Origin of the sequence: Saccharopolyspora hirsuta (assembly GCF_008630535.1) — a bacterium.
GTDB lineage: Bacteria > Actinomycetota > Actinomycetes > Mycobacteriales > Pseudonocardiaceae > Saccharopolyspora > Saccharopolyspora hirsuta.
On the sequence record NZ_VWPH01000007.1, the window covers coordinates 342,061 to 399,039 of the forward strand.

The following is a 56,979-nucleotide window of genomic DNA, read 5'->3' on the forward strand; positions in this document are numbered from 1 at the left end:
TCCCACCACCGCCATCGGAGCGGGTGCACAGCTGCGAGCAAGGGAACCTTCCTGTCATCCGGCCGCGAGCAAGGGAACCTTCCTGTCACCTCCGCCTAGGCTGTCGACATGGCTGTCCACCTCACGAAGATCTACACGCGGGCCGGTGACGCGGGCACGACCCGGCTGTCGGACAACTCCAAGGTGCACAAGACCGATCCGCGCCTGGTCGCCTACGCCGACGTGGACGAGACCAACTCGGTCCTCGGCGTGGCGCTGGCCACCGCGCAGCTCGGCGAGGACGTCGTCGCGGTACTGCGAGCGGTGCAGAACGACCTGTTCGACGTGGGTGCCGACCTGTCCACCCCGATCGCGGAGAACCCGAAGTACCCGCCGCTGCGGATCACCCAGGACTACGTCGACCGGCTCGAGGGCTGGTGCGACGAGTTCAACGCGCGGCTGGGCAAGCTGGACTCGTTCATCCTCCCCGGCGGGACCCCCGGTGGCGCGCTGCTGCACCAGGCGCGGTGCGTGGCCCGCCGGGCGGAGCGGTCGGCGTGGGCGCTCCAAGAAGCCGACGGGGAGCGCACCTCGCCGCTGCCCGCGAAGTACCTGAACCGGCTGTCCGACCTGCTGTTCATCCTGGCGCGGGTGGCCAACCCGGACGGCGACGTGCTCTGGAAGCCCGGCGGCAACGCCTAGAGCACGCCGGGCCGGTCACGCCAGGGCCTTCTCGTACCAGTGCCGCGCGTACTCGTTGTCGTTGTAGGCCGGGATCTCCCGGTAACCGGCCGAGTCGTAGAGACCGCGCGCCTCCCGGAGCTCGGCTGCGGTGTCCAACCGGACCCGCTCGCAGCCGAGCCGCCGGGCCTGCTCTTCGAGCTCGCCGAGCAGCGCCCTCCCGGCACCCCGTCCCCGCAGCTCCGGGGCGATCCACATGCGCCGGATCTCCCCGATTCCGCCCGGCGCGGTGCGCAGCGCGCCGCAGCCGAGGACACGTCCGTCGACCCGCACCACCAGGAACACCCCGGCGGGCGGGACGAAGTCGCTCTTGGCTGGCGGAGCGGCGCGGGAGGTGTCGAACCCGCCCGGGAAGCGGCGGTCCAGCTCGGCGACGTACTCGCCGAGCGCCTCCTGCGCGTCCGGGCTGTCGACGGGTTCGGGTTCGATCGTGAAACTGGCCTGCTTGGTCACGCCCCCAGTCTTTCCCCGACAGCCCGTTCACATCCAGTTACCGATTCTTGGGGCGCGTAAAGTCAACCTTCATGCTCGACCCGACCCGGCTGCTCCTCCTGCTGGCACTGCGCGAACACGGCAGCGTCACCCGCGCCGCCGAACAGCTCGACCGAACCCCACCAGCGGTGTCCCAGCAGCTGCTCCGCCTGGAGGACGAGGTCGGCGCCCAACTCGTCGAACGGCTCCCCCACGGCGTCCGCCTGACCCCGCTGGGCACCCGCATGGCCGAACGCGCGGAACGCATCGCCGCAGCGCTGCAGGACGCCACCAGCGACGCCCAGCGCTTCCGCGACGAGCACCGCAACCGGCTCCGCCTCGGCGCCTTCCCCACCGCCGGGCTGGCCCTGCTGCCCGAAGCCCTGGCCGCGATGCGCCACCGCCACCCCGACGCCGAGCTGTCCGTCGTCGACCTCGGCCCGGTCGAGGGCATCGAGCGGGTCGCCGCGCAGCGCCTGGACCTCGCCCTCGTCGGCGAGTACCGCGAACCGATCGAAGCAGCGCCGGGCGTCCGCCTGGTGCACCTGCTGGACGACCCGATCCACGCCGTGCTGCCGGACGGCCACCCGCGCGCCTGGAACACCGCACCGCAGCTCGCCGACTTCCGCGACGACACCTGGGCCGGTGCCCCGACCGACCTCCCGAACCGCCAGCAGCTCGACGCCGCCGCCCGCGCCGAGGGCTTCACCCCGCGGGTGGCGTTCGAGTTCGAGTCCTACGCCGTCGCCGAAGCCGTGGTCTCCGCCGGGGTCGCCGTCGCGTTCATCCCCCGCCTGGCCATCACCGGCACCCCCGGCACCACCCACCAGCCGCTCGCGTCCGGGCTGCACCGGCGCATCCACGCGGCCGTGCCCACCAGCACCAGGCACGCGCCGCTGACCGAGGTGTTCCTCCAGCTGCTCCACAGCATCAGCCGCGACCTGAGCCGCTGATGCGAGCATGGGAACCTTCCTGTCACCCCGGGCGCGAAAAAGCGGGGCCCGGAACACCGGACCCCGCTGCACACGCTCTTCGATTCGCCCTCAGGACGCCCAGGGCACCGAACGCCCCGGCGGTGCCGACTCCAGCCAGGACAGGAACCCGGTCAGCGCATCGCGGCCCATCGCCAGCTCCAGGTCCGGGCCGGTCAGGTCCAGCACCGTCGAACCGGCGGGCATCGCGTACGCCTCGGCCGTCGTCGGCTCGCGACGCCGGGCGATCTCCACGTCCCGGCGGTTGATCACCCAGTTCGGCCCCGACCGCAGGCTCAGCACGCGGTACCAGGCGAACTCCTCACCCCGGTAGTGCGCCACCCCCAGGTGCCAGCCCCGGCCGCCGTCCTTGCTGGCGCGCAACGCCACGTCGATGCCCCCGACGCGCAGTTCCCGCAGCCGCCGCCAGGCCAGCGCCGCAACGAGCAGGGCTGCCACCAGCAGCAGCCCCAACGCCACCACGAACCACACGACCGGGGAACCCATGCGAGGCCCGGATCAGGCCGAGTGGCCGGCGGCTCGCAATCGGCTCAACGCCCGCGCTCGGGCCTGTTCGTCCTCGCTCTTGACCTCCGCCCGGGCCTGCTCCACGTCGATCTCGTGGGCCAGCTCCGCGGACTCGGCCAGCACGCTCACCCCGTCCGCGGTGACCGACAGGAACCCGCCGTGGACCGCAGCGGTCACGGTCTCCTTCTCGGTGGTGGTGATGCGCACCACGCCACCCTCGATCAGCTCACCGAGCAGCGGCTCGTGCCCCGGCAGGACGCCGATCTCTCCCTCGGTGGTCTGCGCGACCACGGCGGTCGCTTCCCCGGACCACAGGCGGCGCTCGACGGCGACCAGTTGGACGGACATGTTGGCCACGCGCGTCTCCTTTGTCGGGTGTGTGCCCGCAGTCTATCCGGTGCCACCAGGGCGATCGCGACTGGCCGGGCAGGGAGTGCCTTGCTGGCAAACGGGGCCGAGGCCGCCTCGGACCTCGACCCCGTCGCCGGTTCGTGCCGACCCCCAGCGGGGGTCGTCGCTCACTTCTCGGTGAGCTTCTTGTAAGCCGCCTCGAGGTCGTCCAGACCACCGATGGACAGGAACGCCTGCTCCGGGTAGTGGTCGAAGTCGCCCTTGCACAGCTTGTCGAACGCCTCGATGGTCTCCTTCAGCGGCACGAAGGAGCCCTCCTGGCCGGTGAACTGCTTGGCCACGAAGAAGTTCTGCGACAGGTAGCGCTCGATGCGACGCGCCCGCTGCACCGTCACCTTGTCCTCTTCGGACAGCTCGTCCATACCGAGGATGGCGATGATGTCCTGCAGCTCCTTGTACTTCTGCAGGATCCGCTTGACCTCCTGCGCCACCCGGTAGTGCTCGTCACCGACGATCGCCGGGTCGAGGATGGTGGAGGTGGAGGCCAGCGGGTCCACCGCCGGGTAGATGCCCTTCTGCGAGATCGCACGGGAGAGCTCCGTGGTCGCGTCCAGGTGGGCGAAGGTGGTCGCCGGGGCCGGGTCGGTGTAGTCGTCCGCCGGCACGTAGATCGCCTGCATCGAGGTGATCGAGCGACCCCGGGTGGAGGTGATGCGCTCCTGCAGCTCACCCATCTCGTCGGCCAGCGTCGGCTGGTAACCCACCGCGGACGGCATGCGGCCCAGCAGGGTCGACACCTCCTGGCCCGCCTGGGTGAACCGGAAGATGTTGTCGATGAACAGCAGCACGTCCTGGTTCTGCACGTCGCGGAAGTACTCCGCCATCGTCAGCGCGGACAGCGCCACCCGCATACGGGTGCCCGGCGGCTCGTCCATCTGACCGAACACCAGCGCGGTGTCCGCCAGCACGCCGGACTCGTCCATCTCGACCCAGAGGTCGTTGCCCTCACGGGTGCGCTCGCCGACACCGGCGAACACCGAGGTACCACCGAAGTTCTTGGCGACTCGGCGGATCATCTCCTGGATGAGCACCGTCTTGCCCACACCGGCGCCACCGAACAGACCGATCTTGCCACCCTGCACGTACGGGGTGAGCAGGTCGATCACCTTGATGCCGGTCTCCAGCATCTCGGTCTTGCCCTCGAGCTGGTCGAAGCTCGGCGCCTTGCGGTGGATCGACCACTTCTCGGCGTCGGCCGCGTAGCCCGGCTCGTCCAGGCAGTGGCCCAGCGCGTTGAACACGTGGCCCTTGACCACGTCACCGACCGGCACCGAGATGCCCGCGCCGGTGTCGGTCACGGTCACGCCGCGCACCAGGCCCTGGGTGGGCTGCATCGAGATCGTCCGCACGACGCTGTCACCCAGGTGCTGGGCGACCTCCAGCGTCAGGGTCTTGGCCATGCCCTCGGCGGTGATGTCCACCGTGAGGGCGTTGAGCAGGTCCGGCACCTGGTCGCGCGGGAACTCGACGTCCACGACCGGGCCGAGCACCCGGACGACGCGGCCGGTGCCAGTGCTGGTGGCAGTAGCAGCAGTCATGTCACTCACTTCCTGCGGACGAGAGCGCCTCGACACCGCCGACGATCTCGCTGATTTCCTGGGTGATCTGGGCCTGGCGGGCCTGGTTGGCCTCGCGGCTGAGGGTGCGGATCAACTCGTCCGCGTTGTCCGTCGCCGACTTCATCGCCGTGCGCCGGGCCGCGTGCTCCGCCGCCGCCGAGTCCAGCAGACCCGCGTACAACCGGGTCTTGATGTACTTCGGCAGGAGCGCCGCGAACAGCGTCTCGGCGTCCGGCTCGAACTCGTAAGCGGACTTGAGCGTCTTCTGCACCGGCTCGTCGGAGTACTCCACCTCGAGCGGAGCGACCCGTCGAACCGCCGGTCGCTGGGTGAGCATCGAGACGAACTCGGTGTGCACCAGGTGCAGCTCATCCACGCCCAGCTTACCGTCCGCACCACCGTCGTCGAGGTAGTCGTCAGCACCCGCCAGGAAGGCCTTGACCAGCGTTTCGCCGATCTCGGCCGCATCGGAGTACTCGGGGCGGTCGCTGAACCCGGTCCAGCTCGCCTCGATCTTGCGCTGCCGGAACCGGTAGTACGCCTCGCCCTTGCGGCCGACGACGTACAGCACCGGGTCCTTGCCCTGCTCGCGGAGCAGCGACTGCAGCTCCTCGGCCGCCTTGATCACGTTGGCGTTGTAGCCGCCGCAGAAACCCCGGTCGCTGGTCACGACCAGCACGCCGGCGCGCTTCGGGTTGGAGCGCTCGGTCAGCAGCGGGTGGTCCAACGTGCTCACGTCGGCCAGCGCGGACAGGACGTTGGTGATCTCCGTGGCGTAGGGCCGCGAAGCCTCCACCCTGGCCTGCGCCTTCATGATGCGCGAGGTAGCGATCAGCTCCTGCGCCTTGGTGATCTTCCGGGTCGACTTGATCGACCGGATCCGGTTCCGGAGTTCCCGAAGTTGAGCCATAACGTCACTTCTTCGGCGCGGGGCGGTTGACCTTCACGGTCTCCTGCCCCACCTCGTCGGCGGCCAGCGCCTCGGCGTCCGGCTCGCTCGGCACCACCGAGCCGCCGTCGGAGGCGGTGAACTGCTTCTTGAAGTCCTCCACCGCGTCCACGATGGCCTTCTCGCCGTCCTCGGACAGCTTGCCGGTCTCGACGATGTCCTTGAGCGTGGTCGCGTGGGTCCGGCGCATGTGCGCGAGGAACTCGGTCTCGAAGCGGCGCACGTCGGCGACCGGGACCGAGTCCAGGTGACCCTTGGTGGAGATGAACAGGGACACGACCTCTTCCTCCACCGGAAGCGGCTCGCCCTGACCCTGCTTGAGGATCTCCATCAGGCGGGCACCGCGGTCCAGCTGGGCCTTCGACGCGGCGTCCAGGTCGGAGGCGAAGGCCGAGAAGGCCTCCAGCTCGCGGTACTGGGCGAGGTCGAGGCGCAGCGAACCGGTGACGCCCTTCATCGCCTTGATCTGCGCGGAACCACCGACTCGGGACACCGAGATGCCGACGTCGATGGCCGGGCGCTGACCGGCGTTGAACAGGTCGGACTGCAGGAAGCACTGGCCGTCGGTGATCGAGATGACGTTGGTCGGGATGTAGGCCGACACGTCGTTGGCCTTGGTCTCGATGATCGGCAGACCGGTCATCGAGCCCTTGCCCATCTCGTCGGACAGCTTCGCGCAGCGCTCCAGCAGGCGGGAGTGCAGGTAGAAGACGTCACCCGGGTAGGCCTCGCGGCCCGGCGGACGACGCAGCAGCAGCGAGATCGCGCGGTACGCCTCGGCCTGCTTGGTCAGGTCGTCGAACACGATCAGGACGTGCTTGCCCTGGTACATCCAGTGCTGGCCGATGGCCGAGCCCGCGTAGGGGGCCAGCCACTTCAGACCCGGCGAGTCGGAGGCCGGCGCGGCGACGATGGTGGTGTACTCCATCGCCCCGGCGTCCTCCAGGGACCGCTTCACGCCGGCGATCGTGGAGCCCTTCTGGCCGATCGCGACGTAGATGCAGCGGACCTGCTTGTCCGGGTCGCCGCTGGCCCACGCCTGCTTCTGGTTGATGATCGTGTCGACCGCGACGGTGGTCTTGCCGGTCTTGCGGTCACCGATGATCAGCTGACGCTGACCGCGACCGATCGGGGTCATCGAGTCGATGGCCTTGATGCCGGTCTGCATCGGCTCGTGCACGCCCTTGCGCTGCACGACCGTGGCCGCCTGCAGCTCCAGCGGGCGCTGCTCCTCGGCCACGATCTCGCCGAGACCGTCGATCGGGTCGCCGAGCGGGTTGACGACGCGGCCCAGGAAGCCGTCGCCGACCGGGATCGAGAGGACCTTGCCGGTCCGCTTGACCTCCTGGCCCTCCTCGATCTTCTCGGACTCGCCCAGGATGACCGCACCGATCTCCTGAGCTTCCAGGTTCATCGCGACACCGTAGATGCCGCCGGGGAACTCCAGCAGTTCCTCGGTCATCACCGAAGGCAGGCCCTCGACATGGGCGATGCCGTCACCAGTATCGGTGACGACCCCGACCTCCTCGCGGCTGACCTCCGGGGAGTAGCTGGAGACGTACTTCTCGATCGCACTGCGGATCTCGTCCGACGAGATCGTCAGCTCCGCCATGTCTCGTTCCTGCCCTCGGTTCGTTCTTGGAAGGGAGTGGGTGTTCGACGCCTGGCCGCCACGCGCTCTCGGCTAGCTGGCGAGGTCGCGTCGCAGGGACTGCAGGCGTCCCGTGATGCTGCCGTCGATGACCTCGTCGCCGATCTGGATCAGCAGCCCGCCCACGACCTCGGGGTCGACCTCGAGGTGCAGGGCGATCGGGCGTGCGTAGATCCGCTGCAGGGTGCGCGCCAGCCGCTGCTGCTGCTCCTCGCTGAGCGGGAGCGCAGAGCGGACGTGGGCCACCGAGCGTTCGCGACGCTTCGCCGACAGCTCGGCCAGCTCTTCCAGACCCTCGCTGACCCGCCGACCGCCGGGCCGGGCCACCAGCTGGCGGACCAGGTTCAAGGTGACCGGCTCGACCTTGCCCGCGACGAGCTGGTCGATGACCGCGTCCTTGCCCGCCGGGTCCCCGGTCGGGGCCGACAGCAGCCGCTCCAGGTCGACCTGGGAGCCGATGATGCGGCCCAGCCGGAACAGCTCGTCCTCGACGGCGTCGAGTCGACCGGCGCGCTCGGCCTGCACCAGCAGCGCGGTGCGGGCCAGTCGCTCCAGGCCGGCGACCAGGTCGTTCGCCCCGGACCAGCGGGCCCGGACCGCTTCGACGACCACCGGCAGCGACCGCGCGCCGAGCTTGTCCGCCAGCAGCCCGCGGGCCAGGTCCTCCCTGGACCGCGGGTCGATGGAGGCGTCGGCGAGCGCCCGCCGCAGCGTGGACTCCCGGCCCAGCAGAGCGGCCACGCCGAACAGCTCGTCGGCGAGCCCGGTGATCTCCGCGGCCGAGGCCCCGTCGGTGGCCTGCAGCAGCTGCAGCTCGGTGGCTGCGAGTGCCTCGCGGCTCGCGGCGTTCACGAGGGTGCTCAACTCTCAGCGCCTTTCACTCGGTTAGGCCTTGGAAGATTCAGCCGGGGCCGAGGTGGCCTCCAGCTCATCCAGGAACCGGTCGACGGTGCCCCGCCGACGGGCCTCGTCCTCCAGGGACTCGCCGACGACCCGGCCGGCCAGCTCGACCGCCTGGCGGCCGAGGTCCGACCGCAGCTCGGCGACGATCTGCGCCCGCTGGTGCGCCAGCGCGGTCTGGCCCTGGTTGATGATCCGTTCGGACTCGGCCTGCGCCTGGGCACGCATCTCTTCCAGGATCTGCTGGCCTTCGGCACGGGCATCGTCGCGGATCCGAGCCGCTTCCGCGCGGGCCTCGGCCAGCTGCGCCTTGTACTGCTCCAGCGTCCGCTGGGCCTCGGCCTGCGCGGCCTCGGCCTTGGCGATACCGCCCTCGATCCGCTCGCTGCGCTCCGCGTAGACCTTCTCGAAGCGCGGGACCGCGAACTTCCAGAGCACGAACAGCAGCAGCAAGAACGCGATCAGACCGACCACGATCTCCGCCGGCTCGGGGATGATCGGGTTGTGCTCGCCTTCCGCGGCCAGCAGCATCTGCGTCTTCACCACAACGTCTCCCAACGCGTCGAGCCTCGACTCAGGCAGCGGAAGCGATGAAGTAGACGACCAGACCGATCAGCGCCAGCACCTCGACCAGAACGAAGGAGATCCAGGCGATGCCCTGCAGCTGGCCCTGGGCCTCCGGCTGACGCGCGGTGCCGTTGATGACCGCCGCCCAGATCAGACCGACGCCGACACCCGGGCCGATGGCGCCCAGGCCGTAGCCGATCGCGGCCAGACCGGGGTTGATGGAGCCCGCGGCCTCAGCTGCCTGCGCGAGAACGATGTTGCTCACTGTCACTACCTTTCACTCGGTCCGCTTCTCGGCGCGGATCGACAGGTCCTTTTCGGGGAACGAAGTCTTTTCTCAGTGGCCTTCGGACAGCGCCGCGCCGATGAAGCTCGCGGTCAGCAGCGCGAAGATGTACGCCTGCAGCACCTGGATCAGGGCTTCGACGAAGGTCAGCGCGATCGCGAAGGCGAACCCGACGACGGAGACCGGCTTGAGCAGGCCGCTGGCCTCCAGCAGCAGGAACTCACCACCGAGGGTGAACACCAGCAGGATCAGGTGACCGGCGAACATCGCGGCGAACACTCGGATCGCGAGTGCGGCCGGCTGCGCGATGAACTTCTGGAAGAGCTCGATCGGCGAGAGCAGCACGTAGATCGGCTTCGGCACGCCGGGCGGGAACATGATGTGCTTGAAGTAGCCCAGGAATCCGTGCCGGGCGAACCCGACCCCGTGCATCACCAGGTACACCATGAGGGCCAGCGCGATCGGGAAGCCGATGCGCGACATCGTCGGGAACTGGATGATCGGGATGATGCCGAAGATGTTGTTCACCAGGATGAAGGTGAACAGGGTGAAGATCAACGGCACGAACGGACGGAAGTCCTTGGCCCCGATGTGTTCCCGCGCGATCTTGTTGCGGCTGAACTCGTAGACGAACTCCGCGACGAACTGCCCCTTGCCCGGGACGAGCTTCATGTTCCGGGTGGCGATCACGAAGTAGGCGCCCACGATGATCGCCGAGAGCACGACGAGGAGCATCGGCTTGGTGACTCCGCCGAAGATCGGCGGAAGGACAAAGCTATCGGCACCCGGCGGCTGGAATGTTCCGCCCTCGGCCAGCATCAGCGCGCCCAACTGGGCTCCTTCCGGTTCTCCCGGTGAACTTCACTCTGCCGGGGGAATCGTCACGTTTTGCACTTAACGTACCTGATACGCGATCGGGCACGCGGAGGGGCCCTCCCCACCGCGTGTGACCTCGGGGCATCCGGGAATCCCGGCCCAGCGCTGCGCGGGGAAGGAGTCTGCCCGGCAGACGATACCAGCGGGTAGGTAGGCACCCGACATGTGGTCTTGAATACGCCATCCCCCGCGCCTGCGGACGATCAGCGCAAACCCCGCGGAGCCGTCAGCTCCCCGGGACGATGGTGGGAATCTTGGTGCGCTTGAAGGCCACCACCTCGGCGCCCGCCCACACCATCACGGTGGCCAGCATGGTGAACGCCAGCGATTCCCGGTGGAGCGCCTCGACACCACCCAGCAACGTCATCACCACCAGCAGCACCAGCATCTTCCCGACGTAGCCGCCGAGCGCGGCGACCATCACGAAGTGCGGGCTCATGCCGCCGGTGAACCGCATCAGCCAGATCGTCAGCAGCGACGAGCCGAACGCCACGGCGCCACCGACCAGCGCGCCCAGCAGTCCGGTCGTGCCGACCAGGGCGGTCGCCACGACCGCCGCGATCGCCACCGTCGCGAGCCCCGGCCACACCGCGGTCCGCAGCATCGCCGACGCGAGCCTGCGCACCGTCTCGGCGTGCGGGTTCACGGTCGGCTCATCGCTGGCTGCGCTCATCAGGACTCTCGTTCAGCTCGGGCTCTTATACGCGGAATCACCGAAATGATAGCCGCCAGCAGCACCCCCAGGCCTACGACCCACGCCACAACCACGACGTTGAACAGCGTCAACGACACTGCTCCGAACGCGATGACCGCCGCCCACAGGTAGATCAGCAGCACCGCGCGGCGCTGCGAGTGCCCGATCTCGAGCAACCGGTGGTGCAGGTGCATCTTGTCGGCGTGGAACGGGCTCTTGCCCGCCTTGGTGCGCCGCACCACCGCCATGATCAGGTCCAGCAGCGGCACGAACAGCACCGCCGCGACCACCAGCAGCGGCGACAGCAGCGCGATGGTGTCGGCCGGGTCCGCGTCGGGGTTGAACATCCGGCCGGACGCCGAGGTGCTGGCGGTGGCCAGCATCAACCCGATCAGCATCGACCCGGAGTCGCCCATGAACAGCCGGGCGGGCTGGAAGTTGAACGGCAGGAAGCCCAGGCAGGCCCCGGCGATCGCGGCCGCGATCAGCGCCGGCGGGTAGGCGGTGACGTCGCCGTTCTGCCGGTCCAACACGCCCAGGCAGAACACGAACGTCGCGGTCGCCGAGATCAGCCCGATCCCGGCGGCCAACCCGTCGAGCCCGTCGACGAAGTTCATCGCGTTGATCATCGCGACGGTGAGCAGCAAGGTCAGCAGCTGCCCCTGGTTGCTGCTGAAGATCAGCACCTGGCCCACCGAGTCCTCGGTACCGCCCCAGGGCACCCACAGCACGAACCACTGCACCCCGGCGATCACCAGGATCCCGGCCGCGGTGACCTGCCCGGCCAGCTTCGTCAGCGAATCCAGCTCGAAGCGGTCGTCCAGCGCGCCGACCAGCACGATCAGCCCGCCCGCGGCGACCGCCGCCCAGGCGTCGTAGGAGTAGGCGAAGCCGCGGGAGAGCACGGGCAGGTTCGAGGCGAGGAAGATCGCGGCCAGCACCCCGCCGTACATCGCCACGCCGCCCATCCGCGGCATCGGCTGGACGTGCACGTCGCGCTGCCGCGGGTAGGCCACCGCGCCGACCCGGAGCGCCAGCAGGCGCACCAGCCCGGTCAGCAGGAACGTGGTCGCCGCCGCGGTGAGCAGGACGAGCAGGTACTCACGGGCGGGAACCCCGGCTGGAGCCCAAAATTCGCTGTCCATACCGGCGGCTCACGCACCCGATCGCGGGTCGTCGACGTCCAGCCCCCAGAACGGAGTTTCCAAGCCCGGCGCTCCTCATCGCTCTTCCACGTGGCGGATCGGGGTCTAACGCTATCGGCCACCGCCGCGCCGCCGACCACCGGTCCTGCCGGGCGTCAGCGCCCGGACTCCAGGTCCACCCCGAGCACCTCGGACAGCTCCGCCAGGGACACCGCGCCCTCCCGCAGCACCCGCGGGGCGCCCTGGGTGAGATCGACGATGGTGGAGGCCACCGGCTCCCCCGACGGCCCGCCGTCCAGGTACACCTGCACGGAGTCGCCGAGCTGGTCGCGCGCCTCGGTGACGTTGGACGCCGGCGGCTGGCCGGTGCGGTTCGCGCTGGACACCGCCATCGGGCCGACCTCGCGCAGCAGGTCCAGGGCCACCGGGTGCAGCGGCATCCGCAGGTTCACCGTGCCGCGCGTGTTCCCCAGGTCCCAGTTCAGCGACGGCGCCTGCGGCAGCACCAGCGACAGCCCGCCCGGCCAGAACGCCTCGATCAGCGCCCGCGCCTGCTGCGGGACCGACATCACCAGCCCATCCACAGTGGACCACGAGCCGACCAGCACCGGGACCGGCATGTCCGGGCCGCGGCCCTTGGCGGCCAGCAGCGCGCGGACCGCGTTGGCGTCGAACGCGTCCGCGCCGATGCCGTAAACCGTGTCGGTGGGCAGCACGCAGAGCCCACCGGCGCGAACGATGTTGGCCGCGGCGGCCAGGCCCTGCTCGCGGCTCTCCGGAGTGGTGCAGTCATAGACGGTGCTCACACCCCGATCCTGGCACGCCCGGATTCGCCCCTCGCAAGCGCAGCCCGTTCGAGTGGTGCACGAGATCACCGTCCGGGACGATGCGCAGCGAGTAACGCAGCGGTGCCGGAGCGAGATCCGTCCAGTGTGCTCGCGAACACGGCAACGTCGGGCGGCACCCGCACGTCTGCCGAAGCGGGCAGCACGCAGATCGAGCGCGAGGAGAGCAGAAGATGACCGCCCCACCCCAGGGTGTCGAGGTCGACCACATCGAGTTCCCGGCGGGCCGGATCCGGTTCTACCGGGCCGGCAGCAGCGGTCCGGCGATCGTCCTGCTGCACGGCGGCGGACCGGACAACGCGATGATCAGCTGGCGACACGCGATCGGGGTGCTGGCGGCCGACCACCGGGTCTTCGTGCCCGACCTGCCCGGGCAGGGCGGCAGCATGCCGTGGCGCGGCAGCGCCAACCAGCGCACCTTCGAGGAGGTCCTGCGCTGGCTCCTGGACGCCTGGCAGGTGCCGCAGGCGGTGCTGGTCGGCCTGTCGATGGGCGGCAGCATCGCGGCCGGGTTCGCGCTGCGCAACCCGCAGCGGGTGCGCGGACTGGTGCTCGTGGACAGCACCGGCATGCAGCACAAGCTGCACCGGCACCTGCTCGCCTACCTGGCGCTGCGCTCCCGGTTCGCGGGACCGCTGGCGGCGAAGCTGTTGCGGCTCAACCGCTCCCTGGTGCGCCGCGCGCTGACCAAGCTGTTCTTCACCGGCGGGCAACCGGTGTCCGACCTGGAGTCCATTGTCGACGAGGTGAGCGCCGAGGCCGGTGCCCGCGGCTCGGTCTTCGCCGACTGGCACGCCGACGCGGTCGGCCGCAAGGCGATGCGCATCAACCACCTGCCCAACCTCACCCAGCTGCAGTGCCCGGTGATGGTGATCCACGGCGAGCGCGACGCCATCGTGCCGGTCCAGGCGGCCCGCGACGCGGCGGGCGCGATCCCCGGCTCGATGCTGCGGGTGCTCCCCGACGCGGGCCACTGGCCCAACCGCGAGCGCCCGACGGAGTTCAACGCCCTGCTCCGCGAGTTCGTCAACACCCACCGCTGAGGTGAGCATGGGAACCTTCCTGTCACCGGGCGCCGCGTCGACCTGAGGAGGGGTACCTTCCTGTCACTCCGGGCGGGTGCGGCGCGCGGTGGCGAAGCGCGGGCGACCGGCCAGGTCGGCGTGGTCCTGGACGTCGGTGAGGACGCGGCGGGCGCGCAGCAGGGCGGGCACCGAGCCGCCGTGGGTGTCGTCGTGCTCGATCGCCACCCCGCCGCCCGGCCGGAGCAGGCGGGCCGCGCAGCTGACCACGTGGCGCACCACGTCCAGCCCGTCGCGGCCGCCGAACACCGCGTCGTGCGGGTCGTGGTCGCGGACCTCCGGCGGCACCGGGGTGCCCTCCGGGACGTACGGCGGGTTGCACAGGACCAGGTCGACCAGGCCCTCCAGCTCCATGAACAGCATCGGGTCGGTGACGTCCCCGGCGTACAGCCGGATCGGGGTGTCACCGGCCTGAGCCCGCTGGTCGGCGTTGCGGCGGGCCCAGGACAGCGCGGCCGGATCCTTCTCCACCGCGTGCACCGCGGCGTCCGGGCGCACGTGCGCCATCGCCAGCGCCAGCGCTCCGGAGCCGGTGCACAGGTCCACCACGACCGGCTGCTCGACCCCGTCGAGGATGCTCTCGCCCCAGGCCAGCAGCAGCTCGGTCTCCGGGCGCGGCACGAACACGCCGGGCCCGACGGCCAGCGTCACAGCGCCGAGCGAGGCGCTGCCGGTGAGGTGCTGCAGCGGAACGCGCGCCGCCCGACGGCGCACCAGGTCGTGCAACGCCTGGACCACCGGGGGATCCACCAGCGGCACCATCATCAGCTTGGTCCGCTCGACCCCGAGCAGGTGCGCGGCCAGCAGCTCGGCATCGGTGCGCGGGCTCGCCACACCCGCTGCGGCGAGCATGCGCTCCGCTTCGAGGATGGCCAGGCGCAGGGGCTGTCGGGTCACGTCGTCAGCTTAAAGGCTGCCTTTGGTCCTTATTCCTGGTCTTTGTCCTTGAAACGGCGCAGCCGCTCAGCCCACCCCGCAACCGGCACCGCCGCGGGTTCTCAGCGTTCGCCTGGCGAGGACGGCCCAGCCGCCGTGGATTGGCCATACATCAGGCTGGGCACCCGCAGCCAGGCGGGCGCTGAGGTTCCGCTACCCGCACCGCCGCGCAAGACGAGTTCGCCAGACAGGCTTCAAAGCGCGAGGCGTTCTTGGCGATCGGCGGCGATCAGGGCGGCGATCACCGCGTCCAGGTCGCCGTCGAGGACGTGGTCCAGGTTGTAGGCCTTGTAGTTGACCCGGTGGTCGGAGATCCGGTTCTCCGGGAAGTTGTAGGTGCGGATCCGCTCCGAGCGGTCCACCGTGCGCACCTGGCTGCGCCGCGCCTCGGAGGCCTCCCGCTCGGCCTCCTCCTCCGCGAGGGCCTGCAGGCGGGCTTTGAGCACCAGGATGGCGCGCTGCTTGTTCTGCAGCTGCGACTTCTCGTTCTGGCAGGACACCACGATGCCCGTCGGCAGGTGGGTGACCCGCACCGCCGAGTCGGTGGTGTTCACGCTCTGCCCACCGGGCCCGGAGGACCGGTAGACGTCGATGCGCAGGTCCTTCTCGTCGACCTCGACCTCGACCTCCTCGGGCTCCGGGTACACCAGCACCCCGGCCGCGGAGGTGTGCACCCGGCCCTGCGACTCGGTCACCGGCACCCGCTGCACGCGGTGCACGCCGCCCTCGAACTTCAGCTGCGACCACACCCCGTCGGGGCTGGTGTCGCCCGCCTTGGCCTTGATGGCGACGGTGGCGTCCTTGTAGCCGCCGAGGTCCGACTCGGTGGCGTCGAGCACCTCGGCCCGCCAGCCCCGGCGCTCGGCGAACCGCAGGTACATGCGCAGCAGGTCACCGGCGAACAGCGCGGACTCCTCGCCGCCCTCGCCCGACTTGACCTCCAGCAGCACGTCGGAACCGTCGTGCGGGTCGCGCGGCAGCAGCAGCTCGGTGAGCTTGGCCTCCAGCGCGGGCAACTGCTCGGCCAGCCGCTCGGCCTCCTCGGCGAACGCGGCGTCCTCCGCGGCGAACTCCCGGGCGGCCTCCAGGTCGGACCGCGCCTGGTCCAGCTCCCGCGCGGTGCGCACGATCGGGGTCAGCTCCGCGTAGCGGCGGCCGAGCTTGCGGGCCTTCGCCTGGTCGGCGTGCACGCCGGGATCGGCCAGCCGCTGCTCCAGCTCCTGGTACTCGGCGAGCAGCGATTCGAGCTTCGACGTCTCCACTGGGCGACCCTCTTCACTGGCGGTGCGGACAACGGACGGCCTGAACAAGACACGGCGCCCGCCCCACGCGGTTCGCGGGGCGGGCGCCGTCGCCGCAGCTACTTCTTGCGCTTGCCGTAGCGGGCCTCGAAGCGGGCCACGCGACCGCCGGTGTCCAGGATCTTCTGCTTGCCCGTGTAGAACGGGTGGCAGTTGGAGCACACCTCAACGGTGATCTGGCCACTGGTGCGGGTGCTGTGGGTGGTGAAGCTGTTGCCACAACCGCAGTTGACCTGCGTCACCACGTACTCGGGGTGAATGCCACTCTTCAACGGCTCGTCCTCTCTACTTGGCCGCCGGGTCCACGCGGCCGCTGCCGCGCGGTGAACCGGAGCCGGAATCAGCCTTGCATTCTGCCAGACCGCAGCTCGTGACCTGCACCGCAGGGCGGTCCGGCTGCTGCAACGCGGCTGACCGCCCGGGTATTCCGAGCACCGTTCAGCCCGCTCCGCAACCGCCCAACGCACGAAACCCACCGCCCGGCGCGCGGACCGCGGCGAAGGGTGCCGACGGCGGCGGTCGCCGTTCATCCTCTACGCGTGCTGCTGTGCTCGGTGTTGGGGAGGCTCGCGGTCCGGTCGTGGCTGCTGCTCCCGCTCCTGTTCCTCGGCAGCGCCGGCTGGGTGGCGGCGCTGCTGAGCCTGCTGCTCCAGCAGCACCCGGCGCTGGACCAGGACCTGGACCTCTCCGCGCCGCTGCTGTTCGGCTTCGCCGCCGCGCTGGCCGCGGTCAGCGCCGGTCACGTCCGCTGGCGGGCGCGGTGGCAGCGGAGCGTCCTGCGGTTCGCCTACCCGCTGCTGATGGTGGGCTGCGCCCTGGCCGCCGACGGGCTGCGGGTACCGCTGCTGGCCGCGCTCGTGGTGGGCCCGGTCTCCGTCGCGCTGCTGGCCACCATGCTGGTCCGCGCCTACCACGACCACGCGGAGTGCTCGCACGCCTGACCCCGGCTGCGAGCATGGGAACCTTCCTGTCATCCGGGTGGCAGGAAGGTTCCCATGCTCACCTCAGCGCCCCGGAGATGCGGGAGGGCCCGCACCCGGGTGATGGGTGCGGGCCCTCCGCGGTCGAGCGGGGCGGCGACCAGATCAGTCGTCGTCCTTGCCCGGCGTGGTCTTGGCGACCTGCATCAGGAACTCGATGTTGGTGCGCGACTTGCGCAGCCGGTCCTGCAGGAGCTCCAGCGCCTGCTGCGAGTCGAGCGCGGCGAGCACTCGGCGCAGCTTGTGGGTGACCGCCAGCTCGTCGGGCGAGAGCAGGATCTCGTCCTTCCGGGTGCTGGAGGAGTCCACGTCGACCGCCGGGAACAGGCGCTTGTCGGCCAGCTTGCGGTCCAGCTTGAGCTCGGCGTTGCCGGTGCCCTTGAACTCCTCGAAGATCACCGTGTCCATGGTGGAGCCGGTCTCCACCAGGGCGGTGGCGAAGATGGTCAGCGAGCCGCCGTTCTCGATGTTGCGGGCCGCGCCGAGGAACCGCTTCGGCGGGTACAGCGCGGTCGAGTCCACACCACCGGACAGGATGCGCCCGGACGCCGGGGCCGCCAGGTTGTAGGCGCGGCCCAGTCGGGTGATCGAGTCCAGCAGGACGACCACGTCGTGGCCCATCTCGACGAGCCGCTTGGCCCGTTCGATGGACAGCTCGGCGACCGTGGTGTGGTCCGACGGCGGCCGGTCGAAGGTCGAGGCGATGACCTCGCCCTTCACCGAGCGCTGCATGTCGGTGACCTCTTCCGGACGCTCGTCGGCGAGGACGACCATCAGGTGGCACTCGGGGTTGTTGGTGGTGATCGCGTTGGCGATCGCCTGCAGCACCATCGTCTTACCGGCCTTCGGCGGCGAGACGATCAGCGCGCGCTGCCCCTTGCCGACCGGCATCACCAGGTCGATGATGCGCCCGGTCAGGTTCTGCGGCTCGGTCTCGAGGCGCAGCCGCTCGTTCGGGTACAGCGGGGTCAGCTTGTGGAACTCGGGGCGGTTCTTGGCCGCGTCCGGCTCCAGGCCGTTGATCGAGTCCACCCGCACCAGCGGGTTGAACTTCTGCCGCTGCTGCTCGCCCTCCCGCGGCTGCCGGATGACGCCCTTGATCGCGTCACCGCGGCGCAGGCCGTACTTGCGGACCAGCGACAGCGAGACGTAGACGTCGTTCGGTCCGGCGAGGTAGCCGGAGGTGCGCACGAACGCGTAGTTCTCCAGCACGTCCAGGATGCCCGCGACGGGCAGCAGCACGTCGTCCTCGCGGACCTCGGGCTCGCCGCCCTCGCCGCGGCCGCGGTTGCGGCGGCGGTCCCGGAACCGGCGGCCACGACCCCGACGACCGCCCTCGTCGTCCTCGTCCTGGCGGTTGTCCCGGTCCTGGCGGTTGTCCTGGCGCTGCTCCTGGCGGTTGCCGTCGCGCTCCTGGCGGTTGTCCTGCTTGCGCTCGCCGCGCTGCTCCTCGGCACCGCCCGACTCGGCACCGGTGCGGCTGGACGAGCGGCGTCGGCGGTTGCCGCCGCGCCGGTTGTCCTCGCCCTCGCCGCTGGTCTCGGCGGGCTGCTGCCGCCGGGAGCGGGTGCGGGCCGGAGCGGCACCGTTGGTGCTCTGCTCAGCGCTGGCCTCGCGCGCAGCGGGCGCGGTGTCGGCCTCGTCGAGGGCGGGCTGGTGCGCCTTGGCCGCAGGGGCCTCCTCGGTGCTGCGGGTCGACCCCTTCTTGGTGGAGCGGGTGCGCGGCGCGGTGGTGCCGCCCTGCTTCTCCTTGATGGCGGCGATCAGGTCGCCCTTGCGCAGGCCGCCGGTCTCGATCCCCAGTTCCCCCGCGAGTTGGCGCAGTTCGGCGAGAACCATGCCGGAAAGCCCACCACGTCGACGCGGGGTGCCGTTGGCCTCGGAATCCTGCTGGCCAGCGGGAGAGGCGCCGTTGGCCGCCTCGCTGCTCAACAGTTCGGTGTTGCTCACGAATGTCCTTCCTGACCGGACCGCGCCTCCTACGCGGCCCAGCGGATTGCCCGCCCGCTCTGGAGTGCGGGCGGCCGGTGTGTGCTACCAGCTCTCTCGCCGATCGGCAACCTTCCGCGCACGTGGCACGACCGAATTCGGCGTTGGCTCGGGAACCAGCAGCACCGGGCAGTGGGAGGCACCCGGCTCGCGTGGTCCATGTGCGACGCATCCACTCCGATCCACACGTGCCGATGCACGCCCTGCCGCCTCATTCCAGGAATCCCCGACTCATGTGTTGGCGCCCCGGATGCTTGCTCGGGGACCACATCCTGGAACTTAAGGCCCCCACCCCGACAACGGCAACGACGCGCACCGCCGATCGCCCCGAAGCGAACTCAATTGAGTTGACAACTCCTGCCTCGGTCACCGCGATCGCCGAACCCCGCCTAAGTTGATCTTCACCCGTGGCGGGTGGAGTTCAATTCACGGCGGGAGATGCGCTCCGGAAAACGATGTTCCGGATACGGCACCGGCACCCTGGGCGCGGTGACTGATTGACCTTGAGGGTAGACGCCCCGTAGTTCAGGTGCAACAACCCCCTGGGCGTGTGGCACGCCCTTTCAGATCGCGTCGTCGACGGCCTCCCAGCGATCCCGCTGCTCGCCACCGGCGACACCTCCTTTGTACCACTCCCCGGCGGGCTCGGTGCCGCGGGGCGGTGAACTGGGCTTTCCCGCCCGGTCCACCGCCCCGGCGTCAGGCCTGCGAGGTGATCTGCACGCCCGCATCATCGACCGGGAGGCGCAGCGCGCGGAACCCGTTCGGCGCAATCCCGGCGGGCAGCTCGCCGCCGACCGGCAGCGCCAGCACGGTCGGGCCCGCGCCCGAGACCGCCGCCGCCACGCCCGCCTCGCGCAGCTGGCGGACCAGTGCGACCGTGTCCGGCCACGCCGACTCGCGGTAGTCCTGGTGCAGCCGGTCCTCGGTGGCGGCCAGCAGCAGTTCGGGCGCGCGGGTCACCGCGTGCACCGCCAGCGCCGCTCGACCGGCCGCGAACGCGGCGTCGGCGTGCGGAACGCGTTCCGGCAGCAGGCCGCGGGTGGCGTCGGTCGATGACTCCGCCCGGGGGACGAGGGCGATCGGTGACACGTCCGGGTGCGGTTGCATCCGGACCGCGCGGAACCGGCCGGATTCCCGCCAGGCCACCACGAATCCGCCGAGCAGGCTGGCCGCCGCGTTGTCCGCGTGCCCCTCCCGCGCCGCGGCCATGTCCAGCGCCCGGTCGGAGTTCTCCTTGTCCCGCAAGTCGATTCCGGCGAGCCCGAAGCCCGCGGCGACCCCGGCGACGATGGCCGCCGCCGAGGAGCCGAGACCGCGGGCGTGCGGAATGCTGTTCTCGCAGTGCAACCGCAGCGCGGGCGCGGGGAAACCCAGCTCCGCCAAGGTCTTGTGGATGACTCGCACCACCAGGTGACGCTCGTCGGTGGGAACCGAACCGGCGCCCTCCCCCTCGACCTGCACGCTCGCCGAACCCGCGGGCCCGTCCACCACCTGGACGGAGACGTTGTCGTGCAAGGACAACGCCATGCCCAGCGCGTCGAACCCGGAACCGAGGTTCGCGGTGGACGCCGGAACTTTCACCCGGACGGCCGAAACCGGCAAGCCGGTCATGCGAGTTCCAGCGCGGTGGCGACCGCGCCCGGGTCGACCGGCAGCGGCTCGACCTCGACCATGCCGGACAGCGCGGTGTCCGGGTCCTTCAGGCCGTGCCCGGTGACGGTGCAGACCACCACCGAACCGGCGGGCAGCCGACCGTCGGCTGCGGTGGCCAGCAGCCCGGCGACGCTGGAGGCCGAGGCGGGCTCCACGAACACGCCCTCGCGGGAGGCCAGCAGCCGGTAGGCGGCCAGGATCTCCTCGTCGGTGACCGCGGCGAACAGGCCGCCGGAGGCGTCCTTGGCGTCGGCCGCGCCGCGCCAGGACGCCGGGCTGCCGACGCGGATCGCGGTCGCGATGGTCTCCGGGTTCGCCACCGGCTGGCCGTGCACCAGCGGCGCGGCCCCGGCCGCCTGGAAGCCGAACATCCGCGGGGTGCGCTCGATGACGCCGTCGCCCGCGTACTCGGTGTAGCCCTTCCAGTAGGCGGTGATGTTGCCCGCGTTGCCGACCGGCAGGCAGTGCACGTCCGGGGCCCGGCCGAGCACGTCGCAGATCTCGAACGCCGCGGTCTTCTGCCCCTCCAGGCGCACCGGGTTGACCGAGTTGACCAGGGTCACCGGGTGCTCCGCGGCGGTCTTGCGGGCCAGCTCCAGGCAGTCGTCGAAGTTGCCCTGCACCTGCAGGATCTTCGCGCCGTGCACCACGGCCTGGGCGAGCTTGCCCAGCGCGATCTTGCCCTGCGGCACCAGCACCGCCGAGGTCAGCCCGGCGCGCGCCGCGTAGGCGGCGGCCGAGGCCGAGGTGTTGCCGGTGGAGGCGCAGATGACCGCCTTGCTGCCCTCGGCCAGCGCGTGCGTGATGGCCACGGTCATGCCGCGGTCCTTGAACGAGCCGGTCGGGTTGGCGCCCTCGACCTTCAGGTAGACGGTGCTGCCGGTCAGCTCGGACAGGTGGTGCGCGGGCACCAGCGGGGTGTTGCCCTCCTGCAGGGTCACGATGCGCGCCCCCTCCGGGACCGGCACCCGGTCCCGGTAGGCCTCGATCAGGCCGGGCCAACCGGCCCGCACCGCTGCACCCTGAATGTTCGTCAAGACGGTTCACCTTCCACACGCATCACGCTGACCACCTCGCGCACCACCGGTAGCTGCGCGATCTTGTCCACTGTGGACCTCAGTGCGGCGTCGGGGGCGGTGTGGGTGACCACCACCAGGCTGGCCTCCTCGCCGCGCCCCTGCTGACGCACCACCGAGATGCTCACGTCGTGCTCGTTGAACATGGCCGCGACCTGCGAGAGCACGCCCGCCTTGTCCGCCACGTCGAGGCTGATGTGGTAGCGGGTCGGGGTCTTGCCCATCGGGCGCACCGGCAGCTGCGCGTGCGCCGACTCCCGGGGCCCCTTGCCCGCCACGACCAGGTTGCGGGCGACCGCGACCAGGTCGCCCAGCACGGCGCTGGCGGTCGGCGCTCCCCCGGCGCCCTGGCCGTAGAACATCAGCTGCCCGGCCGCCTCCGCCTCCACGAACACCGCGTTGAAGGCGTCGCCGACCCCGGCCAGCGGGTGGCTGCGCGGGATCATCGCGGGGTGCACGCGCGCCGACACCGACTCGGTGCCGTCCTCGTCGACCACCCGCTCGCAGATCGCCAGCAGCTTCACCGTCCGGTCCAGGGTGCGCGCCGCGGCGATGTCGCCGGGCGTGACAGCCGAGATGCCCTCGCGGTGCACGTCGCTGGCGGTGACCCTGGTGTGGAACGCCAGCGAGGCGAGGATGGCGGCCTTCGCGGCGGCGTCGAAGCCGTCCACGTCCGCGGTCGGGTCCGCCTCGGCGTAGCCCAGGCGACCGGCCTCGTCCAGCGTCTCGGCGTAACCGGCCCCGGTGGAGTCCATCGCCGACAGGATGAAGTTCGTGGTGCCGTTGACGATGCCCATGACCCGGTTGATCCGGTCCCCGGCCAGCGACTCGCGCAGCGGCCTCAGCAGCGGGATGGCCCCCGCGACCGCCGCCTCGAAGTAGATGTCGGCGCCGGAGGCGTCCGCGGCGGCGTAGAGCTCGGAGCCGTGCTCGGCCAGCAGCGCCTTGTTCGCGGTCACCACCGACTTGCCGGACCGCAGCGCGGTCAGCAGCAGGGAGCGGGCCGGTTCGATGCCGCCGATCAGCTCCACCACGACGTCGACGTCACCCTCCACCAGCGCCTGCGCGTCGGTGGTGAGCAGGTGCTCGGGCACCTCGGGGTGCTTGTGCGGGCGGCGCACCGCGACCCCGGTGACCAGCATCGGAGCCCCGGTCCGAGCGGCGAACTCGTCGGGTTGGTCGTGCAGCAGGCGCAGCACCTCGGTACCGACGGTGCCGCACCCCAACAGCGCGACCCGGATCGGTGCACGGTCCTGGTTCACTCACACCTCCAGCCGGAGCAGGTCGTCCTCGGTCTCCCTGCGCAGCAGCAACCGCGCCTGACCATCGCGCACCGCCACCACGGGCGGCTTGGGCAGGCGGTTGTAGTTGCTCGCCATCACGTAGCAGTAGGCGCCGGTGGCGGCCACTGCGAGCAGGTCTCCTGGAGCAATGTCCTCCGGGAGCCAGCAGTCGCGCACCACTACGTCACCGGATTCACAGTGCTTGCCCACGATGCGGGACAGCGCGGGGGGTGCTTCGGCGCTGCGGGACACCAGCCGGCAGTCGTAGACCGCGTCGTAGAGCGAGGTGCGGATGTTGTCGCTCATGCCGCCGTCCACGCTGACGTACTTGCGGTGCACCTCGGCGCCCAGCGCGACGTCCTTGATGGTGCCGACCTCGTAGACGGTGACCATGCCGGGGCCGACGATCGCGCGACCGGGCTCCACGGCGATCTTGGGCACCGGGATGCCCGCGTTGTCGGCCTCCTTGCCGACGATCTCGCGCAGCCGGGTGGCCAGCTGGTCCGGCGGCAGCGGGTCGTCGTCGCCGGTGTAGGCGATGCCCAACCCGCCACCGAGGTCCACAGTGGACGCACTGGCCAGCGCGTCGGCGCCGTGCTCGGCGCGCAGGTCGGCCAGCAGCCGCACCACCCGGTGCGCGGCCAGCTCGAAGCCGTCCACGTCGAAGATCTGCGAACCGATGTGGCTGTGCAGCCCGGCCAGCACCAGCGAACCGGCCTTGAGCACCCGGTGCACGGCCTCCGCGGCCTGCCCGCCGGCCAGCGAGAAGCCGAACTTCTGGTCCTCGTGCGCGGTGGCGATGAACTCGTGGGTGTGCGCCTCCACGCCGACGGTGACGCGCACCAGCACGTGCTGCTGCACCCCCCGCTCGGCGGCGATGTGCTCCAGCCGGGCGATCTCGTGGAACGAGTCCAGCACCACCGACCCGACCCCGGCCTCCACCGCCGCGGTCAGCTCGGCCACCGACTTGTTGTTGCCGTGGAAGGTGATCCGCTCGGCCGGGAACCCGGCGCGCAGCGCCACGGCCAGCTCGCCGCCGCTGCACACGTCCAGGCTCAGCCCCTCCTCGGCGACCCAGCGGGCCACCTCGGTGCACAGGAACGCCTTCGAGGCGTAGTGCACCGCGGCCGGGTCGCCGAAGGCCTCGGCGTAGTCGCGGCAGCGGGACCGGAAGTCGTCCTCGTCCAGCACGAACAGCGGGGTGCCGAAGCGCTCCGCCAGGTCTCGGACGTCGAGGCCGCCGACCCGCACGACGCCGTCGGAGCCGCGCTCGCTGTTGCGCGGCCACACCAGCGGGTGCAGGCGGTCGACGTCGTCAGCGGTGGCCGGAACCGGTCCCGCGGTGTTGCCGGGCGGCACGACGTCGGCGTGCCGGGGCCCGGCGGGATGGGCGCGCATCTAGAGCTCCTTCGCGCAGCCTGCCGCTGGACAGGCGATTCGTGTGCGGCGGGACGGCCCGCCGCGATGTCACATCTGCTCGGGTGCGCTGACGCCCAGCAGCCCCAAGCCGTTGGCGATGACCTGGCGGGTCGCCTCGCACAGCTGCAGCCGCGCGACGGTCAGCGCGCTGGCCTGGTCGTCACCGGGCTGCAGCACGCGGCAAGCGTCGTAGAACTTGTGGTACGCGCTGGCCACGTCCTCCAGGTAGCGGGCCACCCGGTGCGGTTCGCGCAGCTGGGCGGCCGAGTTCACCACGCGCGGGAACTCGCCGAGGGTGCGGATCAGGTCGCCCTCGCGTTCGTGGGTGAGCAGCGACAGGTCCGCATTCTCCACCGGACCGCGCTCGATGCCCAAGGAGGCCGCGTTGCGCTGCAGCGACGACAGCCGGGCGTGCGCGTACTGGACGTAGAACACCGGGTTCTCGTTGGTGCGCTTGCTGATCAGGTCGAGGTCGATGTCCACCGCGGAGTCCACCGAGGACCGGATCAGCGAGTAGCGGGCGGCGTCCACGCCGACCGCCTCCACCAGGTCCTCCAGGGTGACCACGGTGCCCGCGCGCTTGCTCATCCGCACCGGTTTGCCGTCGCGCACCAGGTTCACCAGCTGCCCGATGAGCACCTCCACCACCGCCGGGTCGTCGCCCAGCGCCGCGGCGGCGGCCTTGAGCCGGGCGATGTAGCCGTGGTGGTCGGCGCCCAGCATGTAGATGCACAGCTCGAAGCCGCGGTTGCGCTTGTCCAGCAGGTAGGCGACGTCACCGGCGATGTAGGCGGGCGCGCCGTCGCTCTTGATGACGACCCGGTCCTTGTCGTCGCCGAACTCGGTGGAGCGCAGCCACCAGGCGCCGTCGGCGAAGTACACGTGGCCGGACTTCTTCAGCGCCTCCAGCGCCTCGGCCACCGCACCGGAGGTGTGCAGCGAGTCCTCGTGGAAGAACACGTCGAAGTCGGTGCCGAACTCGTGCAGGCTCTGCTTGATCTCGGCGAACATCAGCCCGACGCCGATCCGCCGGAAGGTCTCGTGCCGCTCCTCCTCGGGCTGCTCCAGCGCGGTCGGCTCGGCCTTGAGCACCTCGGCGGCGATGTCGGCGATGTAGGCACCGCCGTAGCCGTCCTCCGGGGCGGGCTCGCCCTTCGCGGCGGCGATCAGCGACCGCACGAACCGGTCGATCTGCGCCCCGGCGTCGTTGAAGTAGTACTCGCGGGTCACCTCGGCGCCCTGCGCGGTCAGCACCCGGCCGAGCGCGTCGCCGACCGCCGCCCACCGGGTGCCGCCCAGGTGGATCGGGCCGGTCGGGTTGGCCGAGACGAACTCCAGGTTCACCTTCAGCCCGGCGTAGCGGTCGCCGTTGCCGTACTCGGCGGCGCGGGTGATGACCTCGCGCACGATCTGGCCCTGCGCGTCGGCGGCCAGCCGCAGGTTCAGGAAGCCCGGACCGGCGACGTCGACCGAGTCGATGCCGTCCTTGCCGGTCAGCGCCTCGGCCAGCCAGGTCGCCAGGTCGCGCGGCGCCACCCCGGCCTTCTTGGCCACCTGCATCGCGAGGTTCGTGGCGTAGTCGCCGTGCTCCGGGTTGCGGGGTCGCTCGACCGTCACCACCTCGGGGAGCACGGAGGTGTCCAGCTGCTTGGCGGACAGCACCTCGACGGCGGTGTTGCGGACCAGTTCTGCGAGCGCGGCGGGAGTCACCTTATGCAGTCTAAGGAAGCGTCCGCGCTGCTCAGCCAACGGGTTGGCCACTTCCCAGCAGGCAAGACCACGGCGCGTGATCACCCGGTCACAGCGGTGTGAGAACGTGTGGTGGCGAGCATTGGCCGAGAGGCTCCTCGCGGCGTCGGCAATCTCTACACTGGCGGGCCGGATCCCCCGGTGGTTCTTGGTGAGACGAGGTTTGCGAACAGCATGGCGAACAGGAAGAGCAAAGCGGTGCGCGGCGCCGTGGTGCACCAGCGGCAAATCCCCTGGATGCTGATCTCGGGCGTCACCGTGGTGGCGGTGTTCGCGGCCGTGGTCTTCGGCTTCGCGTTCATGAGGTACTCGGAAACCGAGGACGTCCGGCAGGCGCAGGCCGCGGCGGAGAAGGCGTCGGAGCCGTTCAAGCCGTCCCCCGAGAACCCCGACCCGTCCAAGAAGATCCCCGGGGTCACCGTCGTCGAGTACCCGGGCCAGCTGCACGTCAGCCCGGTGCAGCGGGTCGCCTACGACCACTCCCCGCCGTTCGGCGGTCCGCACGACGGCATCTGGGCGGACTGCACCGGCGTGGTGTACCCGGAGGCGGTGCGCACCGAGAACATGGTCCACTCGCTGGAGCACGGCGCGGTGTGGATCGCCTACAACCCGGACAAGGTCGACGAGGCCGGGCTGGACCGGCTCAAGGTCCGCGTCGACGGCAAGCCCTACACGATGATGTCGCCGTACCCGGGGCTGGACAGCCCGATCTCGCTGCAGTCCTGGGGCCACCAGCTCAAGGTGGACAGCGCCGACGACCCGCGCATCGACCAGTTCATCACCGCGCTGCGGCTGAACAACAACGGCGTCTACCCCGAGATCGGCGGCTCCTGCCAGGCCTACCCGGGCGCGTTCGACACGAACAACCCGCCGAAGTTCGACCCGACCCCGCCCGGCCCGGACGCGGTCACCATGGACGGCCGCGGCGCGAACACCGCCACCGGTGAGATGGGCCAGCCGTGACGGCACGCCCGCTACCCGCGCGGATCTTCGTAGCGGTCGCGGCGGCGCTCGCGCTGCTGCTGCTCGGGGCGGCGCTCGGACTGCTGATCCGGGTGCCGTCCTTCGACCGCGCCGAACCGGAACCGACGCCGGTCGACGTCGGCTTCGCGCAGGACATGACCGTGCACCACCAGCAGGCGGTGACCATGGCCACGCTGGCCCGCGAGCGCGCCGCCGACGTCGCGGTGCGGCAGCTGGCCTTCGACATCGAGACCAACCAGCGCGACCAGATCGGCCGCATGCAGGGCTGGCTGAGCCTGTGGCACCAGCCGGCGCAGGCCACCGGCCCGCTGATGGAGTGGATGACCGCCGAGGGCCACGACCACGGCACCGCCGCCACCGGCCCGTCCCGCGGCGGCGGCCTGATGCCCGGCATGGCCAGCAGCGCGGAGATGGCGCACCTGCAGGACCTGCGCGGCCCGGACTTCGACGTCTACTTCCTCCAGCTGATGCTGCGCCACCACGAGGGCGGCGCCCCGATGGCCGACTACGGCGCCCGCCACGCGACCATCCCGGCGGTGCGCGAGCTGGCGAAGAACATGCTCGGCTCGCAGAGCAGCGAGAGCGAGCTCATGCGCACCATGCTCGCCCAGCGCGGCGCCCAGCCGCTGTGACGTGAGGATGGGAACCTTCCTGTCACCCGGCGCGGCAGATCACCAGGTCAGGGCCTGACAGCGCTTGGCGCACTCGGCGGGCTCGACCTGCAGGGTCGCGTGGTCGATGCGGTAGCGCTCGGAGAGCAGTCGCTGCGCGGCGACCAGCACCCCGCCGTGGTCCGCGTCGGGACCGGTGGTCAGGTGCGCCGAGGCGACCTCCATGCCGGAGGTGAGGGTCCACACGTGCAGGTCGTGGACCTCGGTGACCGACGGCAGCGCGGTCAGGTCCGCGCGCAGCTCGCGCACGTCGACGCCTTCGGGCGCCTGCTGGACGAGGATCCGCAGCGCTTGGCGGGCGAGCTTCCAGGTGCGCGGCAGCACGAACAGCCCGACCCCGACGGCCACGATCGGGTCCGCCAGGTACCAGCCGAACAACCAGGTGAGCAGCCCGCCGACGAGCACCCCGACCGAGCCGAGGGTGTCGGCGAGGACTTCCAGGTAGGCGCCGCGCACGTTCAGGCTCTCGTTGGCGCCCTGGCGCAGCAGCGCGAACACCACGAGGTTGGCGCCCAGCCCGGCCGCGGCGGTGAGCATCATCGGCAGCCCGGCGACTTCCGGCGGATCCTGGAACCGCGAGATCGACTCGTAGAGGATGTAGGCCGCGACGCCGAACAGCAGCACGGCGTTGGCCAGCGCGGCCAGCACCTCCATCCGGTAGAGCCCGAAGGTCCGCTTGTCCCCCACCGGTCGGCGCGCAGCGGTGATCGCGGCGAGCGCCATGCCCACGCCGAGCACGTCGGTGAGCATGTGCCCGGCGTCGGACAGCAGCGCCAGCGAGGACGTCAGGAACCCGACGACGGCTTCGAGCACGAGGAACGCGAGCAGGATCGCGAACGAGATGGCGAGCCGCCGCACGTAGCGCCCGGATGCGCTGACCGCGTCGGCTGCGGAACCGTGCCCGTGACCCTGGCCCATCAACCCTCCTACGACTGGTCGACCTCGATACATAGTGAAGTATGCATGAATCGGCGTGTCAAGCCGACCAGGGCCGACGCCGGGAGGATGACAGGAAGGTTCCCATGCTCACGTTCCCGACCCGCAGCGTTCGGCACCCCCCGCCGAGGACCGCGCGGCGGGTGCGCTAAGCTGACGATCGTCCGCAGCGACAAGCCCTCGTAGCTCAGCGGATAGAGCACTGCCCTCCGGAGGCAGGTGTCGCAGGTTCGAGTCCTGCCGAGGGCGCACAGAAGCTCCGACCCTGGTTCGGCGATCGCCACCAGGGGCGGAGCTTTTTGCGCACCAGCATCACCGCGTGGTGTGCGCACCGCCGTTCACGTGGAGGGTCTGGCCGGTGAGGTGGCGAGCCCCCTCCGACGCCAGGAAGAACGCGAGCTCGGCGACGTCGCCCGGACGCCCCGGACGGCCGTTGTGGGTCGCGTCGATCAGCGCGGCCCGGCGCTGGTCGCTGAGCTTGCCGTGGAAGAACTCCGTCTCCTCGATGTAGCCGGGCGCGATCAGATTCGCGGTCAGCCCTTTCGGACCGACCTCCGAGGACAGCCCCGCGTTCCAAGCCGCGAGAGCGGCTTTCGCCGCGCCGTAGGACGTCGAGGCGTACTCGGCACCGATGGAGCCGACGTTGACGATGGTGCCGCCGGGACGCAGCTTGTCGAGCACAGCGGCAGTCGTGAGCACCGCGCTGAGCAGGTTGGCGTCCAGGTTCGCCCGCCACGCCTCAGCGAGCTGCTCCAGGTTCGCAGCCTCGTCGCGCAGCAGATCGGTGTTGCCGCCCGCCATGTTGACGAGCACGTCGAGGTGGTCGCCGAGCTCCGCCGCCAGCTCCGCCACCTGCCGCGGATCCGTGGCGTCGCAGGCGATCGGCCGCGCGTCGATCTCGGCAGCCGCGGATTCCAGCCGCTCGGCACCGCGACCAGTGATGACGACGGTGTCGCCGGAGGCCCGGAAACGGCTCGCCACGGCCTTGCCGATGCCGCTGCTGCCGCCGGTCACGAGGACGATTCGGTTCACTGCCCACTCCCGGGAATCTGCTACGTTTAGCACTAAACGTAGCGCTGGGAGGTGTGCGGTGTCCAACGCCGAGAGCTATCCGCTCGGTTCGACCTCGACCTGGCCCTCGGCCGACATAGCCGCTGCCTGGCGCCGCGAGCTGCCCGGTTCGCGCACCGAGTCCATCGAGATCATCACGCCGATCTGGCGCATCGCGAAGCTCCTCGCCGACGAACGCCGACGCACCCTGGCACGGCTGGGCATCGACCCGTCGACGCTGGACCTGCTCAGCGTGATCCGCCGCTCCGGCCCGCCGTACGAGCTGACCACCCGCGAGATCACCCGCCGAACGCTGGTCACCGCCGGAGCCATCTCCCAGCGCATCGCCCGCGCCGAACAGGCCGGACTGGTCGCCCGGTCACCGTCGTCGGCGTCCCGCCGCGCCGTCGCCGTCCGGTTGACCGACGCCGGGCACCGCCTCATCGAGTCCACCGTGCGGCAGTTGCTCAACCACGAAGCGGAGCTGATCGAAACGCTCACGGATGAAGACCACGCGTACCTCTCCCGCGTCCTCACCAAGCTCGAAACTTCGCTCAGCGCGAGAAACCCGGAGTCCACTTAGGCCGCTGCACGCCGGTACACCGGCGCCTCCGGAACCATGAAGCACACGAGGAGCTTCAGGAAGAACAGGACCGGGAACCACGCGAGCGCGGCTGGCAGCGGCAACCACGTCAGGTTCACCAGCACCGCAGCCAAGTACAGGCCAACGGCGGCGAGCCTCTTGACCTCCACCGGCGCCACCTCGACGAGCACCGCACCGGTCAGCAGCAGAGCCGCATTGACCAGCAACCACGGCCACCCGCCCGCTTCGAGCACGAAGACCACTGCGACCAGGTAGAGCAGGTGCGAGGCGATGAAGAGGAGCCTCTTGCCGCGCATCCCAGGCCCAGGGCGGTGGTACCAGCGCTTGGCCGCATTGGTCGCGTTGGTCAGCACTCCTCCGACCAAGTCGAACACCATCACCGCGAGGACCACGCCCTGCAGCACCGAACCGCCCCAGCCCTCGAACCACGCGATGCACAGCACCAGCAGCGCCATGTTCAGCAGTTGACCGGCGAGCTCCACCGCGTTCTCCGCCCGAGTGCGCCCCGGGCCGAGGAACCGCCGCAACGCGCCTGCCACCCCGCGTGGAGTCGGCGGGATCCTCCACTCCACGACCAATCCATCCGGCATTCTCGATTCATCGGATTCCACCGGCATCGCACACCTCTTTCGGGCAGCACAAGCACTCCGGGATTTCACCCCGAAAACGATGAGAGCGGAAATTCCCGCTATTCGGGCCCGAGCATTCGCTTCATCACTCCGAGCTGAGCTTCCACCAGCCCCGAAAGCTCGCCCGCGCCCAGAGCCGACCGATTCTGCAAGGCCCAGGAGTCGAACTCGCGGAGAACCGCGATGGCAATCCGAGCTTGAAGCCCGGACGGGATGTCGCAGCGCACCGCACCAGCGGACCGACCGACCGCGAGAGTCCGCTGCAGCCAGTCGTCGATCTCTGCCATCATCCCCGAAACACCCGCATGACCAGCAGGTACGTCCGACAGGTAGCACATCCGGCCGAAGTTGACGAACAGCGGATCCTGCTCGGCCGCGACCACCAGGCGCTGCAGGAACCGCCCGGCCAGACCCCAGAAATCAGCGCGGAAGTCCTCCGGTTCGGGCACCTCCAGACCACCGGCGATGGTTCCCGCGAGGTGCGCGAACACCGCCTCGAACAGCTGCTGCTTGGACTCGAAGTAGTAGTAGAACGAGCTCTTGCTCATCCCGCACGCACGGATCACCCGGTTCAGCGAAGCCCGCTCGTAACCGGCGTCGGCGAACTCCGAAACAGCGGTCGCCGCCAGCTCCCGCCACCTCTCCGCGGGCAAGGTCCGCTTCTCCACGCCACGCACTATAGCCAGATGTGGACCACCCGGTCCACAGAGTTTCGACCGCGCGACGGGAGGAGCCCGGAGGCATCGCGCCTCCGGGCTCCGCGAGCAGACCGCGCACCAGGCCCGGCCGGTTGCGAGCATGGGAACCTTCCTGTCACCCAGCGCCCGCAACCGCAGGTCAGGTCGACCCGATGCCGGTGAGCGAGCGGACCTCCATCTCCGCGGTGCGCCGCGGGTTGCTCGGCGGGCCGCCGAGGAAGGTGCCGACGACCCCGCACAGGAACGAGATCGGGATCGACACGACACCCGGGTTGCTCAGCGGGAACCACGCGAAGTCCGCGTTCGGCAGGATCGAGTCCGGTGCACCCGACACCACCGGCGAGAAGACGACCAGCACCAGGCAGGACGACAGGCCGCCGTAGATGCCCCACAGCGTGCCGCGGGTGTTGAACCGCTTCCAGAACAGCGAGAACAGCAGCGTGGACAGGTTCGCCGAGGCGGCGAAGGCGAACGCCAGGCCGACCAGGAACGCGATGTTCTGGCCGTTGACCAGGATTCCGCCGACGATCGACGCGGCGCCGATCACCAGCGCGGTCCACCGGGCGACGCGGACCTCGGAGTCCGGGTCCGCGGCCCCGCGCTTCACCACGTTGGCGTACACGTCGTGGGCGAACGACGCGGAGGCGGTCAGCGTCAGCCCCGCCACCACGGCGAGGATGGTCGCGAACGCCACCGCCGCGACGATCCCGAGCAGCACCGTTCCCCCGATCCGGAAGGCCAGCAGCGGCGCCGCCGAGTTCTCCCCGCCGGGGGCCGCGAGGATCGCCTCGGTGCCGTTGACCGCCCCCGCGCCGAACCCGATGACCAGGGTGCACAGGTAGAAACCGGCCATCGTCACGGTCGCCCACACCACCGAGCGCCGCGCCTGCAGCGCATTCGGGACCGTGTAGAAGCGCATCAGCACGTGCGGCAGACCGGCGGTGCCGAGCACCAGCGCCAGCGACAGCGACACGAAGTCCAGTTTGGTCAGTGCGCTCTCGCCGTACTTGGCCCCCGGCGCGAAGATCTGGTCCCCCAGCGGGTTGCGCTCGGCCGCGCGCTGCATCAGCGAGGTCATGCTGTAGCCGAACTTGCCCAGCAGGAACAGGGTCAGCATCGCCGCGCAGAGGATCAGCATCCCGGCCTTGATGATCTGCACCCAGGTGGTGCCCTTCATCCCGCCGACCAGCACGTACACCACCATGACCAGGCCGACGGCGGCGATCACCAGCGCCTGCCCGCTGGAGCTGTGCACGTCCAGCAGCAGCGCGACGAGGCTCCCCGCGCCAGCCATCTGGGCGATCATGTAGACGAACGAGATCACCAGCGTGGACACCGCCGCGGCGGCGCGCACCGGGCGCTGCTGCATCCGGAAGCTGAGCACGTCGCCCATGGTGAAGCGACCGGTGTTGCGCAGGAGCTCGGCGACCAGCAGCAGGTTCACCAACCAGCCCACCAGGAAGCCGATGGAGTACAGGAAGCCGTCGTAGCCGTAGACCGCGATGGCCCCGGCGATGCCCAGGAAGGACGCCGCCGACAGGTAGTCGCCGGACAGCGCGATGCCGTTCTGCGCGCCGGTGAACCTGCCGCCCGCGGCGAAGTAGTCGGAGGCGGTGCCGGTGCTGCTCACGCGGTACACCACGTACAGCGTGATCAGCACGAACACGCCGAAGATGCTCATGTTGAGCACCGGGTTGGCGCCGATCATCGCGGTTCCTCCCCGGTGACGTCCTGGTGCAGCGCGCGCACCCGCGGGTCGACGTGGCGCGCGGCGTAGCGCAGGTACAGGGCGATGATCAGGATCGTGGTGGCGAACTGGCCGACGCCCATCACCAACCCGACGTTGATCTCACCGACCAGGCGGATGCTCATGAACTCCGGCGCGTAGGCGGCCAGCACCACGTAGCCGAGGTACCAGATCAGGAACGCCGCGCTCATCGGGAAGATGAAGCGGCGCAGCCGCGATCGCACCTCGTGGAACTCGGGGCGTTGTGCGATCTCGAGGTAGTCGGGAGGACCGGTGGGCCGGGTCGACCGGGCGGCGGACTTGTCGATCTGACCGAAGGTGGCCGCCGGTGCGGCGGGCGGCACCTGCGGCAGGTGGGGTGCGTTGGGCATTCGTCCTTCCAAGCAGATCTGCGCGCGGGAACGGGTTTTCCACCGACGTTTCGAAGTCCCCCCACGTTCGTCGACCGCGCCCGCGAGTTCGCGGAGTCCGCGAAACCGGGGCTCGGCGACCGCACTGCCCGCGATGCCAACCGGGGCGGAAGTCTAGCCAGCGAATCGGCGACCGCAGACCCTCACAACGACACAGCACACACATTGATGAATTCTTCGATCACGGTATGTGGTCAAAATTTCGCCCAACCTGAAGATCGACAGCCTCGGATCCCGTTGATCAACGCGCAAAACCCGTGCTACGAGCTGCATTACAGCAGGACAGCAGCAACTCTCCGAGCACACGGCCGAAATCCGGCACACCCGGGAGCCGCAGAGAACCACCCAGCCCACGATGTCTACCTATCGGGTGACTAAAGCACTTGGGCGCACCACAGAAGTGGACACGATCAGTGTTCACAATCCGCGCCAGCACCGGACAAACGATCTTGATTCGGCCGTATTCGCTGGTCAGGCAACCAAATTCGCGCACAACGGAAGATCGTCCGAATGCGGTAGTGTTCTGCCACCGACGATCGGCGCCAACACACCCGATACCAGCCGCGATACCCCGAAACCATCGCAGGCTGCCCGGACGCCGACGTCGAAGACCGCACCGGCCACCCGCGAAAACCCCGAACGCAGGCAGCGCCGCCAGCCATCGAGAACCCGCCGCACACCCCCACCGACGGCGCAGCCTGCCCACCACACGAACGCGCCGTCGCCTGACGAAGCACCCGACGGCGCGGGAAAGGACTGCGTCGTGAGCAGCGGACTCGAGGACACGCCCACGCACGTGTCACGGGCGTCCACGTGGCCGCGCGCCACCACGAAGGTCGCCGCACGGATCACCGAGTGGCGCGATTGGAAGCTCCCGATCAAGATCGGCGCCGTCGTGCTCGTCCCGGTGATCTTCGCGCTCGTGCTGGGGGTGCTGCAGATCCGCGGCCAGATCGCCCAGGCCGACGAGTACGCCGCGATGGACCGCATCGTCACCGCGGGCACCGCGGTGCGCACCGCGGTCCAGGACCTGCAGTGGGAACGCACCGCAGCCACCGACTTCCTGGTGCGCGGACGCACTTCCGAGCAGCAGGTCCGGGACCGGATGGCCACCACCGACCGCGCGCTCGAAACCGCCCGCAACGCCCTGAGCGCCGCCCCCGACAGCGACGCGGTGCGCTTGGCCCGGCAGGAGACGAACCGGCAGGTCGCCGAGCTCGCCCCGACGCGGAACCGGGTGCTCAGGAGCCAGATCGACCCCGACGAGGCGATCCAGGCCTACACCGAGGTCAGCGGTGACCTGCTCTCCCTGGACCGCACCCTGCTCAGCCAGATCTCGTCCGCGGAACTGGTGTCGCCCGCGACCAGCGCGCACGAACTCGCCAAGATCCGGGAGGAGGTCCAGCTCCAGCAGGCGCTGGTGCTCACCGGCCTGACCCGCGGCAAGTTCAGCGACGACAACCTCACCCAGCTGGACTCCAGCGAGTCCCGGCGCAGCGCGGCCGTCAAGGAGTTCCGCGCAGCAGCCTCCCTGCCGAACCGCATCTCCTACGACCAGCTCTACGCCGACCCCCGCTTCCCGGCGCGGGAGACCTCGGTGCAGCTGGCGATGGCCGAGCGCAACAACGCGCGGGCCCAGCTCTCCTCGGCCCTGGTCTCGCCCGCGACCTGGCACGAGCAGTCGCACAACGCGTTGAACGCGCTCGGCGGCCTGGGCGCCCAGCTCGACCGGCAACTGCACGAGACCGCGTTCGACCTGCAGGACACCGCCAGCAACCTCGCCGGCTTCGAGTCCGTGATCCTGCTGACCGCGTTGCTGATCGCCGGCGCGATCGTGGTGGTCGTCGCCCGCCACCTGCTCGGTTCCCTGGACCTGCTGCGGCGCAGCGCGCTGGACACCGCCAACCACCAGCTGCCGAACGCGGTCGCCGACATCCGCGCCGGGCACGCCCCGCAAACCCCGGTCGAGCAGGTCCCGGTGAACACCGCCGACGAGATCGGCGACGTGGCGCGCGCCTTCGACGACGTGCACACCCAAGCGGTCAACCTCGCCACCGAGCAGGCCGAACTGCGCCGCAGCTACAGCGACTCCTTCGTCAACGTCTCGCGCCGCAGCCAAAGCCTGCTGGAACGGCAGCTCCGCCTGTTCGAGCAGCTCGAGCGGGACGAGGAGGACCCCGACCAGCTGGCCACCCTGTTCCAGCTGGACCACCTGGCCACCCGGATGCGCCGCAACAACGAGAACCTGATGGTGCTCTCCGGAACCGACCTGGCCCGCCGCTTCACCCAACCGACCAGCCCGGCCGACCTGGTCCGCGCCGCGGTCTCCGAGATCGAGCACTACCCGCGGGTGATCGTCCAGCCGCTGCCCGACGTCAAGGTCGTCGGCTACGCGGCCAGCGACCTGGTGCGGCTGCTCGCCGAACTCCTGGACAACGCGGCGAACTTCTCCGCACCCCAAACCCAGGTGACCGTCTCCGGCCACCGGCGCGGCGACGGCGCCCTGGTCATCGACATCGTCGACCGGGGCATCGGCATGAGCGAAGCCGACCGCGCGGCCACCAACGAACGACTGGCCACCGACGGTGAGCTCACGCTGTCCACCTCCCGGCGCATGGGCCTGTTCGTGGTCGGCCGCCTCGCGGCCCGCCACGGCATCCACGTCCAACTCCACCCGGGCGCTGAAGGAACGGGCGTGCGCGCAGCGGTGACCATCGGGCCGGAGCTGCTCGCGGACGCGGCGAGCCTGCCGAAGCCGAGGACCAACGGAGCCGCGACCCACCACGAGCGCACGAGCGACACCCTGGTCGAGGAATTCGACTGGGAAGCGGCGGAACAGGACGCGGCGAGCCCCATCCGCAACGGCTACCACCTGCTCCGCCCACCGCGCGACCCCGCCGAACCGGTCCCGGAACAGCGCGACCTGTCCAACACCCAGGAGACCCCCCAGCCGGACGCCCCCACCAACGGTGCCGGGGCCCCGACCCCGATCTTCGACAACCTCGCCTCGGCCTGGTTCCAGGCAACCCCCACCACCGACCACACCACCCCCCACTGGCCCCCGCCCGGTGAGGAGAGCATGGGAACCTTCCTGTCACCCGCCCCGACAGGAAAGTTCCCTTCCTCGCACTCGACGCACAACGGCAGCAGGAACGGGCGGGTCTGGTCCTTCGCCAGCGACGAAGCCCGGCAGCGCGCGCAGGAAGTCGCGTCCGCGGAACCGACCAGCCACACCTCGGCCGGGCTTCCGCTGCGGATTCCGCAGGCGAATCTGATCGCGGGCAGTGCGGAGACCTCCGGTGGAGAACGGCCGCGGCCGACTCGCGACCCGGACGTCGCACGCGGTCGGCTGGCCAGCTTCCAGGCCGGACTCCGCCGCGGTCGGCACCGCCAGCAAGCGGAGCCGCAGAACTCCGCAGCGCACGCCCCCGCTCAGGACGAGCAGGCATCCGCGTCGGAAAACGATGCGGAAACCCCCGCGCCCACGAGCGGTCAGGAGGCCCTCGACCACACCCCCGCCGGTCTCCCCCGGCGGGTCCCCAGAACCCAACTACTACCGGGAACAGTCACCGAGGCGGCCCAGCCTCGCCGCGACGCCGACTTGATGCGCGGCCGGCTGGCCAGCTTCCAACGCGGGCTCCGCGAGGGGAAGCACAGCCTCCGCGACCCGCAGCGTTCGGCCGACGAACGACTGTGACAACCCGCGTCAGTGAGGAGGACAGGAAACGCCAATGAATGCGAACAACTCCCAACCGAGCCAGTTCGGCTGGCTGGTCACCGACTTCACCGAGCGAGTCCCCGGCGTGGCGCACGCCGTGGTCGTCTCGGCGGACGGCCTGCTGCTGACCGCGTCGGCGAAACTTCCCACCGACCGCGCTGACCAGCTCGCCGCGGTCGCATCCGGGCTGCTCAGCCTCACCCAAGGAGCAGCCCGGTGCTTCGAGGCCGGGACGGTGAGCGAGACCGTGGTCGAGATGGAGCGCGGCCTCATGCTGCAGATGGCGATCAGCGACGGCTCATGTCTCACCGTGCTCGCCGCACCGCACTGCGACATGGGCCTCATCGCCTACGAGATGGCATTGCTGGTCGAACGAGTCGGACAGATCCTGACCCCCGAGCTGCGCTCCCAGCTTCAAGGAACGAGTCGGGTGATGACCGGCCAGTCGGTGTGAGGACGGCATGAGCACAGGTCCGGAATCATCCGGGCGACACCATTGGGGCGACCACGAGTCACCCGAGGCGGACGCCTTGGCCGAGGTCTTCAACCGGTTCACCCTCGACAGCGGGCGACGCGGCCGCCGGCGCAAGCGCGCGCGTGAGCAAGCGGAGCAGCAAGACCCGGCACAGCTCCCCGTGCCGGAACCGCCCTGGCCGCAGGAAGCCGACGAAGCACCGGAAACAGCAGAACCAGCCCAGGAAGAAGGCACCGCGACCTACATCCGGCCGTACGCCTGGACTGGCGGGCGAACTCGCTCGAACCACCGGTTGGAGCTGGAAACGCTCGTCTCGACCAGCGAGTTCTGCCACCCGAGCCGGTTGCAGCGGATCGAGCACCACTCGATCGCTGAGATCTGCCGGCACCCCCGATCGGTGGCCGAGGTCGGAGCGCTGCTCGGGGTCCCCCTGGGCGTGGCGAAAGTCCTGCTCGGCGACATGGCCGACTTGGGGCTGGTCACGGTGCACCACACGGTCAGCGAATCCGGCACCACATCGCACTTCATGTTGATGGAGAGGGTTCTGAGCGGTCTCCGTCGGCTCTGACCTCTCCAGCGCGGGCCTCGCGGCGCAGCGCAGGACACCAGCTCGACTCGACAACTGAGGTTGGCAGAAATGACCCCCGAAACGCGATCCCGACCTGGGCACCCCACCACCAGGCCCACAACCGCGACCTCGGCGAAGATCGTCGTCGCCGGAGGCTTCGGCGTCGGCAAGACGACGTTCGTCGGGTCGGTGTCGGAAATCGTGCCCCTGACCACCGAGGCCGTGATGACCGAGGCAAGCAGCGGCATCGACGACCTGCAGGCCACCCCGAACAAGAACACCACCACGGTGGCGATGGACTTCGGTCGGCTCTCCCTCGACACCGACCTGATCCTCTACCTGTTCGGGACGCCCGGCCAGCAGCGGTTCTGGTTCATGTGGGACGACCTGGTGCGCGGTGCGATCGGTGCCGTGGTGCTCGTGGACACCCGGCGACTGGCGGACTGCTTCTCGGCCATCGACTTCTTCGAAGACCGCCAGCTGCCCTACATCGTCGGCCTGAACTGCTTCGACGGCATGCTGCGCCACCGCATCGAAGAAGTTCGCGAGGCGATCGCGATCCCAGCGGACGTGCCGATCGTCACCTGCGACGCCCGCAACCGCGCCTCCACCAAGCAGGCGCTCATCACCCTCGTCGAGTACGCCATGAAGTGGTGGCTCCAACGCACCGCCTGACCGGCTGACAGCATGGGAACCTTCCTGTCATTTGCCAGGAAGGTTCCCATACTCGCCCACGGTCAGCGCCCACCGGGAACCGAGCCGTAGGGCAAGCCGAACGGGTCCTGCTGCTCGTAGCCGGAGTCGAATTGGCCCGTGGTTTGCGGAGCCTTGTCCTGCTGGCTGCCCAAGGTGACCTCGACTTCACGCGGGTTGCTTCCCTGGGAGTCGGTCACGGTGAGAGCGACCTTCGAGCCCGGTGCGTTGGCGCTGATCTGAGCCACGAGGTCGGCGAAGCTGCTGACGCTTCGCCCGTTGACCTTCGCAATCGTTTCGCCTGTCTTGATGCCTGCCTGTTCGGCTGCCGAGCCGGGCACGACAGTGCTGACCATTGCCCCGCCTGCGCTGCTGTCGGTGCCAGCGATCCCCAACTGGGGTTTGGTCGCCACGCCGTTCTTGATGAGCTCGTTGGCGACGCGGCTGGCGGTGTCGATCGGGATTGCGAACCCCAAACCGATGTTTCCCGAGTTCTGGCCGCTGGAGAGGATCGCGGAGTTGATGCCGATCACCTGGCCGTCCAGGTTGACCAGCGGTCCTCCCGAGTTTCCCGAGTTGATCGACGCATCGGTCTGGATGCCGTTGTAGATGACGGACTGCCCGCTGTCGCCCTTGGCCTCCACTGTGCGGTTCAAGGCGCTGACGATGCCTGAGGTGACGGTTCCCTCCAGTCCGAGCGGGGACCCGATAGCAACCACTTGCTGTCCGACGACCAGAGCGGAGGACTTGCCGAGCTCGGCGGGAGTGAGGCCGGAAGCGCCGTCCAGCTTGATCACAGCCAGGTCGTAGGACGGCGATGTCCCGACGACTTGCGCGCTCTTGACCGTGCCGTCCGAGAGCGTGACGCTGATCTGACCGCCGCTTTCGACCACGTGGTTGTTGGTCAACACGTACCCGTCAGGTGTCAGGACAACGCCGGTCCCTTCAGTGGCACTGCGACCTGAGCGAACGGCGATGTCGACCGTACTCGCCGAAGTCTTGCTCGCCGCGAACTGCACGGAACCCGCCTGAGCGTTCACCTGAGTTCCGGTCACAGGATCGCGCTGGGAAAGCACGGGTGCTGGGCTGCCGGAATCCGCGAGCAGCATTCCCCCGCCCAACCCGACGCCGCCTCCGACCACACCAGCGACGAGCGCGACCGCCACGAGCCCACCCCAACGTCGACGTTCAGCGGTCCGCGGCTGTCCTCCGGAAACGCCGTGGATCGGGCGAGTCGCCGGGTCGGCCTCGTAGCCAGCAACGGGTTCAGTTCTCTGGGCGGAGTTGTGCTCAGCACCGCCGTATCCCGGCGCGTCGCCGGTGCCTCTGCTCATCGTCATGCACCGAGCGTGCTCCGCGAACCTGAGAACCACCTTGGCTTCAGCTGTTGATTGCCATCAAATGCCCACCCGCGGCGACCACGAGCATGGGAACCTTCCTGCCATCCGGGTGAGAGGAAAGTTCCCATGCTCGCCCCATACCCCACCGAACGCGGATTCAAGTGCCCGACACAGGGCCGGAAACGGTTTACCTCCCGGGGAAGAAGCCGTGAATGTCGGATAGTGCAGCGCATGCAGAAAACGATCAACGCTTCCGAATCGTATTTCCAGCGACGCGTCTACCGGGTCCGGGACATCGAACGGCTGGGGATCTCCCAATCGACGACGTACCGGCGCGCACGTGCCGATGGCCCCTGGACTCGCCTCGCACCTGGTGTGGTGCTCGTCGCACCTGGGCCTCCGACGGTCCACGATCGCATCCAAGCTGCTCTGCTTCGTGCTGGTCCGGGCGCCATGGTCACGGGTCTTGTCGCAGCACACCTGCACGGGATCACCACGACGCCGGACGACGTGGAGGTGCATGTGCTGATCCCGCACAGCCGGAAGATCCAGAGCTATCCCGGGACGAGGTTCGAGCGCACAACCAGGCTTCCGAAACCTTCCTACGTGAACGGGATTCCGACAGCTCCCCCAGTTCGGGCGGTGATGGACGGGGCCCGAACGTTCCGCACCTGGGCATTTACCCAACAGCTGCTGCACAGCGCGATCCGCGAGGAGAGGTGCTGCAAGCTGAACGACCTGATCATCGAGATGGAACTCGGCAGCCGCCGCGGCACCGCGGTCCCACGCGCGATCCTGCGCACCTTCCAGAACGGCCCGGCACCGCTGCACGATCTCCCACGCCGCACAGCGCGACCAGCTGAGGAGGTGCAACGTACGGCTGCGTGAAGATGGGGACGCCGCGGGCTGGTGCTCGGCTGTAGCAGCAGGCACCATGCCATGCATCGACAGCTGTCGCTGGAGGTGCCGTGGAGAACACCGGACGAAGGCCGACACCGATCACGGCTGAGCGGACAACAACGATGGCCGACCAGCTCCAGGCTGAGTTCCCACGACCGACTCCCGTGATCCAGGGCGAGTGGATGGTTGATGCCGGTGACCTCGGTGACCTCCGCCGCCGCATGCCCGAAAGCGGCCTGGTCGGCGGTGTCGACGGCAACCATCGCCGGGTGCTGGTGAGCATCGCTGAATCCAGGCAAGGCCGTGGCCTCGCCGAAGACGACCCACTCTGATCAGCGCGAACGAAATGCGCGTGACAAACCCGACGTTCAACGCCCTGGTGCGATGGGATGCGAGCAAGGGAACCTTCCTGTCACCCGTCGAAGACTTCTCGCCGTGTCGGATGCGGCCATCGGAGGGACTAGTGCTGAAGGAACGCAAATCGCTGTGGTGGCTCATGGGGCCGGTCCTGCTCTACCTGGTGGCGCTCCCGCTGTACAACAGGGTCGAGCCCGTTGTTCTGGGCCTGCCCTTCTTCATGTTCTGGATGTTGTTGGCGACCCTGCTCACCCCGGCCTGCATCTGGCTCGCGGCGCGCAAGGATCCACTGTGGCGAGCCGATCGGAACCACGAGCGGAGGGATGCTGAATGAACTCGAACGCTGTGGTCTCCATCGGCTTGTTCGCCGTGTTCATGGTCGGCACGATCGTCCTGGGTCTGCTCTCGCTGCGCGGGCGTGATCGGGCGAACCTGGCTGAATGGTCCGTCGGCGGCCGCAGCCTCGGCGTGGTGCTGATCTTCGTGCTCATGGCTGGCGAGACCTACACGAGCTTCAGCTACCTCGGTGCGGCAGGCTGGTCCTACGACTACGGGATGCCCGTGTTCTACCTGCCGGCGTACCTGGCGATCGGCTTCGCAGTGGGCTACGTCATCGGTCCGGTCCTGTGGCATTACGCCCACCGCAACAACCTCCACAACATCACCGACATCACCGCCTTCCGCTTCAACTCACCGTGGTTCGGGGCGGCTGTGGCAATCCTGACCACCGTCTTCCTGCTGCCCTACATCCAGCTTCAAATCACGGGAATGGGTGTGGTGGTTTCCACGATCAGCTACGGGACCATCGGGCTGGGAACCGGCTATGTGATCGCATTCGTGGTCACCGAGGCGTTCATCATCTTCTCCGGGCTGCGAGGCAGCGCTTGGGTGTCGATCCTCAAGGACAGCCTGGTGATCATCACCTTGCTCGCCGTGTTCATCTACGTGCCGGTGCACTACTTCGGCGGGATCGGACCGATGCTGGACCGCTTGGTCGCAGAACGTCCACAATGGCTCGTTCTGCCGGGCCAGGGCAAGGAGTCGTTGGGGATGCTGTGGTTTGCCACCACCGGCCTGCTCAACGGCGTGGTCTACACGATCTTCCCGACGACGGTCGCCGGTTACCTCGGCGCCAAGAACCCCGGTGTCCTGCGGCGGAACGCGATCATCATGCCCTTTTACCAGGTCTTGCTGTTCGTTCCGATTCTTCTCGGCCTGGCTGCGGTGTTCGTGGTGCCGGGCCTGAGCGATTCGAACCTCGCCATGTTCGAGCTGGTGGTGGATTCCATGCCAGCGTGGGTCGTGGGGCTGGTCGGTGTCGCCGGAGCGCTTTCCTCCATCGTCCCCATGGCGGTCTTCATGCTCGTGATCGGGACGATGTGGGGCCGCTCCGTGTTGGGGGTGCACCCGCGAACTGCTCCTCGCCAGAAGCAGCTCTCGCAGCTGGTCACGTTCCTCGTCGGGTTGGTCGCCCTGCTGTTCACCTTCATCTCGCCCAGCACGCTCGTGCAGCTCTCGGTGCTCTCGTACCAGGGCCTCGCTCAGCTGTTGCCGGTGGTGCTGATCAGTCTGCTGTGGAAACGGATGACGGTCGCCGGTGCGGCGAGCGGTCTCGCCCTGGGCGTGATCGTTGTCGCGGTGCTCGTCAGCACGGGAAACGATCCGTGGCTCGGCATCAACGCCGGTCTCATCGGGCTCGTGGTGAACATTGCAGTCAACGTGGTGGTCAGCTTGCTGCGCCCCTCAACGGCCCCCGCTGAACGGCTGGCGGTCGACGAACTGGCCGAAGCCCGATCCGGCCGAGGCTGACCGCCCGGAGAAGCATGGAAACCTTCCTGTCACTCCAGGTGGCAGGAAGGTTCCCATGCTCGTATCAGGTCATGGTGTCGCCGGGGCGACTGCGGAGACTCCGAATTGGCCGTCCGCGATCGGGTGTCCACCGATGTCGACCGGCCCTTCAGGCACGGGTTTCGCGGAGGGGTACCAGCGGCGTGCGATCTCCCAAGCTGCATCGATCAGCGCGCTGGCGTGTGCGAAGGAGTACGGCGAGAGTCCCACCACCGACGGGGCGGGAACGATGTAGAGCTCACAGCGCGTCGCGTTCAACTGCATGTCGAGCCTCGCCGCGGACAGCATCGCCGCCCCCAGCGCCGCACCGTTGACTCCACCCACTGAGCGCGGCGGAACCTTCGGTGTCGGCCAGGTCGCGATCGCACCGATCCCGCGTTTGGTCTGGTTGTACTCGAAGCGCTCCGTCCCACCGCACGGCAGCACGAAGACACGCTCCGCTCCGCGCTCGACTGCACGGCTGATGGGCATGAATGCCGCCGGGCCACCGTCGACGAGCCACCGGTCACCGATTTTCACCGGCGGGAACATCCCCGGGATCGAGCAGGACGCGACCAGTGGTGGAAGGGCAGGTCCCGACTCGTAGTACACGGGGTCACCGCTGTCGAGATCGGTCGCGGTCACCGTCACCGGGATCTGCGCGTCCTCCAACCGCCGGAACGGGAGGTTGTTGTGCAGCCAGCGCGCGAGGCCGTGGTTGCCCATCACGTGGTTGGACAGCCCCAGCTTCCCGGCCAGGATCCGCGACGGCTGGATCGGGAACACGTCCGTTCGCCGCATCGAAGCCCAGATTTCACGCAACTTCTCCGCGCCGTGCGGCGTGGGGTTGCCCGCCAGCCAGGCGGCGTTGAGCGAGCCCGCCGAAGTACCGACGAGCAGGTCCGGTTCCACACCTGCTTCGAAAAGCGCGGTGGCCAGTCCAGCCTGGATCGCTCCGAAAGTGGATCCTCCCGGCAAAACCCACGCTGTGCGCATCAGCAGTGCCCTTCCGCTCTCGTTCTGCTGTTGAGGCTAGTCGCTAGTAGCGCATCGGCAGCTCATCCGTCGCCCGGATCACCCCGACGACGTTGGCGCTTCACTTCGGAGCGCTGCTTCTTGCTGGCCAGCCGCCGCTGCTGGGATCCTCTGGTCGGCTTGGTGCGCCGCCGCGCGGCCCTCGGCGGGGCAACCGCATCTGCCAGCAGCCCGGCAAGTCTCTGTCGAGCTGCCTGCCGGTTGGCCAGCTGCGCACGATGCTCCGACGCCACGACTGTGATCACACCATCGACGAGCCGCTTCGCAAGTCGGTCCGCGGCTCGCTGCCGGAGGAACTCCGGTATCGAGGTCGAGCGGGCGAGGTCGAAGGACAGTTCGACCCGGGAGTCGGTCGTGTTCACGCCCTGCCCACCCGGCCCCGACGATCGCGAAAAGCGCTCGGAGAGCTCGGCCGCAGGTATGCGCCAGCGGCTGGTGATGGGGAGGTCTCCGGACATACCGAAAGCATGCCTCACACCGCAGCTCCGCTCACCGCAACCCATCGAGCGCCCATCGAAGCATGGGAACCTTCCTGTCACCGCTGACAGGAAGGTTCCCATGCTTCACACCGCCAAGGCGGCGATCACTTGCCGGGGCGCCACCCGGCGACGCCTCCTGGAACAGGGGCGTCGCTGGCGTACGGCGTGCGGGTGAAGATGAAGGTGTTCAGGTCGAGGTAGGTGGGAGTGCCTTCTGCATCCCGCCCGACCCGGAGGGTTTCCCCTGCGTAGTAGCCGTCCAGACCGGTCCAGGTGCCGTCGGCGTTGGCGCGGAACCGCGATGCCCGGCCGCGCCCCTTCGACGGGGAGAGGTCGAGCAGGCCATCGGGGCGAACGCGCACCACGTACGGGCTCGGGCCCCAGTACCACTGGCCGGTGAGCTCGAGCAGCCTCATGTCCACGTCGGCGCTGGGCTCCCAGGCCTCGGGGATTCGCGGCTCGTGCTGGGCGAGCAGGTCGAGCAGGTCCGTGGAGAACGTTCCGCTCATCCCCGCGGTCGTGTTCGCCATGAAGATCACGCCGGTGGCGTCGTCCGGGTCCGACCAGAGGTTCGCCACGAAGCCGGGCATCGACCCGGTGTGCCCGGCCAGCCGCCGTCCGCGGTACCGCATCAGCTGCAGACCGAGCCCGTAACCGCCCCGCCATTCTGGCCCGTCGTCCACCGAGCCGGGCGAGCGCATTTCGAGGACCGTGTCGGGGTGCAGCACTTCGCCGGTGTCGCCACCCACGAACCGAACCCACCGGACCATGTCGTCGAACGTCGACCACAGCTGACCAGCTGGGGCCATCGCTCCCGCGTCTTCTGCGGGCTCAGGCAGCACGACGTCCGCCCAAGGGTGAACGGCCAGTCCCTCGGCATGAGGTGCGACCGGTGCCAACGTGGTGCGCTTCATGCCGAGCGGTGCCAAGATCTCGCGCTGCATGACCTCGTGCCAAGGGGCGCCGCGCAGCCGCGCCACAAGCTCTCCCAGCACTCCGAAGCCCACGTTGGAGTAGTGGAAACCGTGGTTCGGCGTGGGACGTAGCGCGCTTTCGTCGATGCTCGCGAGCATCTCCTCAGCACTCCCGCCCGGAGTCCTCTCCCACCACTGGCCGGCCGGTTCGGCCGTCAGGCCGCTGGACTGCGAGAGGAGCGAGCCGATGCTGCGCTTGCCGATCGAGGTTCCCGGCACGTAGTCGTCGAGCCTGTCGGCCAGGTCGAGCCGACCTTCGTCGCGCAAGCGCATCACGAGCACCGCGACGAACGTCTTCGTGATCGAACCGATCCGGTACTGGGTGTCGGTGCTCGCCGGCTGGCCGTCGACCTTGCCGCGGGAATCGACCCAGATCGTCTCACCATCCCGGACCAGTCCTGCGATCAGCGAGGGGATCCGGTTCTCACTCTGCTCCACCGCCAGGCGCCGCAGCAGCGCGCGCTGGGTGGAGGGCAGCAGACTCGTCAACATGCGTCCCATGCTTTCACTTCCCGCTGTTACGCATCGAGGCGCGCGGCACGTGACAGGAAGGTTCCCATGCTCACGTTCCGATCACCGGCGGCTGCGGCGGTTGACACCGCGGGAGATCCCGTCCTGCTGCACCTGGAAGCGCACCGGGAGCTTGCCGAGCAGCATGAGCACCAGAATCAGCAGGGCGAGGACGATCCAGCCGGTCCAGCCGAGGAGTCCGACCGATGCGTTGTCCACCGGGTGCCCGGCTTGGCTGAAGACGACGGTCAGACCGGCCGCGGCGTTGAGGAAGCCGTGCGCGATCGCCGCTGGCCAAACACTTCCGGAGGCGAGCCTGAGCCAGCCGAGCAGCGTGCCGACCAGGATGCAGAAGCACACCATCATCATGAACGCGACGACGATCGGGACCGTCGGGTAGTTGAACCCGAGGATCAGCACGGGGGCGTGCCAGAGCCCCCAAAGCACACCGGTGGTGAGGAACGCACCTGGCTGCCCGAGCGGCAGCAGGGCCTGCACCAGGTAGCCGCGCCACCCCAGCTCCTCACCCAGCGCCGGGATGACCTGCAGCCAGCCCAGCCCGAATACCTGGGCGATCTGGATGAGTGCCAGCACGCCCGGTGAGGTCTGCGGCTCGGCGCCGATCGGGCCGTGCCCGAACTGTTCGGCGAGTCCGGAGAAGCCGGTCCAGTCGGCCTTGTAGATGCCGAGGAGGTAGCCGACCAGGAGGGCGAGCACCATGGCCAGCGGAGGTCCCAGCCACCCGACCAGGATGTGCGGCCACCACTTCTTGATTCCGCCGGGGTTCGTCAGTCCGACGCTGCGCAGCGGCTTGGGCTGCGGGCTTATCCACTTGCTGACAACCAGCGCTGCCACCGCGGGCATGAACATCATGACGATGAGCACGACAGGTGCCCAGGCCCACGACAGTCCTTCACCGGTAAGCCACAGCGGCAATGTCAACAGCCACGCCGGCAAATAGGCGATTGCTACGAAACTGACAACGCCGCGAACATCGACTCGATCTTGCTCGGTGCTCACGCACGCATTCTGCCAGCACGTCCTGAGCTCCAGCTGAGCATCAATGCCCCGCGAGGCGCCTCCCCTGCCGCCTGAAATGACAGGAAGGTTCCCATGCTCACGTCACCGGACGTGGTCCGCTTTTGCGGGGCGTCGTTCGGTTTCGGGCTCTTCGCGCGATCTGGGCGACTCCGCGCGCACGAAAAACCCGTGCCCACCCAGCGGGTGAGCACGGGTTTCGTCGATCTCGCGGGATCAGGGCGAGCCGGGCAGCGGGGCGACCGGTAGCCCTTCGTGGATCCGGTTCATCGCCGCGAACCAGGTCCGCGCTGGCACCTTGCCGCCGTAGATGTTGCCGCCGTTTCGGCCGCAGAGGCTCGGGGGCTCGTCGCCGCCGCTGTCGCAGATGCCCTGGGGGCGGGCACCGTCGGCGTAGGTCAGGACCGCGCCCGACATCTGCGGGGTGGCGGCGAGGAACGCCGCGGACTTGTGCTCCTGGGTGGTCCCGGTCTTGCCGATCATCGGCCGGGTCCAGCCTGCCGCCTGAGCGGCTGCGCGGGAGGTGCCGTCGGTGTCGTCCTTGCTCATGCCCTGCGCCAGCGCCGCGGCCACCTGCGGGGACACCGCCTGCTCGCACTTGGGCTCGTTGAGCGGAACCGGGTTGCCGTGCCGGTCCGTGACCTCCTCGAGCGGGGTCGGCGGGCAGTACACGCCTTCGCTCATGATCGTCGCGCCGACGTTCGACAGCTCCAGGACGCTGGTCGGGCTGAAGCCGAGGGTGAACGCGCCGCGGTTGCCCTTCTTGATGGCTTCCGCCTGGGACGGCCCGTTCGAGCCGTCCGCCTTGAGGGTCTGGCCGCTGGTGTTGACGCGGTTCATCCCGTTGCGCAGGCCGAGCCGGGTGGCCATGTCGACGACGTTGTTGAGGCCGACCCGCTCGGAGAGCGCCACGAACGCGGTGTTCGGCGAGGTCGCGAGCGCCATCTGCAGCGTCCTCGGCCCCGGTGCCACGCCGTCTGCGTTGCCGACCGTGTAGGGCGCATTGCCGTTCCGGTAGACGCGCGAGGTGTACGAGGCGGGCACGTCGATCACGTCGTGGATGCTCATGCCCTGCTCGATCGCCGCGGCAGCGGTGAACACCTTGTAGACCGAGCCCGCACCGAACGGCTGCACGCGGCTCACGATGTCGTAGGCCGTCTGCCCCTTGCTCGCGTCGTTGCCGTAGTCGCGGTTGGCGACCAGCGCCCGCACCTTGTGCTTGTCCTTGCCCGGTTCGACGACCGCCATGGCGTTGGCGATGCCTTCGGTCTGGGTGGGCACCTGGGCTTCGGCAGCGGCCTTGGCCGCGTCGGTGGACTTGCGGTCGAGCGTGGTGCGGATGGTGTAGCCGCCGGTCTGTAGCATCTTCCGGTCGATGCCGAGGCGGTCGAGGTAGTCGACGACGTAGGTGCAGAAGAAGCCGTCGGTGGTGCCGTCACCCACGCCGACGCAGCCGTTCGGCGGGCGCCCCAGCGGGGACAGCGTGTTGAGCGGCTCCTGCTTGGCGCGCTCGGCGTCCTCCTTGGTGATGAACTTGTTGTTGGTGGGGTCCGTCATCAGGTCGATGACGAGGTCGCGCCGCTTCTTCGCGTCTTCCGGGTTGCTGTTGGGGTTCAGCGATCCCGGCTGGTTGACGATCGCGGCGAGCAGCGCGGACTGGGCGATGGTGAGCTTGTCCGGCGTGGTGCCGAAGTAGGTCTGCGCGGCCGCGCCGACGCCGAAGGTCTGGTTGCCGAAGGGCACCACGTTGAGGTACCCGGTGAGGATCTCCTCCTTGGTCATGGTGCGCTCGAGCTCGACGGCGATCTTGGCCTCGCGGAGCTTGCGGGCGATCGTGGTCTCCTTGGCCTTCTCGGCCTCGATCGGGTTGTCCGCCCCGGCGACCACGTGCACGAGGTAGTTCTTCACGTACTGCTGCGTGATGGTCGATGCGCCCTGCGCTGCTTCACCGCTGCTGAGGTTGGTGGCCAGCGCGCGCATCGTGCCGTGCCAGTCGACGCCTCCGTGGTCCCAGAAGCGCTTGTCCTCGACGGCGGTGATCGCCGCCTTCATGTACTCGGAGATCTCGTCGGGGCGGGTTTCGACGCGGTAGTCCTGGAAGAAGTACGCGATCGGTTCGCCGTCCTTGTCGGTGACGGTCGACACCTGCGGCATGTCCTGCCGGGCGAGAGAGCTCGACATTTTGGACATGGCGTCAGTCGTCTGGTTGACCATCGCCCCGGCACCGGTCGCCATCGGCAGCAGCAACGCCGCCACCAGCACGCCGGCCAGGACGCACAACCCGAACATCTTCAACAGCACGCCGCTGCGCACGCCCGCCCCAATCATCAAGTGTCCACCCGGCTCGACCACTTACCGCCGGTCGAAGCGCCCACCTGGAACCCGTCTCACCGGTTCACCGACCGGCCGGGGAGCACCCCGTCGACAACCGCCTCAGCAGCACCGGTCGACACCTGCTCCTCTTCACTGCCAGTCAGTTCGTTGATATCACATCGGCAGGTCCAGCCGACGATGCGCCGAACGGTCCAGCACGCCCGATCACGCCCACTCCGACGGTCCGGATCACTACACTTGGTGACCGATCAATCCGACCGCGTGGAGGAGAAATGACCGATCCGTTCCTGGATTCGCTGGCCACCGCACTCGCCGGGCAAGCGGCGACCGCGCTGGGCGCGGCCGGGAAGGCCGCACTGGTGAAGGTCCGCGAACTCCTCCGGCGGAGGTCGGAACGCGACCCTGAGACGAAGGCCGCACTCGAAGCCGCTGAGCGACCGGACGCGGACCGTCCGCAGATCACCGCTCTCGCCGAGCGGCTCGACCAGGTCTGCGCGGAGGACGCCGACTTCGCCGAGCAGCTGCGCGCGGAAGGCGCCGAGGTGCACAACGCGATCTCGGCCGCCGACGACAGCGTGGTCAACATCAACCACGGGCAGGTCAAGAACCTGGTTCAGACCCGCGAGTTCAACGGCAACATCACGTTCAACTAGCGCGCCGGTCCGACTCGTTGAGCTCGGCCAGGTACCTGTTGTACGCGGCGAGCTCCGGATCGTCGTCTTCCTCGACGCGCGGCGCCGGCGGCGGCACCAACGGCCGCTTCCGGCGCACCACGGGCTGCTCCGCAGGCTCCTCAGCTGCGCTGTCCGCCTCGGCCTGCGGGGCGGACTCCTCCTGCTCCCGCTCCCGGCTCAGGTCCATGCGCATCACGCGGACCCACAGGAAGATCGTGAACGCGCCGAACAGCGGCCACTGCAGCGCATAGCCGAGGTTCTGGAAGCTCCCACCGGCTTCGTGCGCGCGATCCCACTGCCACACGGCCAGGCAGCCGGTGGCGATCGTGGCTGCGATGAACAGCACGTGCAGAAGCAGCCAGCGCGGGGTCAAAAGGCTGCGGAACACACTTCGCATTCTAGGCGCCCCCGCCCAGCGGGAACCCCCGGCTTCATCACGCACCGCTCACAGCGCCAGACCGAGCGCCCGAGCCGGGCGCGCCGGGCACCGCTGGGCATGTGCCCGCAATCACATTCTCAACTGTCCCGGAGCGCCATCGGCTGGGCGCGGTGACAGGAAGGTTCCCATGTTGCAGAAGGCGCCCACGCCCTGCCAATGACAGGAAGGTTCCCATGCTCACAGCCGGGCAGCGGCGGTCCGGGCTTGGGCGACAGGAAGGTTCCCTTCCTCCACCGACCGGCCCGCGGCCAGGCGGGTGGGGTGACAGGAAGGTTCCTTTCCTCTCAGCTGCGGCGGCGGTTGAAGGCCAGCGGGGTGCAGGCGGCGATGAGGACGGCCATGACCACGAACGTGAACGGGTAGCCGGACAGGGCGATCAAGATGCCGAAGCCGAGCGAGCCGAGGCCCTGGCCAGCGTCGTAGGCGATGTTCCAGGCCGTGCTGGCCACCCCCGACTCGGTCCGCTCGAACATCATGACGAGGGTCGTGTTCTGCACCGCGCCGAAGCCGCCGCCGAATGCGGCCGCGCCGAGCAGGGACACCAGGTCTGCGTCCCACGCGGCCACCGCGAGCAGCCCGGCGCCGAGCGCGGACAGCAGCACCGCCGGGATCAGGATGCGGTGCTGGCCGAGCCGGTCGCCGACTTGTCCCGCTCCCCAGCGGCCGAGCATCGTGGCGGCGCCGAAGGTCATCAGCGCCGCCGGGGCCACTGATTCGCCGATGGCCAGGGGCAGGAAGGCGACGATGCCACCGGCTCCGACCGCCACGGCCGTCATGACCGTCCAGGACGGCAGCAGTGCGAACGGGAAGGTCGTGGTCCTCGACGTGTCCGCAGGTCGCCGGGCCTGCACGCGGGACATGCCGAACAGCGCGGCCGTGGCGGCGACCGGCAGGGCACCGGCGATCCAGAACAGCGGGGCGAAACCGATCTGCTGGGTCAGCCACACCCCCACCGGCAGGAACGCCACGTTCGGCAGACCCACCGAAAGCCCGTACAGCCCAGCGGCGCGTCCGCGCTGCTCGACCGGCACGAGCTCGGCCACGAGAGCGGCACCGGTCACGGTGAGCAGCCCGAAGCCGATGCCCCGCACGCTCGACACGCCGAGCAGCAGCCACAGGTCGCTGGACAGCGCGTACAGCGGCGTGGGCACACCGATCAAGATCGTGCCGAGCCCGAAGGCGATCCGGTGGTCGATGCGCTTGAGCAGCCACGGCATGCACAGCTGCGTGGCAACGGTGACCAGCATGAAGACGGCGTTCGTCGCGCCCGCCGCGACCTCGCCAGCGCCGCCGACCACCGCCCACAGCGGCAGCACCGGCATCAGCAGGATGTACCCGGCGAAACCACCGACCGTCGCCACCAGCAGCAGGCGGAACGAGCCGTGCTGCAGAGGTGTCCTGTTCCGCTCACGTGGTTCGACCGAGGCTCGCACTGGTACTTGATAGGCCCGAACCGCACCTCCTGTCCATCCCGGTCCGGCGTCCGAGATGTCCCCTGCTGGCCGATTGTGGCTTTGATCGCGATCGGTTTGGCTGGGTCCGTCCCAGCAACGGCAAGGAGTCCTGCATGCACCGGATGCGAGTACTGGCACTGGCCGCCGTGGTCGCGGGATCGGCGTTCATCCCCGCGACGGCCACCGCACCGCTGACGTCGGCCGCGCCGCCGCCGTGCAGCGAGGAGCCGCGGGAGAACCCGATCTCGGAGTTCACCAGCTACGACGAGCTCCTGGTCGAGCTCGACCGGATCGAGCGCGTCAGTGCGGGCCGGGTGTCGGTGGAGAAGGTCGGCGAATCCAACCGGGGACGCGACATGCTGCTGGCTCGGGTCGGCAGCGGCCCGAAGGTGGTGCTGATCACCGCCGAGATCCACGGCAACGAGAAGACCGGCCCGGATGCGGTGCTCGACCTGCTGGACTACCTGGGGACGTCGGACTCCGCGCACGCCAGGAAGATCCGCGAGCAGTTGACCGTGGTGGCGATGCCGAAGATCAACCCCGATGCCGGGGCTCTGGACCGGCGCGGCAACGACATGACGTGGGAGGAAGCGCAGGCGCGCTTCCCGCAGCTGGCGACCGCGCAGGTGCCGTGGAACTACTACACCGAGCCGCGGCAGGGCGACGACTACTCGCAGCGCCCCGGTTTCGACGTCAACCGCGACTACAACCCGAACCTCGACTACCAGCCGCAGCCGCAGGACTTCCCCGGCGCGAGCGACAAGCCGGGCTGGTTCATCAGCCCGGAGACCCAGACGGTGCGGGACGTGTACAAGTCGCTGCGGGACGAGTTCGGGGCGGTCGACACCTACATCGACCTGCACCACCAGGGGGCCTGCTACACGGTTCCGGGCACCGACCGCTTCGTGACGATGAGCCTCTCCGGCAAGTTCGTCGCCGACCCGGCCACCCCGGCGGGCGCCGCGTACGCCGAGTTCGCCGACACCTACCGGCCGGAGTACTCCAAGCAGCTCAACGTGGCCGCCTACAACGCGCTGCAGGCCGCGGCCAACCAGAACCCCGACTTCGGCAACATCACGCTGTACCCGCAGGACACCAACCTGCCCGGCACCGGCCTGGGTTCGTTCCAGCTCAACGGAAGCGGCGCGGTGCTGTTCGAGGTGCGCGGCCAGACCCAGACCCTCGGCGAGCAGCACCGGGGAATGCTGACCCGCACGGTCTACATCGGTCTCGACGGAATCCTCTCGTCGATCGCCAGCGGTCAGGTCGACAACCTCGACCCGGCCGACTACGACCGGATCCCGCCCACCGACCGCGGCCAGCAGACCAAGAGCACGATCACCGAGATCGAGAACTGACGCCCCGATGCGAGCGGAGTTCGCACCACCTCGCGGTGCGGGCTCCGCTCGTCGTCACCACCGCCAGGGCCGCCGATGGCTGCGGTGGATGACAGGAAGGTTCCCATCCTCACGTCACTGCGCTCCGGGCCCGGGTGACAGGAAGGTTCCCATGCTCGCGTCACCGCGCGGGGCGGTCAGGAGCGGAGATCGTCCAGGGCTGCTTCGGCCGCCGCCAGTTCCGCGCGGAGCTGCTCGACTCGGGCTCGCTGTTGTTCCCGGGCCGCTTCGATCAGCGGCTCGACCGCTGCTGCGACGTCTTCGTGCAGTACCTTCGCCGCTTGCGCCACCGCGCCTGCCGAGACCTGCGTCGGCTTCAGCACCCGCTTCTTCGGCGTGCTGACCTCCACGCTCCACTGGCCCTCGTCGTCGGCCGTCAGCGTCACCGTCGCACCGCCGACCGCCTTCGGCGGGCGCGGCTTGCGCCGGGCTGCCGCCCCGGCGCTCGGCTTCGCCGCTTCCGCGGCGGGCTTCGCCGCGCTCGCGGCCGACTTCGCCGGGGTGGCCTGCTTCGCCGCGCTCGAAGGCGGCTTCGCCGACGTCGTGCTCCGCGGCAGCGTCGCCCCCACCGCCTTGGGCTTCGCCTCGCTGGGGGCGGGCTTCGCCGGTTCCGGGGCGGTGCGCTTGCGGGGCGGCTTCACCTTCGTGACCTCCGCCGCGGAGAAGGACAGGACGTCCTTCGAACCGGCCGGGCGGACCTGGATGAAGTCGCCCTCGGCCGGTTCGTCGAGCGAGATCACCTTGCCCGAGCGCCCTTCTGGGACGCCGACGGCCGAGCCGGTGAACCACACCGTCGGCGTGGTCCCGGCGTTCAGCTCGTCGCGGATCTCGCGGAGTTCGTCGGACGACAGCGGTGACATGGCCACACCTTGCTCAAGGGTGAGCCCCGGAGGGGCTGCTCGGCAGTGACCACACCACTATATCGAACGTCCGTGCGAAGCTTCAACGGCCCCGCGCCGCGGTGATCTCGTAGTCGGCCGGGTCCGCCTTGCGCGTGCGCAGCCAGTACTTCCAGGTGAAACCGGGCCAGATGGTGCGGTTGACGCCGTTCTCGTCGAGGTACCAGCTGCGGCAGCCGCCCGCCGACCACACCGCGTCGCCGAGCTCGGACTGGATCTCGCTGTTGAAGTCGTCCTGCACCGACTGGCGGACGTCGATCTGCCCCACCTTGCCGCGGCAGATCGGCCGCAGGCAGCCCAGCACGTAGTTGAGCTGCGACTCGATCATGAACACCACGGAGTTGTGGCCGAGCCCGGTGTTCGGCCCCAGCAGGAAGAACAGGTTCGGGAAGCCGGAGACCGTGATGCCCAGGTAGGCCTCCATCCCGTTGCGCCACGCGTCCTGGAGCTTGCGCCCGTCGCGACCGACGATGCTCAGGTGGTCGAAGGCATCGGTGACGTGGAAGCCGGTGCCGTAGATGATCGCGTCCACCGGGTGCTCCTGGCCGTCGCCGGTGACCACGGAGTTCTTCCGCACCTCGGCGACACCGCTGGTCACCAGGTCCACGTTGGACCGGTTCAACGCCGGGTAGTAGTCGCTGGAGAGCAGGATCCGCTTGCAGCCCATGGAGTAGTCCGGGGTGACCGCGGCGCGCACCTCCGGGTCCTTGACCGCCTTGCGGATGTAGCGCTTCGACAGGTGCTCGGCGAGCTTGCCGAGGCGCTTGTTGAACACCGCGAAGTAGCGCGCTTCCAACGTCCAGTAGAGCGCGGCGCGGGCCGCCCGCTGGACCAGCGGCACCCGGCGGAACAGCCGCTGCACGGATTCGGGGACGGGGCGGTCGGGCTTGGGCTGGATCCACGGCGGCGTGCGCTGGAACAGGTGCAGCTTGGCGACCTTCTTGGCGATCTGCGGCACGAACTGGATCGCGCTGGCGCCGGTGCCGATGACCGCGACGCGCTTGTCGGTCAGGTCGAAGTCGTGGTTCCACTCCGCGGAGTGGAACACCTCGCCCTCGAAGTCCTGCACGCCCGGCAGCTCCGGGTAGCTCGGGATGTGCAGGGCGCCGACCCCGGAGACCAGGGCCTTGCCCACGTACTCGGTGCCGTCCTTGGTGGCCACGCGCCAGGTCTGGGTGTCCTCGTCGTACTCGGCGCCGGTGAACTCCACGCCGTAGTGGATGTGGTCGCGAACCCGGTACTTGTCCGCGCAGTGCTGCAGGTAGTCGGAGATCTCGCCCTGCTGGGCGAACATCCGAGACCAGTTCGGGTTCTGCTCGAAGGAGAAGGAGTACATCAGCGACGGCACGTCGCAGGCGCAGCCCGGGTAGGTGTTGTCCCGCCAGGTACCGCCGAGGTCCTCGGCCTTCTCCAGGACGATGAAGTCGTCGATCCCGGCCTGCTTGAGCTTGATGGCCATGCCCAGACCGGAGAACCCGGTGCCCACGATGACCACCGAGGTTCGGTAACTGCGCTGGTCCTTCGACTGCCGTTGCGCCATCAGGGCCTCCTCGGACACCGGCACGACTGATCTACCGGGCAGTAGGCTACTACGAGTAGGTTACTTGCGGTAGGGTGTTTTCGTGCAGACCCAGCAGGCATCGACCGGGCGGCGCAAGCGGATGTCGCGCGCCGAGCGGGAACAGCAGATCCTCGCCGTGGCCGAGGAGGTGTTCGCCGCCGACGGCTACCAGGCGACCTCCATGGACGACATCGCGGCGCGGGTCGGCCTGTCCAAGCCGATGCTCTACGAGTACTTCGGCTCCAAGGAGGGCCTGCTGCTGGCCTGCCTGCAGCGGTGCAAGCGGGAGCTGATCGAGGCCAGCACGGTCGCGGCCGCCGGGGCGGAGAGCCCCGAGCAGCTCATGTACGACTGCCTGCTGGCGTTCTTCAAGTTCGGCGACGAGCACGCGCAGGCCTGGGCGCTGCTGCGCAACGAGTCCGCCGTACCCAGCGCTTCGGTGAGCTCGGAGCTCGAGGCGATCCGGTTGCAGCAGCGAGACTTCACCGCCGGACTGCTCAAAGCCGCCCGCCCCGACCTGGACCACGAGCAGCT

56 protein-coding genes and 1 tRNA gene (1 of these 57 only partly in view) are annotated in these 56,979 nt (G+C 69.4%); 19 read left to right on the top strand and 38 right to left on the bottom strand.

All coding sequences use genetic code 11. From position 1 onward, the window contains the following. Positions 1-108 precede the first annotated feature (108 nt). Positions 109-681 (top strand): cob(I)yrinic acid a,c-diamide adenosyltransferase, encoded by a 573-nt coding sequence (locus F1721_RS17365; RefSeq protein WP_150067729.1) that lies wholly within the window; start codon positions 109-111, stop codon positions 679-681. A 15-nt stretch (positions 682-696) separates the two neighbouring features. On the opposite strand, the gene F1721_RS17370 is transcribed toward F1721_RS17365, so the two are convergent. Continuing rightward, positions 697-1,173, bottom strand: coding sequence for a GNAT family N-acetyltransferase (locus F1721_RS17370; RefSeq protein WP_150067730.1), 477 nt, complete (start codon positions 1,171-1,173; stop codon positions 697-699). Positions 1,174-1,244: 71 nt separating this feature from the next. On the opposite strand from F1721_RS17370, the gene F1721_RS17375 reads away from it, so the two are divergent. After that, positions 1,245-2,144, top strand: coding sequence for a LysR family transcriptional regulator (locus F1721_RS17375; protein WP_150067731.1), 900 nt, complete (start codon positions 1,245-1,247; stop codon positions 2,142-2,144). Between the two features lie 90 nt (positions 2,145-2,234). Here F1721_RS17375 and F1721_RS17380 read toward each other — a convergent pair whose 3' ends face one another. The 12 genes from F1721_RS17380 to F1721_RS17435 all read right to left on the bottom strand — a co-directional run bounded on the left by F1721_RS17380 (position 2,235) and on the right by F1721_RS17435 (position 12,534). Next, positions 2,235-2,669: a DUF2550 domain-containing protein gene (locus F1721_RS17380; RefSeq protein ID WP_150067732.1), complete on the bottom strand. Its 435-nt coding sequence runs from the start codon at positions 2,667-2,669 to the stop codon at positions 2,235-2,237. Positions 2,670-2,681: 12 nt separating this feature from the next. Continuing rightward, positions 2,682-3,047, bottom strand: coding sequence for a F0F1 ATP synthase subunit epsilon (locus F1721_RS17385; protein WP_150067733.1), 366 nt, complete (start codon positions 3,045-3,047; stop codon positions 2,682-2,684). 161 nt (positions 3,048-3,208) lie between these two features. After that, the gene (gene atpD / locus F1721_RS17390) at positions 3,209-4,639 is read right to left on the bottom strand and encodes a F0F1 ATP synthase subunit beta (RefSeq protein ID WP_150067734.1); all 1,431 of its coding nucleotides are present in this window, start codon (positions 4,637-4,639) and stop codon (positions 3,209-3,211) included. A 1-nt stretch (position 4,640) separates the two neighbouring features. Further along, complete coding sequence (locus tag F1721_RS17395; protein WP_150067735.1) at positions 4,641-5,570, bottom strand: F0F1 ATP synthase subunit gamma; 930 nt, start codon at positions 5,568-5,570, stop codon at positions 4,641-4,643. A gap of 4 nt (positions 5,571-5,574) precedes the next feature. Beyond that, positions 5,575-7,221, bottom strand: coding sequence for a F0F1 ATP synthase subunit alpha (atpA, locus tag F1721_RS17400; RefSeq protein WP_150067736.1), 1,647 nt, complete (start codon positions 7,219-7,221; stop codon positions 5,575-5,577). Between the two features lie 72 nt (positions 7,222-7,293). Beyond that, positions 7,294-8,124 carry a F0F1 ATP synthase subunit delta gene (locus F1721_RS17405; protein ID WP_150067737.1) on the bottom strand — a complete coding sequence of 277 codons (831 nt, stop codon included), beginning with the start codon at positions 8,122-8,124 and terminating at the stop codon, positions 7,294-7,296. Positions 8,125-8,145: 21 nt separating this feature from the next. Next, entirely contained in the window at positions 8,146-8,703 is a 558-nt protein-coding gene (locus F1721_RS17410) for a F0F1 ATP synthase subunit B (protein WP_150067738.1), read from the bottom strand. A 31-nt stretch (positions 8,704-8,734) separates the two neighbouring features. After that, a complete protein-coding gene (locus tag F1721_RS17415) occupies positions 8,735-8,992 on the bottom strand; it encodes an ATP synthase subunit c family protein (protein WP_150067739.1) in 258 nt (85 codons plus the stop codon). 72 nt (positions 8,993-9,064) lie between these two features. Continuing rightward, the gene (gene atpB, locus F1721_RS17420) at positions 9,065-9,844 is read right to left on the bottom strand and encodes a F0F1 ATP synthase subunit A (protein ID WP_150067740.1); all 780 of its coding nucleotides are present in this window, start codon (positions 9,842-9,844) and stop codon (positions 9,065-9,067) included. Between the two features lie 271 nt (positions 9,845-10,115). Further along, the gene (locus F1721_RS17425; protein ID WP_150067741.1) at positions 10,116-10,562 is read right to left on the bottom strand and encodes a Cg1360 family ATP-synthase-associated protein; all 447 of its coding nucleotides are present in this window, start codon (positions 10,560-10,562) and stop codon (positions 10,116-10,118) included. Next, positions 10,562-11,728, bottom strand: coding sequence for a glycosyltransferase family 4 protein (locus F1721_RS17430; protein ID WP_150067742.1), 1,167 nt, complete (start codon positions 11,726-11,728; stop codon positions 10,562-10,564). Before F1721_RS17430 ends, F1721_RS17425 begins: the two co-directional genes overlap by 1 nt. A 155-nt stretch (positions 11,729-11,883) precedes the next feature. Continuing rightward, a complete protein-coding gene (locus F1721_RS17435; protein ID WP_150067743.1) occupies positions 11,884-12,534 on the bottom strand; it encodes an L-threonylcarbamoyladenylate synthase in 651 nt (216 codons plus the stop codon). Positions 12,535-12,746: 212 nt separating this feature from the next. Here F1721_RS17435 and F1721_RS17440 point away from each other — a divergent pair, with 212 nt between their 5' ends. Beyond that, the gene (locus F1721_RS17440) at positions 12,747-13,616 is read left to right on the top strand and encodes an alpha/beta fold hydrolase (protein ID WP_150067744.1); all 870 of its coding nucleotides are present in this window, start codon (positions 12,747-12,749) and stop codon (positions 13,614-13,616) included. A 63-nt stretch (positions 13,617-13,679) separates the two neighbouring features. Here the strand turns inward: F1721_RS17440 and prmC are convergent, their stop codons facing one another. From prmC to rpmE, 3 genes are all read right to left on the bottom strand, one after another. Next, positions 13,680-14,552, bottom strand: coding sequence for a peptide chain release factor N(5)-glutamine methyltransferase (gene prmC / locus F1721_RS17445; protein ID WP_150067745.1), 873 nt, complete (start codon positions 14,550-14,552; stop codon positions 13,680-13,682). Positions 14,553-14,785: 233 nt separating this feature from the next. After that, positions 14,786-15,853 (bottom strand): peptide chain release factor 1, encoded by a 1,068-nt coding sequence (prfA, locus tag F1721_RS17450; RefSeq protein WP_150067746.1) that lies wholly within the window; start codon positions 15,851-15,853, stop codon positions 14,786-14,788. Between the two features lie 98 nt (positions 15,854-15,951). Beyond that, positions 15,952-16,164 (bottom strand): 50S ribosomal protein L31, encoded by a 213-nt coding sequence (gene rpmE / locus F1721_RS17455; RefSeq protein ID WP_150067747.1) that lies wholly within the window; start codon positions 16,162-16,164, stop codon positions 15,952-15,954. Positions 16,165-16,431: 267 nt separating this feature from the next. Here rpmE and F1721_RS17460 point away from each other — a divergent pair, with 267 nt between their 5' ends. After that, positions 16,432-16,833, top strand: a complete 402-nt coding sequence (locus F1721_RS17460; RefSeq protein ID WP_150067748.1) for a hypothetical protein — start codon at positions 16,432-16,434, stop codon at positions 16,831-16,833. 144 nt (positions 16,834-16,977) lie between these two features. Here F1721_RS17460 and rho read toward each other — a convergent pair whose 3' ends face one another. From rho to argS, 6 genes are all read right to left on the bottom strand, one after another. After that, positions 16,978-18,822, bottom strand: coding sequence for a transcription termination factor Rho (gene rho, locus F1721_RS17465; RefSeq protein ID WP_150067749.1), 1,845 nt, complete (start codon positions 18,820-18,822; stop codon positions 16,978-16,980). A gap of 738 nt (positions 18,823-19,560) precedes the next feature. Further along, on the bottom strand, positions 19,561-20,475 hold the full coding sequence (gene thrB, locus F1721_RS17470) for a homoserine kinase (RefSeq protein ID WP_150067750.1): 915 nt from the start codon (positions 20,473-20,475) through the stop codon (positions 19,561-19,563). Beyond that, entirely contained in the window at positions 20,472-21,554 is a 1,083-nt protein-coding gene (gene thrC, locus F1721_RS17475) for a threonine synthase (protein ID WP_211840503.1), read from the bottom strand. Before thrC ends, thrB begins: the two co-directional genes overlap by 4 nt. Next, positions 21,551-22,855, bottom strand: coding sequence for a homoserine dehydrogenase (locus F1721_RS17480; RefSeq protein ID WP_150067751.1), 1,305 nt, complete (start codon positions 22,853-22,855; stop codon positions 21,551-21,553). The genes thrC and F1721_RS17480 overlap by 4 nt, the downstream gene beginning before the upstream one ends. Further along, entirely contained in the window at positions 22,856-24,274 is a 1,419-nt protein-coding gene (gene lysA, locus F1721_RS17485) for a diaminopimelate decarboxylase (protein ID WP_150067752.1), read from the bottom strand. It abuts the gene before it with no gap. A 69-nt stretch (positions 24,275-24,343) separates the two neighbouring features. Then, positions 24,344-26,005, bottom strand: coding sequence for an arginine--tRNA ligase (gene argS / locus F1721_RS17490; RefSeq protein WP_150067753.1), 1,662 nt, complete (start codon positions 26,003-26,005; stop codon positions 24,344-24,346). A 213-nt stretch (positions 26,006-26,218) separates the two neighbouring features. Between argS and F1721_RS17495 the strand changes: the two genes are divergently transcribed. Further along, positions 26,219-27,007: a thioredoxin-like domain-containing protein gene (locus F1721_RS17495; RefSeq protein WP_150067754.1), complete on the top strand. Its 789-nt coding sequence runs from the start codon at positions 26,219-26,221 to the stop codon at positions 27,005-27,007. Next, positions 27,004-27,660, top strand: coding sequence for a DUF305 domain-containing protein (locus F1721_RS17500; protein WP_150067755.1), 657 nt, complete (start codon positions 27,004-27,006; stop codon positions 27,658-27,660). The genes F1721_RS17495 and F1721_RS17500 overlap by 4 nt, the downstream gene beginning before the upstream one ends. 39 nt (positions 27,661-27,699) lie before the next feature. Here the strand turns inward: F1721_RS17500 and F1721_RS17505 are convergent, their stop codons facing one another. Continuing rightward, positions 27,700-28,617, bottom strand: a complete 918-nt coding sequence (locus F1721_RS17505; RefSeq protein ID WP_150067756.1) for a cation diffusion facilitator family transporter — start codon at positions 28,615-28,617, stop codon at positions 27,700-27,702. A gap of 194 nt (positions 28,618-28,811) precedes the next feature. Between F1721_RS17505 and F1721_RS17510 the strand changes: the two genes are divergently transcribed. Continuing rightward, positions 28,812-28,884: transfer RNA gene (locus tag F1721_RS17510), tRNA-Arg, on the top strand. A gap of 63 nt (positions 28,885-28,947) precedes the next feature. Here F1721_RS17510 and F1721_RS17515 read toward each other — a convergent pair. After that, complete coding sequence (locus F1721_RS17515) at positions 28,948-29,667, bottom strand: SDR family NAD(P)-dependent oxidoreductase (protein WP_150067757.1); 720 nt, start codon at positions 29,665-29,667, stop codon at positions 28,948-28,950. Between the two features lie 58 nt (positions 29,668-29,725). Between F1721_RS17515 and F1721_RS17520 the strand changes: the two genes are divergently transcribed. Further along, on the top strand, positions 29,726-30,268 hold the full coding sequence (locus F1721_RS17520; RefSeq protein ID WP_246155077.1) for a MarR family winged helix-turn-helix transcriptional regulator: 543 nt from the start codon (positions 29,726-29,728) through the stop codon (positions 30,266-30,268). Here F1721_RS17520 and F1721_RS17525 read toward each other — a convergent pair. The 4 genes from F1721_RS17525 to F1721_RS17540 all read right to left on the bottom strand — a co-directional run bounded on the left by F1721_RS17525 (position 30,265) and on the right by F1721_RS17540 (position 33,734). Then, the gene (locus tag F1721_RS17525) at positions 30,265-30,861 is read right to left on the bottom strand and encodes a hypothetical protein (RefSeq protein ID WP_246155080.1); all 597 of its coding nucleotides are present in this window, start codon (positions 30,859-30,861) and stop codon (positions 30,265-30,267) included. The genes F1721_RS17520 and F1721_RS17525 overlap by 4 nt on opposite strands. Positions 30,862-30,977: 116 nt before the next feature. Continuing rightward, a complete protein-coding gene (locus tag F1721_RS17530; RefSeq protein WP_246155083.1) occupies positions 30,978-31,586 on the bottom strand; it encodes a TetR/AcrR family transcriptional regulator in 609 nt (202 codons plus the stop codon). A gap of 169 nt (positions 31,587-31,755) precedes the next feature. Beyond that, positions 31,756-33,324 (bottom strand): solute symporter family protein, encoded by a 1,569-nt coding sequence (locus F1721_RS17535; protein ID WP_150067761.1) that lies wholly within the window; start codon positions 33,322-33,324, stop codon positions 31,756-31,758. After that, a complete protein-coding gene (locus F1721_RS17540) occupies positions 33,321-33,734 on the bottom strand; it encodes a DUF485 domain-containing protein (RefSeq protein WP_150067762.1) in 414 nt (137 codons plus the stop codon). The genes F1721_RS17535 and F1721_RS17540 overlap by 4 nt, the downstream gene beginning before the upstream one ends. An 802-nt stretch (positions 33,735-34,536) precedes the next feature. On the opposite strand from F1721_RS17540, the gene F1721_RS17545 reads away from it, so the two are divergent. The 4 genes from F1721_RS17545 to F1721_RS17560 all read left to right on the top strand — a co-directional run bounded on the left by F1721_RS17545 (position 34,537) and on the right by F1721_RS17560 (position 39,209). Continuing rightward, complete coding sequence (locus tag F1721_RS17545; protein WP_150067763.1) at positions 34,537-37,470, top strand: sensor histidine kinase; 2,934 nt, start codon at positions 34,537-34,539, stop codon at positions 37,468-37,470. A 34-nt stretch (positions 37,471-37,504) separates the two neighbouring features. Then, a complete protein-coding gene (locus tag F1721_RS17550) occupies positions 37,505-37,945 on the top strand; it encodes a roadblock/LC7 domain-containing protein (protein WP_150067764.1) in 441 nt (146 codons plus the stop codon). 7 nt (positions 37,946-37,952) lie between these two features. Further along, positions 37,953-38,534: a DUF742 domain-containing protein gene (locus F1721_RS17555; protein WP_150067765.1), complete on the top strand. Its 582-nt coding sequence runs from the start codon at positions 37,953-37,955 to the stop codon at positions 38,532-38,534. A 69-nt stretch (positions 38,535-38,603) separates the two neighbouring features. Then, positions 38,604-39,209 (top strand): GTP-binding protein, encoded by a 606-nt coding sequence (locus F1721_RS17560; protein WP_150067766.1) that lies wholly within the window; start codon positions 38,604-38,606, stop codon positions 39,207-39,209. Between the two features lie 62 nt (positions 39,210-39,271). Here F1721_RS17560 and F1721_RS17565 read toward each other — a convergent pair whose 3' ends face one another. Further along, the gene (locus tag F1721_RS17565; RefSeq protein WP_150067767.1) at positions 39,272-40,567 is read right to left on the bottom strand and encodes a S1C family serine protease; all 1,296 of its coding nucleotides are present in this window, start codon (positions 40,565-40,567) and stop codon (positions 39,272-39,274) included. 231 nt (positions 40,568-40,798) lie between these two features. Between F1721_RS17565 and F1721_RS17570 the strand changes: the two genes are divergently transcribed. The 4 genes from F1721_RS17570 to F1721_RS17585 all read left to right on the top strand — a co-directional run bounded on the left by F1721_RS17570 (position 40,799) and on the right by F1721_RS17585 (position 43,633). After that, positions 40,799-41,455, top strand: a complete 657-nt coding sequence (locus F1721_RS17570; RefSeq protein WP_150067768.1) for a hypothetical protein — start codon at positions 40,799-40,801, stop codon at positions 41,453-41,455. An 80-nt stretch (positions 41,456-41,535) separates the two neighbouring features. Further along, positions 41,536-41,799, top strand: a complete 264-nt coding sequence (locus F1721_RS17575; RefSeq protein ID WP_150067769.1) for a hypothetical protein — start codon at positions 41,536-41,538, stop codon at positions 41,797-41,799. Between the two features lie 131 nt (positions 41,800-41,930). Further along, positions 41,931-42,158: a DUF3311 domain-containing protein gene (locus F1721_RS17580; RefSeq protein WP_150067903.1), complete on the top strand. Its 228-nt coding sequence runs from the start codon at positions 41,931-41,933 to the stop codon at positions 42,156-42,158. Beyond that, positions 42,155-43,633: a sodium:solute symporter family protein gene (locus F1721_RS17585; protein WP_150067770.1), complete on the top strand. Its 1,479-nt coding sequence runs from the start codon at positions 42,155-42,157 to the stop codon at positions 43,631-43,633. Before F1721_RS17580 ends, F1721_RS17585 begins: the two co-directional genes overlap by 4 nt. A 69-nt stretch (positions 43,634-43,702) precedes the next feature. On the opposite strand, the gene F1721_RS17590 is transcribed toward F1721_RS17585, so the two are convergent. The 5 genes from F1721_RS17590 to F1721_RS17610 form a co-directional block, all read right to left on the bottom strand. Further along, positions 43,703-44,647, bottom strand: a complete 945-nt coding sequence (locus F1721_RS17590) for a patatin-like phospholipase family protein (protein WP_150067771.1) — start codon at positions 44,645-44,647, stop codon at positions 43,703-43,705. 62 nt (positions 44,648-44,709) lie between these two features. After that, positions 44,710-45,144, bottom strand: coding sequence for an alternative ribosome rescue aminoacyl-tRNA hydrolase ArfB (arfB, locus tag F1721_RS17595; protein ID WP_150067772.1), 435 nt, complete (start codon positions 45,142-45,144; stop codon positions 44,710-44,712). Between the two features lie 125 nt (positions 45,145-45,269). Further along, on the bottom strand, positions 45,270-46,631 hold the full coding sequence (locus F1721_RS17600; protein ID WP_150067773.1) for a serine hydrolase domain-containing protein: 1,362 nt from the start codon (positions 46,629-46,631) through the stop codon (positions 45,270-45,272). An 81-nt stretch (positions 46,632-46,712) separates the two neighbouring features. Further along, positions 46,713-47,669 carry a CPBP family intramembrane glutamic endopeptidase gene (locus F1721_RS17605; protein WP_150067774.1) on the bottom strand — a complete coding sequence of 319 codons (957 nt, stop codon included), beginning with the start codon at positions 47,667-47,669 and terminating at the stop codon, positions 46,713-46,715. A gap of 234 nt (positions 47,670-47,903) precedes the next feature. Next, the gene (locus F1721_RS17610; protein WP_246155087.1) at positions 47,904-50,015 is read right to left on the bottom strand and encodes a transglycosylase domain-containing protein; all 2,112 of its coding nucleotides are present in this window, start codon (positions 50,013-50,015) and stop codon (positions 47,904-47,906) included. Between the two features lie 278 nt (positions 50,016-50,293). On the opposite strand from F1721_RS17610, the gene F1721_RS17615 reads away from it, so the two are divergent. Then, positions 50,294-50,674 (top strand): hypothetical protein, encoded by a 381-nt coding sequence (locus F1721_RS17615; protein ID WP_150067775.1) that lies wholly within the window; start codon positions 50,294-50,296, stop codon positions 50,672-50,674. Here the strand turns inward: F1721_RS17615 and F1721_RS17620 are convergent. Beyond that, positions 50,667-51,083, bottom strand: coding sequence for a hypothetical protein (locus tag F1721_RS17620; protein WP_150067776.1), 417 nt, complete (start codon positions 51,081-51,083; stop codon positions 50,667-50,669). The genes F1721_RS17615 and F1721_RS17620 overlap by 8 nt on opposite strands. 335 nt (positions 51,084-51,418) lie before the next feature. Next, complete coding sequence (locus tag F1721_RS17625; RefSeq protein WP_246155088.1) at positions 51,419-52,567, bottom strand: MFS transporter; 1,149 nt, start codon at positions 52,565-52,567, stop codon at positions 51,419-51,421. A 134-nt stretch (positions 52,568-52,701) separates the two neighbouring features. Here F1721_RS17625 and F1721_RS17630 point away from each other — a divergent pair, with 134 nt between their 5' ends. After that, entirely contained in the window at positions 52,702-53,946 is a 1,245-nt protein-coding gene (locus F1721_RS17630) for a M14 family zinc carboxypeptidase (RefSeq protein ID WP_150067777.1), read from the top strand. Positions 53,947-54,122: 176 nt separating this feature from the next. On the opposite strand, the gene F1721_RS17635 is transcribed toward F1721_RS17630, so the two are convergent. Both F1721_RS17635 and F1721_RS17640 read right to left on the bottom strand, forming a co-directional pair. Then, positions 54,123-54,845, bottom strand: coding sequence for a DUF6319 family protein (locus F1721_RS17635; protein ID WP_150067778.1), 723 nt, complete (start codon positions 54,843-54,845; stop codon positions 54,123-54,125). An 82-nt stretch (positions 54,846-54,927) separates the two neighbouring features. Continuing rightward, positions 54,928-56,424 carry a flavin-containing monooxygenase gene (locus F1721_RS17640; protein ID WP_150067779.1) on the bottom strand — a complete coding sequence of 499 codons (1,497 nt, stop codon included), beginning with the start codon at positions 56,422-56,424 and terminating at the stop codon, positions 54,928-54,930. Between the two features lie 82 nt (positions 56,425-56,506). Here F1721_RS17640 and F1721_RS17645 point away from each other — a divergent pair, with 82 nt between their 5' ends. Continuing rightward, positions 56,507-56,979 carry the 5' portion of a TetR/AcrR family transcriptional regulator gene (locus F1721_RS17645; RefSeq protein ID WP_150067780.1) on the top strand. 142 nt of this gene lie beyond the right edge of the window, so the window shows 473 of its 615 coding nt (coding positions 1-473); the start codon lies at positions 56,507-56,509; its stop codon lies beyond the right edge, outside the window.

Bases quoted from the DNA above. Each gene is read 5' to 3' on its own strand.
- F1721_RS17365 (WP_150067729.1), top strand. From the start codon at position 109: ATGGCTGTCCACCTCACGAAGATCTACACGCGGGCCGGTGACGCGGGC.
- F1721_RS17375 (WP_150067731.1), top strand. From the start codon at position 1,245: ATGCTCGACCCGACCCGGCTGCTCCTCCTGCTGGCACTGCGCGAACAC.
- F1721_RS17380 (WP_150067732.1), bottom strand. From the start codon at position 2,669: ATGGGTTCCCCGGTCGTGTGGTTCGTGGTGGCGTTGGGGCTGCTGCTG.
- atpD (WP_150067734.1), bottom strand. From the start codon at position 4,639: ATGACTGCTGCTACTGCCACCAGCACTGGCACCGGCCGCGTCGTCCGG.
- F1721_RS17395 (WP_150067735.1), bottom strand. From the start codon at position 5,570: ATGGCTCAACTTCGGGAACTCCGGAACCGGATCCGGTCGATCAAGTCG.
- atpA (WP_150067736.1), bottom strand. From the start codon at position 7,221: ATGGCGGAGCTGACGATCTCGTCGGACGAGATCCGCAGTGCGATCGAG.
- F1721_RS17425 (WP_150067741.1), bottom strand. From the start codon at position 10,562: ATGAGCGCAGCCAGCGATGAGCCGACCGTGAACCCGCACGCCGAGACG.
- F1721_RS17430 (WP_150067742.1), bottom strand. From the start codon at position 11,728: ATGGACAGCGAATTTTGGGCTCCAGCCGGGGTTCCCGCCCGTGAGTAC.
- F1721_RS17440 (WP_150067744.1), top strand. From the start codon at position 12,747: ATGACCGCCCCACCCCAGGGTGTCGAGGTCGACCACATCGAGTTCCCG.
- thrB (WP_150067750.1), bottom strand. From the start codon at position 20,475: ATGACCGGCTTGCCGGTTTCGGCCGTCCGGGTGAAAGTTCCGGCGTCC.
- lysA (WP_150067752.1), bottom strand. From the start codon at position 24,274: ATGCGCGCCCATCCCGCCGGGCCCCGGCACGCCGACGTCGTGCCGCCC.
- F1721_RS17495 (WP_150067754.1), top strand. From the start codon at position 26,219: ATGGCGAACAGGAAGAGCAAAGCGGTGCGCGGCGCCGTGGTGCACCAG.
- F1721_RS17505 (WP_150067756.1), bottom strand. From the start codon at position 28,617: ATGGGCCAGGGTCACGGGCACGGTTCCGCAGCCGACGCGGTCAGCGCA.
- F1721_RS17535 (WP_150067761.1), bottom strand. From the start codon at position 33,324: ATGATCGGCGCCAACCCGGTGCTCAACATGAGCATCTTCGGCGTGTTC.
- F1721_RS17540 (WP_150067762.1), bottom strand. From the start codon at position 33,734: ATGCCCAACGCACCCCACCTGCCGCAGGTGCCGCCCGCCGCACCGGCG.
- F1721_RS17550 (WP_150067764.1), top strand. From the start codon at position 37,505: ATGAATGCGAACAACTCCCAACCGAGCCAGTTCGGCTGGCTGGTCACC.
- F1721_RS17555 (WP_150067765.1), top strand. From the start codon at position 37,953: ATGAGCACAGGTCCGGAATCATCCGGGCGACACCATTGGGGCGACCAC.
- F1721_RS17560 (WP_150067766.1), top strand. From the start codon at position 38,604: ATGACCCCCGAAACGCGATCCCGACCTGGGCACCCCACCACCAGGCCC.
- F1721_RS17565 (WP_150067767.1), bottom strand. From the start codon at position 40,567: ATGACGATGAGCAGAGGCACCGGCGACGCGCCGGGATACGGCGGTGCT.
- F1721_RS17570 (WP_150067768.1), top strand. From the start codon at position 40,799: ATGCAGAAAACGATCAACGCTTCCGAATCGTATTTCCAGCGACGCGTC.
- F1721_RS17585 (WP_150067770.1), top strand. From the start codon at position 42,155: ATGAACTCGAACGCTGTGGTCTCCATCGGCTTGTTCGCCGTGTTCATG.
- F1721_RS17590 (WP_150067771.1), bottom strand. From the start codon at position 44,647: ATGCGCACAGCGTGGGTTTTGCCGGGAGGATCCACTTTCGGAGCGATC.
- arfB (WP_150067772.1), bottom strand. From the start codon at position 45,144: ATGTCCGGAGACCTCCCCATCACCAGCCGCTGGCGCATACCTGCGGCC.
- F1721_RS17600 (WP_150067773.1), bottom strand. From the start codon at position 46,631: ATGTTGACGAGTCTGCTGCCCTCCACCCAGCGCGCGCTGCTGCGGCGC.
- F1721_RS17610 (WP_246155087.1), bottom strand. From the start codon at position 50,015: ATGATTGGGGCGGGCGTGCGCAGCGGCGTGCTGTTGAAGATGTTCGGG.
- F1721_RS17615 (WP_150067775.1), top strand. From the start codon at position 50,294: ATGACCGATCCGTTCCTGGATTCGCTGGCCACCGCACTCGCCGGGCAA.
- F1721_RS17630 (WP_150067777.1), top strand. From the start codon at position 52,702: ATGCACCGGATGCGAGTACTGGCACTGGCCGCCGTGGTCGCGGGATCG.
- F1721_RS17635 (WP_150067778.1), bottom strand. From the start codon at position 54,845: ATGTCACCGCTGTCGTCCGACGAACTCCGCGAGATCCGCGACGAGCTG.
- F1721_RS17640 (WP_150067779.1), bottom strand. From the start codon at position 56,424: ATGGCGCAACGGCAGTCGAAGGACCAGCGCAGTTACCGAACCTCGGTG.